53 protein-coding genes and 3 tRNA genes (2 of these 56 only partly in view) are annotated in these 57671 nt (G+C 33.4%); 29 read left to right on the forward strand and 27 right to left on the reverse strand.

Features of this window, described 5'->3' with window-relative positions; genetic code table 11:
- From crtI to Q1B37_RS12505, 7 genes are all read right to left on the reverse strand, one after another.
- Positions 1–461: the 5' end (the start) of an NAD(P)/FAD-dependent oxidoreductase gene (crtI, locus tag Q1B37_RS12475; RefSeq protein ID WP_299899041.1), read on the reverse strand. It extends 1033 nt beyond the left edge of the window; only the first 461 of its 1494 coding nucleotides appear in the window; it begins with the start codon at positions 459–461; the stop codon falls past the left edge of the window.
- A gap of 22 nt (positions 462–483) precedes the next feature.
- Positions 484–1380, reverse strand: a complete 897-nt coding sequence (locus tag Q1B37_RS12480) for a MerR family transcriptional regulator (protein ID WP_299606904.1) — start codon at positions 1378–1380, stop codon at positions 484–486.
- A 335-nt stretch (positions 1381–1715) separates the two neighbouring features.
- On the reverse strand, positions 1716–3050 hold the full coding sequence (locus Q1B37_RS12485) for a peptidoglycan DD-metalloendopeptidase family protein (RefSeq protein WP_299899043.1): 1335 nt from the start codon (positions 3048–3050) through the stop codon (positions 1716–1718).
- On the reverse strand, positions 3043–3426 hold the full coding sequence (locus Q1B37_RS12490; protein WP_299606908.1) for a BlaI/MecI/CopY family transcriptional regulator: 384 nt from the start codon (positions 3424–3426) through the stop codon (positions 3043–3045). Before Q1B37_RS12490 ends, Q1B37_RS12485 begins: the two co-directional genes overlap by 8 nt.
- 221 nt (positions 3427–3647) lie before the next feature.
- A tRNA-Leu gene (locus tag Q1B37_RS12495) sits at positions 3648–3731 on the reverse strand.
- Positions 3732–3794: 63 nt separating this feature from the next.
- Positions 3795–3867: transfer RNA gene (locus Q1B37_RS12500), tRNA-Lys, on the reverse strand.
- Between the two features lie 80 nt (positions 3868–3947).
- A tRNA-Lys gene (locus Q1B37_RS12505) sits at positions 3948–4020 on the reverse strand.
- A gap of 132 nt (positions 4021–4152) precedes the next feature.
- Between Q1B37_RS12505 and Q1B37_RS12510 the strand changes: the two genes are divergently transcribed.
- On the forward strand, positions 4153–4674 hold the full coding sequence (locus Q1B37_RS12510) for a shikimate kinase (protein WP_299899045.1): 522 nt from the start codon (positions 4153–4155) through the stop codon (positions 4672–4674).
- Here Q1B37_RS12510 and Q1B37_RS12515 read toward each other — a convergent pair.
- From Q1B37_RS12515 to Q1B37_RS12525, 3 genes are read right to left on the reverse strand one after another with little or no spacing between them, the layout of a single operon-like run.
- Complete coding sequence (locus Q1B37_RS12515; protein ID WP_299899047.1) at positions 4666–5166, reverse strand: phosphoribosyltransferase family protein; 501 nt, start codon at positions 5164–5166, stop codon at positions 4666–4668. The genes Q1B37_RS12510 and Q1B37_RS12515 overlap by 9 nt on opposite strands.
- A 27-nt stretch (positions 5167–5193) precedes the next feature.
- Complete coding sequence (locus tag Q1B37_RS12520) at positions 5194–5772, reverse strand: methyltransferase domain-containing protein (RefSeq protein ID WP_299899049.1); 579 nt, start codon at positions 5770–5772, stop codon at positions 5194–5196.
- Entirely contained in the window at positions 5769–6158 is a 390-nt protein-coding gene (locus Q1B37_RS12525) for a S4 domain-containing protein (protein WP_299606914.1), read from the reverse strand. The genes Q1B37_RS12520 and Q1B37_RS12525 overlap by 4 nt, the downstream gene beginning before the upstream one ends.
- Before the next feature lie 90 nt (positions 6159–6248).
- Here Q1B37_RS12525 and Q1B37_RS12530 point away from each other — a divergent pair, with 90 nt between their 5' ends.
- Positions 6249–7448: a hypothetical protein gene (locus Q1B37_RS12530; protein ID WP_299899051.1), complete on the forward strand. Its 1200-nt coding sequence runs from the start codon at positions 6249–6251 to the stop codon at positions 7446–7448.
- Between the two features lie 54 nt (positions 7449–7502).
- On the opposite strand, the gene Q1B37_RS12535 is transcribed toward Q1B37_RS12530, so the two are convergent.
- From Q1B37_RS12535 to Q1B37_RS12545, 3 genes are all read right to left on the reverse strand, one after another.
- Positions 7503–8120 carry a porin family protein gene (locus Q1B37_RS12535; RefSeq protein WP_299606919.1) on the reverse strand — a complete coding sequence of 206 codons (618 nt, stop codon included), beginning with the start codon at positions 8118–8120 and terminating at the stop codon, positions 7503–7505.
- A 167-nt stretch (positions 8121–8287) separates the two neighbouring features.
- Positions 8288–9241 (reverse strand): transketolase C-terminal domain-containing protein, encoded by a 954-nt coding sequence (locus Q1B37_RS12540; RefSeq protein ID WP_299899053.1) that lies wholly within the window; start codon positions 9239–9241, stop codon positions 8288–8290.
- A gap of 42 nt (positions 9242–9283) precedes the next feature.
- Positions 9284–10129, reverse strand: a complete 846-nt coding sequence (locus Q1B37_RS12545; RefSeq protein WP_299606922.1) for a transketolase — start codon at positions 10127–10129, stop codon at positions 9284–9286.
- A gap of 177 nt (positions 10130–10306) precedes the next feature.
- Between Q1B37_RS12545 and tgt the strand changes: the two genes are divergently transcribed.
- The 11 genes from tgt to Q1B37_RS12600 all read left to right on the forward strand — a co-directional run bounded on the left by tgt (position 10307) and on the right by Q1B37_RS12600 (position 23181).
- Positions 10307–11437, forward strand: coding sequence for a tRNA guanosine(34) transglycosylase Tgt (gene tgt, locus Q1B37_RS12550; protein ID WP_299606923.1), 1131 nt, complete (start codon positions 10307–10309; stop codon positions 11435–11437).
- Between the two features lies 1 nt (position 11438).
- Complete coding sequence (locus Q1B37_RS12555) at positions 11439–12515, forward strand: LptF/LptG family permease (protein WP_299606924.1); 1077 nt, start codon at positions 11439–11441, stop codon at positions 12513–12515.
- Positions 12502–13416: an EamA family transporter gene (locus tag Q1B37_RS12560; protein WP_299899055.1), complete on the forward strand. Its 915-nt coding sequence runs from the start codon at positions 12502–12504 to the stop codon at positions 13414–13416. Before Q1B37_RS12555 ends, Q1B37_RS12560 begins: the two co-directional genes overlap by 14 nt.
- A gap of 72 nt (positions 13417–13488) precedes the next feature.
- Positions 13489–14442 carry an acetyl-CoA carboxylase carboxyltransferase subunit alpha gene (locus Q1B37_RS12565; RefSeq protein WP_299606927.1) on the forward strand — a complete coding sequence of 318 codons (954 nt, stop codon included), beginning with the start codon at positions 13489–13491 and terminating at the stop codon, positions 14440–14442.
- Positions 14443–14610: 168 nt separating this feature from the next.
- Positions 14611–16158 carry a replicative DNA helicase gene (gene dnaB / locus Q1B37_RS12570; RefSeq protein ID WP_299606928.1) on the forward strand — a complete coding sequence of 516 codons (1548 nt, stop codon included), beginning with the start codon at positions 14611–14613 and terminating at the stop codon, positions 16156–16158.
- Position 16159: 1 nt separating this feature from the next.
- Positions 16160–17422, forward strand: a complete 1263-nt coding sequence (locus Q1B37_RS12575) for an asparagine synthetase B (RefSeq protein WP_299899057.1) — start codon at positions 16160–16162, stop codon at positions 17420–17422.
- Positions 17423–17583: 161 nt separating this feature from the next.
- Positions 17584–19371, forward strand: coding sequence for a T9SS type A sorting domain-containing protein (locus Q1B37_RS12580; RefSeq protein ID WP_299899059.1), 1788 nt, complete (start codon positions 17584–17586; stop codon positions 19369–19371).
- A gap of 78 nt (positions 19372–19449) precedes the next feature.
- On the forward strand, positions 19450–20454 hold the full coding sequence (locus tag Q1B37_RS12585) for a DKNYY domain-containing protein (protein WP_299899061.1): 1005 nt from the start codon (positions 19450–19452) through the stop codon (positions 20452–20454).
- Positions 20455–20533: 79 nt separating this feature from the next.
- Complete coding sequence (locus Q1B37_RS12590) at positions 20534–21322, forward strand: DUF6503 family protein (protein ID WP_299899062.1); 789 nt, start codon at positions 20534–20536, stop codon at positions 21320–21322.
- Between the two features lie 296 nt (positions 21323–21618).
- Positions 21619–22740, forward strand: a complete 1122-nt coding sequence (locus tag Q1B37_RS12595; protein ID WP_299899063.1) for an alanine--glyoxylate aminotransferase family protein — start codon at positions 21619–21621, stop codon at positions 22738–22740.
- Between the two features lie 123 nt (positions 22741–22863).
- Complete coding sequence (locus Q1B37_RS12600; RefSeq protein WP_299606938.1) at positions 22864–23181, forward strand: hypothetical protein; 318 nt, start codon at positions 22864–22866, stop codon at positions 23179–23181.
- A gap of 50 nt (positions 23182–23231) precedes the next feature.
- Here the strand turns inward: Q1B37_RS12600 and Q1B37_RS12605 are convergent, their stop codons facing one another.
- The 3 genes from Q1B37_RS12605 to Q1B37_RS12615 all read right to left on the reverse strand — a co-directional run bounded on the left by Q1B37_RS12605 (position 23232) and on the right by Q1B37_RS12615 (position 28709).
- On the reverse strand, positions 23232–24524 hold the full coding sequence (locus Q1B37_RS12605; protein ID WP_299899065.1) for an amidohydrolase family protein: 1293 nt from the start codon (positions 24522–24524) through the stop codon (positions 23232–23234).
- A gap of 14 nt (positions 24525–24538) precedes the next feature.
- The gene (locus Q1B37_RS12610; RefSeq protein ID WP_299899067.1) at positions 24539–27526 is read right to left on the reverse strand and encodes an amidohydrolase family protein; all 2988 of its coding nucleotides are present in this window, start codon (positions 27524–27526) and stop codon (positions 24539–24541) included.
- Positions 27527–27644: 118 nt separating this feature from the next.
- The gene (locus tag Q1B37_RS12615; RefSeq protein ID WP_299899069.1) at positions 27645–28709 is read right to left on the reverse strand and encodes a DUF3810 domain-containing protein; all 1065 of its coding nucleotides are present in this window, start codon (positions 28707–28709) and stop codon (positions 27645–27647) included.
- Positions 28710–28805: 96 nt separating this feature from the next.
- On the opposite strand from Q1B37_RS12615, the gene Q1B37_RS12620 reads away from it, so the two are divergent.
- Positions 28806–30266 carry an aminoacyl-histidine dipeptidase gene (locus Q1B37_RS12620; RefSeq protein WP_299899071.1) on the forward strand — a complete coding sequence of 487 codons (1461 nt, stop codon included), beginning with the start codon at positions 28806–28808 and terminating at the stop codon, positions 30264–30266.
- Positions 30267–30339: 73 nt separating this feature from the next.
- Here Q1B37_RS12620 and Q1B37_RS12625 read toward each other — a convergent pair whose 3' ends face one another.
- From Q1B37_RS12625 to Q1B37_RS12635, 3 genes are read right to left on the reverse strand one after another with little or no spacing between them, the layout of a single operon-like run.
- A complete protein-coding gene (locus Q1B37_RS12625; RefSeq protein ID WP_299606948.1) occupies positions 30340–31518 on the reverse strand; it encodes a peptidylprolyl isomerase in 1179 nt (392 codons plus the stop codon).
- Between the two features lie 15 nt (positions 31519–31533).
- A complete protein-coding gene (gldI, locus tag Q1B37_RS12630; RefSeq protein WP_299606949.1) occupies positions 31534–32085 on the reverse strand; it encodes a gliding motility-associated peptidyl-prolyl isomerase GldI in 552 nt (183 codons plus the stop codon).
- Positions 32082–33098 carry a DHH family phosphoesterase gene (locus Q1B37_RS12635; protein WP_299606951.1) on the reverse strand — a complete coding sequence of 339 codons (1017 nt, stop codon included), beginning with the start codon at positions 33096–33098 and terminating at the stop codon, positions 32082–32084. Before Q1B37_RS12635 ends, gldI begins: the two co-directional genes overlap by 4 nt.
- A gap of 79 nt (positions 33099–33177) precedes the next feature.
- On the opposite strand from Q1B37_RS12635, the gene Q1B37_RS12640 reads away from it, so the two are divergent.
- Positions 33178–34209, forward strand: a complete 1032-nt coding sequence (locus Q1B37_RS12640; RefSeq protein WP_299899073.1) for an alkaline phosphatase D family protein — start codon at positions 33178–33180, stop codon at positions 34207–34209.
- Positions 34210–34380: 171 nt separating this feature from the next.
- Positions 34381–34800: a nucleoside-diphosphate kinase gene (locus Q1B37_RS12645; protein WP_219006915.1), complete on the forward strand. Its 420-nt coding sequence runs from the start codon at positions 34381–34383 to the stop codon at positions 34798–34800.
- 125 nt (positions 34801–34925) lie between these two features.
- Here Q1B37_RS12645 and Q1B37_RS12650 read toward each other — a convergent pair whose 3' ends face one another.
- On the reverse strand, positions 34926–36893 hold the full coding sequence (locus tag Q1B37_RS12650) for a tetratricopeptide repeat protein (RefSeq protein WP_299899075.1): 1968 nt from the start codon (positions 36891–36893) through the stop codon (positions 34926–34928).
- Between the two features lie 379 nt (positions 36894–37272).
- On the opposite strand from Q1B37_RS12650, the gene Q1B37_RS12655 reads away from it, so the two are divergent.
- Positions 37273–38112, forward strand: coding sequence for a hypothetical protein (locus Q1B37_RS12655; RefSeq protein WP_299899077.1), 840 nt, complete (start codon positions 37273–37275; stop codon positions 38110–38112).
- 3 nt (positions 38113–38115) lie between these two features.
- Here the strand turns inward: Q1B37_RS12655 and Q1B37_RS12660 are convergent, their stop codons facing one another.
- The 3 genes from Q1B37_RS12660 to Q1B37_RS12670 all read right to left on the reverse strand — a co-directional run bounded on the left by Q1B37_RS12660 (position 38116) and on the right by Q1B37_RS12670 (position 42205).
- Positions 38116–40668: a TonB-dependent receptor gene (locus Q1B37_RS12660; RefSeq protein WP_299899079.1), complete on the reverse strand. Its 2553-nt coding sequence runs from the start codon at positions 40666–40668 to the stop codon at positions 38116–38118.
- 4 nt (positions 40669–40672) lie between these two features.
- Positions 40673–41587 (reverse strand): FecR family protein, encoded by a 915-nt coding sequence (locus tag Q1B37_RS12665; RefSeq protein ID WP_299899081.1) that lies wholly within the window; start codon positions 41585–41587, stop codon positions 40673–40675.
- Between the two features lie 96 nt (positions 41588–41683).
- The gene (locus Q1B37_RS12670) at positions 41684–42205 is read right to left on the reverse strand and encodes a sigma-70 family RNA polymerase sigma factor (protein ID WP_299899083.1); all 522 of its coding nucleotides are present in this window, start codon (positions 42203–42205) and stop codon (positions 41684–41686) included.
- A 169-nt stretch (positions 42206–42374) separates the two neighbouring features.
- Between Q1B37_RS12670 and Q1B37_RS12675 the strand changes: the two genes are divergently transcribed.
- The 4 genes from Q1B37_RS12675 (at position 42375) to Q1B37_RS12690 (ending at position 47738) form a co-directional block, all read left to right on the forward strand.
- Positions 42375–43826: a hypothetical protein gene (locus tag Q1B37_RS12675; RefSeq protein ID WP_299899084.1), complete on the forward strand. Its 1452-nt coding sequence runs from the start codon at positions 42375–42377 to the stop codon at positions 43824–43826.
- 277 nt (positions 43827–44103) lie between these two features.
- Positions 44104–45528: a hypothetical protein gene (locus Q1B37_RS12680; protein ID WP_299899085.1), complete on the forward strand. Its 1425-nt coding sequence runs from the start codon at positions 44104–44106 to the stop codon at positions 45526–45528.
- A 184-nt stretch (positions 45529–45712) separates the two neighbouring features.
- Positions 45713–47176 carry a hypothetical protein gene (locus Q1B37_RS12685; protein WP_299899087.1) on the forward strand — a complete coding sequence of 488 codons (1464 nt, stop codon included), beginning with the start codon at positions 45713–45715 and terminating at the stop codon, positions 47174–47176.
- A 169-nt stretch (positions 47177–47345) separates the two neighbouring features.
- Entirely contained in the window at positions 47346–47738 is a 393-nt protein-coding gene (locus Q1B37_RS12690; protein WP_299606967.1) for a hotdog domain-containing protein, read from the forward strand.
- A 152-nt stretch (positions 47739–47890) separates the two neighbouring features.
- On the opposite strand, the gene Q1B37_RS12695 is transcribed toward Q1B37_RS12690, so the two are convergent.
- The 4 genes from Q1B37_RS12695 to Q1B37_RS12710 form a co-directional block, all read right to left on the reverse strand.
- Positions 47891–48049 (reverse strand): hypothetical protein, encoded by a 159-nt coding sequence (locus Q1B37_RS12695; RefSeq protein WP_299606969.1) that lies wholly within the window; start codon positions 48047–48049, stop codon positions 47891–47893.
- A gap of 115 nt (positions 48050–48164) precedes the next feature.
- On the reverse strand, positions 48165–48461 hold the full coding sequence (locus Q1B37_RS12700; protein WP_299899089.1) for a DUF721 domain-containing protein: 297 nt from the start codon (positions 48459–48461) through the stop codon (positions 48165–48167).
- The gene (locus tag Q1B37_RS12705) at positions 48461–48874 is read right to left on the reverse strand and encodes a hypothetical protein (RefSeq protein ID WP_299899091.1); all 414 of its coding nucleotides are present in this window, start codon (positions 48872–48874) and stop codon (positions 48461–48463) included. Before Q1B37_RS12705 ends, Q1B37_RS12700 begins: the two co-directional genes overlap by 1 nt.
- An 18-nt stretch (positions 48875–48892) precedes the next feature.
- The gene (locus tag Q1B37_RS12710) at positions 48893–49978 is read right to left on the reverse strand and encodes a DNA replication/repair protein RecF (protein WP_299899335.1); all 1086 of its coding nucleotides are present in this window, start codon (positions 49976–49978) and stop codon (positions 48893–48895) included.
- 136 nt (positions 49979–50114) lie between these two features.
- Here Q1B37_RS12710 and Q1B37_RS12715 point away from each other — a divergent pair, with 136 nt between their 5' ends.
- The 8 genes from Q1B37_RS12715 to Q1B37_RS12750 form a co-directional block, all read left to right on the forward strand.
- Positions 50115–50888 carry a tetratricopeptide repeat protein gene (locus tag Q1B37_RS12715; RefSeq protein WP_299899093.1) on the forward strand — a complete coding sequence of 258 codons (774 nt, stop codon included), beginning with the start codon at positions 50115–50117 and terminating at the stop codon, positions 50886–50888.
- A gap of 76 nt (positions 50889–50964) precedes the next feature.
- The gene (gene ribH / locus Q1B37_RS12720; RefSeq protein ID WP_299899095.1) at positions 50965–51462 is read left to right on the forward strand and encodes a 6,7-dimethyl-8-ribityllumazine synthase; all 498 of its coding nucleotides are present in this window, start codon (positions 50965–50967) and stop codon (positions 51460–51462) included.
- Between the two features lie 159 nt (positions 51463–51621).
- Entirely contained in the window at positions 51622–51915 is a 294-nt protein-coding gene (locus Q1B37_RS12725; RefSeq protein WP_299606976.1) for a hypothetical protein, read from the forward strand.
- Entirely contained in the window at positions 51916–53790 is a 1875-nt protein-coding gene (mutL, locus tag Q1B37_RS12730) for a DNA mismatch repair endonuclease MutL (protein ID WP_299899096.1), read from the forward strand.
- Between the two features lie 6 nt (positions 53791–53796).
- Positions 53797–54549 (forward strand): rhomboid family intramembrane serine protease, encoded by a 753-nt coding sequence (locus tag Q1B37_RS12735; protein ID WP_299899097.1) that lies wholly within the window; start codon positions 53797–53799, stop codon positions 54547–54549.
- Complete coding sequence (locus tag Q1B37_RS12740) at positions 54549–55448, forward strand: rhomboid family intramembrane serine protease (RefSeq protein WP_299899099.1); 900 nt, start codon at positions 54549–54551, stop codon at positions 55446–55448. The genes Q1B37_RS12735 and Q1B37_RS12740 overlap by 1 nt, the downstream gene beginning before the upstream one ends.
- Before the next feature lie 2 nt (positions 55449–55450).
- Positions 55451–56470, forward strand: coding sequence for an endonuclease/exonuclease/phosphatase family protein (locus tag Q1B37_RS12745; protein ID WP_299606984.1), 1020 nt, complete (start codon positions 55451–55453; stop codon positions 56468–56470).
- Positions 56471–56512: 42 nt separating this feature from the next.
- Positions 56513–57671, forward strand: the 5' portion of a protein-coding gene (locus tag Q1B37_RS12750) for an AAA family ATPase (protein ID WP_299899101.1). The gene runs 155 nt beyond the window's last position; only the first 1159 of its 1314 coding nucleotides appear in the window; its start codon is at positions 56513–56515; its stop codon lies beyond the right edge, outside the window.

A 57671-nucleotide genomic window follows, 5' to 3' on the forward strand; every position in this document is an offset into this window, starting at 1 on the left:
TTGGTTACTAATTCTATTGGTGAAACACCAGGTCGATATACCAAGTTTTTTATCGCAATATCATAATTGCTTCTGGCTGCATCAATAAATTTTTTGAGCTTCGCTGCGCTTCCTTTTTCTTCTTTTTCGAAAGCTGCGTATATTTTATCAAGAGTATCTTCTATAGAAATACTTTTTCCATCTTCAAAAAACACCTGATATGCTGGATCTAGTTTATCCAATTTGTAAAAATCGGATGCTGAAGTATTAAAATCATTAAAAAATTTTTCAAAGACATCGGGCATCCAATACCAAGAAGGGCCTATATCGAATGTAAAACCTTCTTTTTTTAATTGACGTGCTCTACCACCAATAGTATCATTTTTTTCATAAATGGAAACTTCATATCCCAATTGTGCCAAATAGCAAGATGCGGAAAGAGAGGAAAAGCCAGAGCCTATTATTACTACTTTTGGCGTCATATTGGTTGGTTTATTTGGTAGATTATAATTCTTTAATTAAATCGTTTATGGATGAAAAATAACGATGGTTGGGAGCACTAGTTTTCGATATGTGCATGGTTTGTTTACCTAACATCCAAAATTCACTTTCTCTTTTTGTGCAAACCACTTCATTGAATTTTTTAACGTAGTCTTCAATTTTATCTTTCTCTGGTCTTACAGTAAAATATGAGAGAAATGTGGTGTTTTCGTGAAAAGTTAGCATATTAGGTAGACTATCTAAAGGAATACTTGGTCCCAAGTATATAGCTTTATATCCTTTAAGTAGAATTTCATAATTGATATACAATAAACCTAATTCATGAATTTCATTTTCTGGTAAAAACAATATAAATGCTTTATCAGTTTGAGTAGCTTTAGAATATTGTAATTTCTCAATATTGATAAGTAGTTTCTGTTTTATCAAATTAGTAATGAAATGCTCATGAGATGGACTGATAGTATTTGTTTGCCATAACAAACCTATTTCCGTCAATAACGGTATGAAAACATCTGTAAATATTTGACGGAAAGTTCTTTTCTCCGATAATTGTTCATACGTACCTAAAAACAGTTGTAAATCATAGTTAAGCATTGCTATTTTAAGAGAGTTGATAGCTTGATTTTTGGTACTAGTATCAGAAACTATGCGTCTCACATATTCATCAATCTCTTCATTATTTAATTTAGAAACTCGAGATATTTTATATCCGCTGTTTACTAAATATGTAACATTAAGAAGTTTCTGTAAGCTTTTTAAACTATATGTACGAATGTTAGTCTCAGTTCGGTCTGGAGATAATAAGTTGTATCTTTTTTCCCATATTCTTATGGTATGCGCTTTTACTCCGCATAAATTTTCCAGATCTTTAATACTAAAATTTTGCTTTATGTTGTTCACCTTTTCATCAAAATAGTTAAACAAATTTAAACAAAAATCTAGCTACTTTGTAAATTGTCCTTGTTAAATTATTAACGATTATTGTTAAAAAAAGATATGAAATGCATTATTCGCAATAGGTTACTGAAAAAAATATATCAGCAAAATTATTATTATTGAGGACTGTTTTTTAAAAAAAATAATGTCTAATTGTTTGTAAAACAGTTTTTTTTAAAGATTTAAGTATAATGGTCTTAATGATTATTTTGCAGGTTATAGATTCATAATTTTGTATTTAACCTTTTTTAAAATAAATCCGGCAAGAGTTTTTACTTTTGCCGGATCAACACTTTTAATTACTTTTCTATGTAATCCATTGGGTCTACATTTTTTCCGTGATGACGTACTTCGTAATGAAGATGAGGTCCTGTAGATAGTCCAGTGTTACCACTTTTTCCTATAATGTCTCCAATACGTACTTGCTGATTTTCCTTTACATCAAAACTATCTAGGTGTGCATACCAGGTTTCGAAACCGTCGGAATGTGAAATTACTATCAAATTACCCCAATTCCCTTCTTTCTTCGCAACTTTTACTGTTCCATTTGCTGTAGCCACAATGGGTGTTCCGATTTTTGCTCTAATGTCAATCCCTTTGTGGATCTTGTTTTTCTTCAGTTGTGGATGATCAAACTTTTTACCATAAACGGCCGTAATATGATCTTTGGATCCGTTTTTAACGGGAAAGATGGAAGGAGGTATTTCTACAATTATCTCTTCTGTGATAATTTGTTCTAATACATTCGTTGTGTCTAATTCTGGTTTTATAAAAGCTGTTAGCAGTATAAATAAAACAGGCGTAAGTAAAATGTATCGGATGATTTTTTTTGGATTGGAATTGGTTTTTGTGATCATGTCTATTCGTTTTTTGATTAATGAATGATTAAAATAACTGTGTAATTTTGAATTGCGTGTACTTCCTAAATTTTTGATTAATAATTCTAGGTATTCGGATTTTTTTACTTGATTACGTACCACATATTTGTCTGCCTGAAATTCGTGAACGGATTGTAATGTTTTTCTGAATACATAAGTAAAAGGGTTGAACCAAAATATGGCTAGATATAGTTCCGTAAGCATTAAATCCAATGTATGGTACAGCACGATATGAGCTTTTTCATGTTCAAGAACCGGTGTTTCGATAGTTTGAATTTGATCTTTAGGGATAAAAATCCATTTGAAACTGGAGAATATGTGTGAAGCGTTAGTAAGAATTATGGAGTAGTTTTTATGTAAAAGTGTTTTAGACTTTTGTTTTAGTTGAAATAGTTTAATTATGGATAATAATAATTTTAAGACACAAAAAACAGCTCCAAAGAGATATAAGGTAGTTAAGACCAATAGGATATTACTGTTTTGGAGCGTAAAAGTGTTTTTATTATAATTTTCTTCTAGGATAATATGTTCGAAAGACACATATTCTTCTAAATGCGGTATGATGATTGCTTCTGGAATCGTTTCAAAATGTATATGACTTAGTAAAGGAATACCTAACGATAACGGAATAATAGATAGCAGTATGATTCTATTAATATTATGGAATGTTAGCTTTCTAAAAAATAAGTGATAAGAAATATACAATACCGTAAAACAAAAACTTGACTGTATAAGATAGATGATAAGGCTAGTCATTTTGCTTTTTTAATAGTTCAATTTTGTCTTCTATCATTTGTTTCATTTCTTCTAATTCTGAAACATTTAGGTCCTCATCTTTTGTGAAAAACAAAGCAAATTTACTTACAGAACCACTAAAAAAATTCTTTACCACTCCCTTAAAGTGGCTTTTAAAATATTGCTCCTTACTTATGAGAGGATAATATTCTTTAATTCTTCCGTATACGTTAAAGCTGATGAATTTTTTAGTAACCAGAGTTCTTATTACGGTAGATATTGTGGTATAAGCTGGTTTTGGTTCTGGAAATTGTTCTACGATATCTTTTAGGAAAGCTTTTTCTAGTTTCCAAAGGTATTTCATAACCTGTTCTTCTGCTTTTGTTAAATCCTTCATAGAGCAAATATAACTATATTTTTAGTAACTAAACTATAAATTTAGTAATAAAACTACATTTATAGTAATATTTATGTTTAGGGTAGGTTATTGAAGTAATTTAAATTACTGTTTGGTATGAGTGTTCGGATTTAAATCAGTTGCGCTGATTTTTTTAGATAAAAAAGTTGGGATTGTAAATCAAGGGAGTATGTAAGTGTTCTATTTCGGAAGAAAAAAAGTGCCCAGAGCGGGAGTCGAACCCGCACGCCCTAATGGACACATGGCCCTCAACCATGCCTGTCTACCAATTCCAGCACCTGGGCATTATAGATCACAATATAGTGTAAAACTAAAAAAGTATCACAAGAGATTGCAATACTTTTTAGTGACCGGGCTGGGGCTCGAACCCAGGACCCTCTCCTTAAAAGGGAGATGCTCTACCAACTGAGCTACCCGGTCATTGATACGGTAATATCATTATTTTTTTAAGAACTTAAGATTAGAATTATTTGAAAAAAAAAATAATCTAATCTTTCTTGTGACCGGGCTGGGGCTCGAACCCAGGACCCTCTCCTTAAAAGGGAGATGCTCTACCAACTGAGCTACCCGGTCATTACATTCTTTTCCTGAATGCGGGTGCAAATATACTATCATTAATTTATTTTTCAAGAAGAATTTAATATAAATTTACATTTTATTTTAAATGCCCTTTTTTAAAGGCGTAAATAACCTAAAATTTTGTTCATGAATATTGTCTTACTAGGATATATGGGGTGCGGTAAATCATCTATTGCCAAAGCTTTAGCTGATCAATTAAAAATGAATAGTATTGATTTGGATGATTATATAGAGGATCAGGAAAATAAAACGATTACTCAGATTTTTGCAGATCATGGAGAGATTTATTTTAGAAAAAGAGAGCATCAGTATTTAAAAAAACTATTAGAAACGCACACAAATCATATTATTTCGCTTGGAGGAGGTACTCCTTGTTTTGCAGGTAATATGGAGCTTCTAAAAGGAAATAATCAGAATAAAAGTGTCTATTTGAGGACTTCGCTAGAAGAATTAGTAGATCGTTTATTTATAGAAAAAGAGAAGAGACCTTTAATAGCACATATAGCTACAAAAGAGGATCTAAAGGATTTTATTAGAAAACATCTGTTTGAACGCTCGTTTTATTATAATCAGGCAGCGCACATAGTTTCTACAGATGCGAAAACGGTTGATCAAATAGCAGAAGAGATAGAGTCAACATTATTCTAAAGTTGCTATATCATTGTCTCCAAAAGTAACATTAACGTGTTCATTCAATGATGTAGATAAAGAAATTCCTTTAAAGTCAGCTTTAATTGGATACTTTTTGTGGTTTCTATTTACCAAGACTGCTGTTTTAAATCTGGTTAGAGGAACATCTAAAAAATGTTTTACTCCATAGACCAAAGCTGTACCGGAATTAAGAACATCATCTGCCAGAACTAACGCTTTGTTTGTATATTCAGAAGGAGAAAGTGAAGTCTCTACCGTATTTTGAGGAGCTGATTTATCCATAGTAACCTTACATAATATTACCTGGATATCAGAGATTTCTTCCAACAAAGACTTTAATCGTTGTGCAAAAATATAGCCGTTCTCTGCTATCCCAGCAATTACAATTTCTTTTTCACTAACATTAGTCTCATAAATTTGATAAGCGATTCGCTTTATCTTATGCTGAATTTGTTCGTGAGTTAGGATAATATTGTTTTTGGTTTGCATAAGGATATATTCTATTGTTTTGCCTAATTAGACTTCAAATATAAAAAACAGTTCGCTACCCTTTCTAGGAAGAATAGAATTATAACAATTTTCTAGGGTTTTAATTTTGAATTGTGAAGAAAACAAAGAATCGTATTCTTGCTTGGTTCCGCCAAAAGGAGGACCAGATTGTTCAAAAACACGATTAAATAAAACTCCCACCAATTTCCCCTTGTTTTTTAGTAATGACCTCATTTTAGAAACGTACTCTCTTCTTTGTTTGGGCACTAACGCACAGAAAAATGTTTGTTCTATAATCAGATCGAATTTACCTTCAATCTCAAAAAAATCATTGTGTATGATATGTTTTTTAGGAAAGGTGGGATTGTTTCTTTGAAATTGATTTAATGTTTCTTTTACAAAATCTACGATATATACATTTTTGAAATCTTTGGAGTGCAAGTAAATGGCTTCATAGGCATTTCCACATCCTGGAATTAGTATTTTTAAATCTTTGTTTTTTAACTGGTCAGCATATGTTGCGATAGGAGTAGAGACGTAGCCTATATCCCATCCAGTCTGATTTTGTTCATATTTCTGAGTCCAAAAAGCTGCGTCTAATTTCATTCTTCGCTATCGTTATCTGATGGTCCTTCAAACCAATCATCAATATCTCTTCGATCTTTCTTAGTAGGTCTACCCATTCCCTTTTTGCGATAATAATCCTTAGAATAGTTTAAAAGGTCTAATTTTTGCAACGCTTCTTCTGGAGTAACGTCTTTACGGTATATGTCGACTAGTTTAGCACCTAGTCGGCTTTTTGGTGTGTCTAAAACGATAAGTTCATAATTTACTTGGTTCTTGCGAACAGTAATTTTATCTGTAGGATATATTTCTCTAGATGGTTTTATAAGATCTCCATTTACACGAACTTTTCCTTCTTTACAAGCTTTTGTAGCTATGCTACGTGTCTTATAATACCTGATACACCATAAATATTTATCAACTCGCATAAAAAATGATTAAAAAATGCGTTTATCTCTAATAATAGTTGAGCAAAAGTACAAGAAAATTGTATCTTGCGCCTTCAAAAAAGCAATCAGATGAGTATAAAAAGATATATTCTAGCCATAGGTGTTGTTATGGCAGCTTTATATGCATGTAATAATGACGATGATGATGGTATTATTGCAGTACCACCAAGGGATGAAGCAGAACAGGAAGCAGATGAAGCACCAATTATCGAAGATTATCTAAAAACCCACTTTTTTAGATTTGTAGATAATGAGTTCAACCCAGATTACCAGGTTATTCAGTTTGATACGATAGCAGGAGCGAATAGTGCTGAAACCTCCATATGGGATTCTGGACTGTTGCAAACCAAAACTGTCACTAGAAATGATGTTGATTATACATTGTATATCATGAGTCATAATGCTGGAAATGCTGAACAAAGACAGACTAGATTTGCGGATTCGACTTTTGTGACCTATCGAGGTGAGGTGTTTTACGACTATGAAGATGATGATGGAGATGGTATTCCAAATGATGGAGATGTAGATGCAGATGGAGATGGAGAACCAGACATGGTAGATGAAACCGAAACGAAGACAGATAGCGATGGAGATGGAATTGCAGACGATAGTGATGTTGATAATAATCCAGGTGAACCAGACTCTGATGGTGATGGTGTAATAGATGTCAATGATCCTGTGGATAATAACAATCCGAACAGAAGAGTTTTTGATAGTGCTGTAAATCCCTTATGGTTTGATCTAGTTTCAGTGGTTGATGGTTTTAGAGAGGCGATTACTGATTTTAAAGGTGCTTCTGGTTTTACAGAAAATAACGATGGAACAGTTAGTTATGGCATGGATTTCGGTAATTTTACGGTTATCATGCCCTCTGGGTTAGCATATTTTGCTGAACCTCAAAATGGAATACCGCAATACGCACCACTTATCTTTCATGTGCAGTTATACGGAAGTGTTGAAGCAGACCATGATAATGACGGTGTTCCTTCTTATTTAGAAGATTTGGATGGAGACAGATTGGTGTTTGATACGGATGATGATACAGATAGTAATGGGTTTCCTAACTATTTAGATCCAGATGACGACGGTGATGGTACTTTAACTATCGACGAAGATTTGGAGCCTGATACAGACTTAACTGTGGATAGAGATGGAGATGGAGATCCGACAAATGATATAGGAGATGGAGATCCAACGAATGATGATACTGATGGAGATGGAATTCCAAACTATCTAGATACAGATGATACAGCTTCAAGAGAAGATTAAATAAAAAAACTCCGGTACTAACCGGAGTTTTTTTATTCTTATTTCGTTTTTTAATTAAAGATCTAATGCCAAACTAAGTATAAATTGATTAGGTCTAGAGTCTACTCTAATGGTTTGCCCAGTATTTTCATCAATAGATTGCGCTTGATTTTCAGAAATACCTCTTTCGTATCTAAGATCAATATTAAGGCGTCTTATTTGTAAACCTACTCCAAATTGAACACCTACCGTAAATTCATTCTTAACATTGCTTAAACGAACATCTTCGAGGTTGTTATCTATGATATATTGCAAAGAAGGACCACCAAAAACATGTAATGGACCTAATAGATATACTCCTGCTAGAATGGGTAAATCTAATTTTTTTAGATCATAATCTAGTTCGCGATTGTTAAACGAATACGAGCTATTGTTTTGTGTATACTGTAGCTCTGGTTTTAGGTAAAAATTATCGGTAATATCGCCTCTTAGAAATACACCTATATGATAACCAACACGATCATCTGCGTTTTCGGAAAGTAAATTATCCCCAGCATTGGTAAGATCTGTGAATTCAATCTTACCGTTATCTCCGTAGTTGAGACCTGCTTTTACCCCAAAATTTAATCCTTTGTCCTGACCAATAATTGTAAATGAACTAAAAAGAATTAATAACACTAATACATTTTTCATTTTAAATGAGTTTTAAAAGATGAATAAATAACTAACTATTTTTTTGGTTGCGGTCAGTGTTTCTAGTATAACGAAAATAGAAACTTATTATTCTTAATAGTAATCAAAAAGCCTTCCATTTTTGATGGAAGGCTTTTTATTATGAATTATGGAAGAAAATATATTCTCTATTTTCTTTTAATTACTTTTTCAACTGCATTTACAATAGCTTCTGCATTTAATCCATACTTAGCCATTAGTTGATCAGGAGTACCACTTTCTCCAAAGGTGTCGTTAGTAGCAATAAACTCCTGAGGAACTGGATAATTCTGAGCTAGTACTCTAGAAACACTTTCTCCAAGTCCGCCAAGGTAGTTGTGCTCTTCTGCAGTTACAATACAACCTGTCTTTTTTACAGAATTTAATATCGCTTCGTCATCAAGAGGTTTAATGGTATGGATATTAATTACTTCCACACTGATTCCTTTGGCTTCAAGTGTTTCGGCTGCTAACAAAGATTCCCATACTAAATGACCAGTAGCAACTATCGTAACGTCACTACCTTCTTGTAAGTGTACTGCTTTTCCTATTTCAAATTTTTGATCTTCTGGAGTGAAATTAGCAACTTTTGGTCTTCCAAAACGTAAATATACAGGTCCTTCATATTCTGCAATCGCTATGGTAGCGGCTTTAGTTTGGTTATAATCACATGGATTAATTACTACCATTCCTGGTAGCATTTTCATTAAACCTATATCTTCCAAAATCTGATGTGTAGCACCATCTTCTCCAAGTGTCAATCCTGCGTGAGATGCACAGATTTTTACATTTTTTCCACTATAAGCAATAGATTGTCTTATTTGATCGTATACACGACCTGTAGAAAAATTAGCAAATGTACCTGTAAAAGGAATCTTTCCTCCTATAGTTAATCCAGCAGCAATTCCCATCATATTAGCCTCTGCAATTCCAATCTGAAAAAAACGATCCGGATTGTTAGCTATAAATGCATCCATTTTTAGAGAACCAATAAGATCTGCACACAATGCAACAACATTCTCATTTGTTTTTCCAAGTACTTCAAGCCCCGCTCCAAAACCTGATCGAGTGTCTTTTTTTCCTGTATCTATATATTTTTTCATGAATAGTTTTTTTGAGTGATTCAGTATAAAATCACTTATATCTTAATAGTCTCCTAAAGTTTCAGGATTTTGTGCTAAACCAATTTCTAATTGTTCATCATTCGGAGCTTTTCCATGCCAGGCATGTGTATGCATCATAAAATCAACACCATTACCCATCACAGTATGCATTAGTACGCAAACAGGTTTACCTTTGCCTGTTCTACTTTTTGCTTCTTTTAAGCCATCTACTACAGCTGTGATATTATTTCCTTCTTTAATTTCCATAACATCCCATCCAAAAGCCTCAAATTTAGCTTTAAGACTTCCTAAGGCTAATACATCATCAGTAGATCCATCAATTTGCTGACCATTTAAATCAATAGTAGAAACTAAATTGTCTACTTTTTTTCCAGCAGCATACATGGCAGCTTCCCAAATTTGACCTTCTTGTAATTCACCATCACCATGAAGACTATAGACAATGTGATCGTCATTGTTTAGTTTTTTTGCTTGTGCAGCACCTATAGCTACAGACATTCCTTGACCAAGAGATCCTGAAGCAATTCGGATACCTGGAAGTCCTTCGTGAGTAGTTGGATGTCCTTGAAGCCTACTGTCGATTAATCTAAAGGTGTTTAGCTCTTCTACTGGAAAATATCCACTGCGAGCTAATACACTGTAATAAACTGGTGAAATATGTCCGTTAGATAAGAAGAAAAGATCTTCTCCTATTCCATCCATATCGAAACCGTCTTTTCTGTCAAGAATTTCTTGGTAAAGAGCTACAAAGAATTCTGTACATCCCAAAGAACCACCTGGGTGCCCTGAGTTTACTTTGTGAACTTGTCGTAAAATGTCTCTACGTACCTGAGTCACAAAATCTTCTAATTGTTGTGTTTTTGGCATTGCTATGCTGATTAGCTTTATGATTAAGGCGCAAAAATACAGGTTTTGAGTACTGTAGCAAAATGTGGATGCAGCTTTTAATTAAGATCCTATTGTTAATAACGAAAACTTTTCGAAAATGAGACTTTATCAAAGTAGTTTTAGTTAGTTATCTTTGCGCTCTACGAAATAGAAATTATGCAATTCGACCTATTATCAACAGATCCACAAAGCAAAGCAAGAGCAGGAAAAGTAACAACAGATCACGGAGTAATTGAAACTCCAATTTTTATGCCTGTTGGTACCGTAGCTACAGTAAAAGGAGTGCATCAACGAGAATTGAAAAATGATATCAATCCAGATATTATATTAGGAAATACCTATCATTTATACTTAAGGCCGCAAACACCTATTCTAGAGAAAGCAGGTGGTCTGCATAAATTTATGAATTGGGATAGAAATATTCTTACAGATAGTGGAGGATATCAGGTGTATTCATTATCAGCGAATCGCAAAATTAAAGAAGAAGGGGTAAAGTTTAAATCACATATTGATGGTTCTTATCATGTTTTTACTCCCGAAAATGTTATGGAAATTCAACGAACCATAGGGGCAGATATCATAATGGCTTTTGATGAATGTACTCCATATCCTTGTGATTACAATTATGCAAAAAGAAGTATGCATATGACACACAGGTGGTTAGATCGATGTATGCAACATCTGGAAAAAGTTCCAGTTAAATATGGATATGATCAGACTTTTTTTCCTATCGTGCAAGGAAGTACTTATAAAGATCTAAGAAGACAGTCTGCCGAGTATATCGCTAATGCTGGAGCTGAAGGAAATGCAATTGGAGGTTTATCTGTTGGAGAGCCAGCGGAAGAAATGTATGCTATGACAGAAGTAGTAACAGAAATATTACCAGAGGATAAGCCTAGATATTTAATGGGAGTAGGTACTCCTATAAATATTTTAGAAAATATTGCACTAGGTATAGATATGTTTGATTGTGTAATGCCAACTCGAAACGGAAGAAATGGAATGTTGTTTACAGCGCATGGTACCATAAATATTAAGAATAAAAAGTGGGAAGATGATTTTTCTCCGATAGATGAAATGGGAATTACCTATGTAGATACAGAATATTCCAAAGCATATTTAAGACACCTATTCACGGTAAACGAAATGTTAGGAAGGCAAATTGCTACAATTCATAATTTAGGATTTTATTTATGGTTGGTTCGTGAGGCTAGAAAACATATCTTAGCTGGCGATTTTTATACATGGAAAAATATGATGGTAAAACAAATGGATAAAAGATTGTAGTTTGAAAATATTAGACTGGTACATACTTAAGAGATATTTAGGAACATTTTTTACAATGATCCTATTGTTCATTCCTATTGGTATTATTGTGGATCTTTCTGAGAAAATCGATAATATGTTGGAGCATAAGGTGCCATTCGCTGCGGTGGTTTCTTATTATCTTGATTTTACTGTTTACTTCGCTAACCTTTTATTTCCTTTATTCGTTTTTTTATCAGTAATCTGGTTTACTTCCAAACTGGCTAACAAAACAGAAATTATTGCTTTTTTAAGTTCTGGAGTATCATTTTGGAGATTTCTTAGACCATATATGATTGGAGCAATTCTCATTTGTTTAGGAGCATTAGCGATGGGACTTTTTTTAGCACCAAAAGCTAGTCAGGGATTTAACGAATTCAAATACTCTTATTTAAAGAAAGGTAAAAAAGTTCAGGAAACCCGAAATGTATATCGACAGTTAAATGACAGTATATTTTTGTATGCTAATGACTTTAAACCTCTTAAGAAAAAAGCGACCAATTTTACTTTAGAATATTTTGATGGTAATAAATTAGTCACAAAAATTTCTGCAAGAACCATTACTTACATCGAGAAAGATAGTATATATGAATTGAGAGATTTTGTGAAACGAACTATTCTTGAGAACGAAGACATTATCGAAAAGGCAAGAAAAAAAGATACTGTGTTACCTTTTAATATTGATGAATTTACACCAGTAACTTATGTGGCAGAAACGCTTAACTATATGGAGTTAAGTAAGTTTATTGAAAAAGAGACTAAAAGAGGTTCTTCGGATATCAATAGATATAAAGTAGTGGCCTATAAAAGATGGAGTATTCCTGTTTCGGCATTTATATTAACTGTCATTGGGGTAGCAGTTTCTTCTATGAAAAGAAGAGGAGGAATGGGAATAAATTTAGCGGTAGGAATTTCATTAGCTTTTGTTTTTATCTTTTTTGATAAAGTTCTTGGAACCTTGGCAAATCAATCGGATTTTCCACCTCTAGTAGCAGTGTGGTTTCCAAACGTTTCTTTCGGAATATTAGCAATCTATTTATTGTATAATGCCAAACGCTAAACTTCAAAATTATTTACATTTTCATTTTATTGTTTTCGTCTGGGGATTTACCGCAATACTGGGCGAACTAATTACCATTGAGGCTTTACCGCTGGTTTGGTATAGAATGTTAATGGCTTCAGGTTTTATTTATCTATTTATTCTTTTCAGGAAAGTTTCACTTAAGATATCAAAAAAACTCTTTATGGTTTTAGGTATTGCAGGTGTTATTATTGCATTACATTGGATCACATTTTTTGCAGCCATAAAAGCATCTAATGTTTCCATTACACTGGCAGTATTATCTACTGGTGCCTTTTTTACCTCAATTTTAGAACCAATATTTTATAAGAGAAAGTTGATCTGGTATGAAGTGGTTTTTGGATTGATGGTGATTTGCGGATTGTACATCATATTTAATGTAGAAGGAGATTATGTCCTTGGAATTATGTATGCAATCTGTTCTGCATTCTTATCGTCAGTATTTTCATTAATTAATGGAAAAATAGCGCAGCAATATTCACCATCCATGATCTCGTTTTATGAATTGTTAAGTGGTGTTGGATTTATAACGATCTATCTTTTTGCTATTTCTTTTTTGGGAACGGAAGGAGAAGGATTTTCTAGATCATTCTTTCAACTATCTACTTCAGATTGGATATATCTTATCATATTAGCTTCTGTATGTACTGCATATGCCTTTATTGGTTCGGTGCAAGTAATGAAGTATTTAAGTCCATATACTGTTATGTTAACCATTAATTTGGAGCCTGTCTATGGTATTGTACTAGCGTATCTAATTTTTGGTGATGCAGAAAAAATGAATCCAGAATTTTACTACGGAGCACTAATAATTTTGGGGACTGTGGTGCTAAATGGAATTTTTAAGAATCTAAAAAAAATAAAAATACAAAAGTCTTAATACTAGTTTAGGAAGTATTGTTTTATATTTGTCTGCTAACCCTAGTTAAAAAAAACAAAATATATTCTTGATATGGAATATTTAGAATTTGAACTCCCCATAAAAGAACTCGAAGAACAATTTCAAAAAGCCTGTGCTATTGGAGAAGAAAGTGATGTTGATGTTACCGATACGTGCAAGCAAATTGAGAAGAAGTTAAATGAGACTAAAAAGGAAATTTACAAGAATCTTACTGCTTGGCAAAGAGTACAGTTATCGAGACATCCTTCTAGGCCTTATACCTTAGATTATATCAATGCGATATGCGGTGATTCCTTCTTGGAATTACATGGTGATCGAACTGTAAAGGATGACAAAGCAATGATTGGTGGTTTAGGTAAAATTGGCGATCAAAGTTTTATGTTCATTGGTCAACAAAAAGGTTTTAATACTAAAACCAGACAATATAGAAATTTTGGTATGGCAAATCCTGAAGGGTACAGAAAGGCTTTGCGTTTGATGAAAAGTGCAGAGAAATTTGGTATTCCTGTGGTAAGCTTCATTGATACTCCAGGTGCATATCCTGGTTTAGAAGCAGAAGAAAGAGGCCAAGGAGAAGCAATTGCAAGAAATATCTTGGAAATGACACGTCTCAAAGTTCCTATTATTGTTATAATTATTGGCGAAGGTGCTAGTGGAGGAGCTTTAGGAATTGGAGTAGGAGACAAAGTATTGATGCTAGAAAATTCTTGGTATTCTGTTATTTCTCCAGAGAACTGTTCTTCTATATTGTGGAGAAGCTGGGAACAAAAAGAAATTGCAGCAGAAGCCTTAAAATTAACTGCTAAGGATAGTGTAAAACTGAAAGTGGTTGATGAAATAGTTAGAGAGCCTCTTGGAGGAGCTCATAGCAATAGAGAAGAAACTTTTAAAGCAGTACGCGATAAAATAATATCATCTTTAGAGGAGATGAAAAACTTATCACCAGAAGAATTGGTAGAAAAGCGTATGGATAAATATGCTAATATGGGAGTCTTTAAAGGCTAACCCCTATTAAATCACTTGACAAAAAAATCTGAAGTTTTTGACTTCGGATTTTTTTGTGCTTATTAACAATATAATTAAGTTATTAACAGTTCAATTGTTGATGACTGGTGGACATTCATTACCTTTGTAAAAGGTCCATCTCTTTACAATTTTTTTACATTCGTGGTTATGGAAAAAGTACAGCAAACTCAGCAATCTAATTACGGTCGGGGGAACGTTATATCGCTGGAAAAAGGAAAAATACCTCCTCAAGCAGTTGATTTAGAAGAAGTTGTGCTTGGAGCGATGATGATTGATAAGAAGGGAGTTGATGAAATTATCGATATCCTAAATCCAGAAGTATTCTATAAAGAATCGCATAAATACATTTTTGAAGCAGTCTTTAAACTATTCGAAAATTCTGAACCAATCGACTTATTAACGGTTTCGAGTCAATTAAAGAAGGATGGAAAATTAGAATTAGCAGGAGGGGAATTTTATCTTATTCAACTCACTCAAAAGGTAGCCTCTTCGGCACATATCGAGTTTCATGCTCGTATAATTTTGCAAAAATATATTCAAAGAAGTTTGATTAAAATATCAAATGAAATAATCGAAGAGTCTTATGATGAGACTACAGATGTTTTTGATCTTTTGGATATGGCAGAATCCAGATTATATGAAGTTACCCAAGGGAATATCAAAAGATCTACAGAAAGTGCTCAGAGTTTGGTAATTCAGGCTAAGAAAAAAATTCAAGAGATTTCTAATAAAGAGGGAATGAGTGGTGTTCCTTCTGGTTTCGATAAGCTAGATAAACTTACTTCTGGATGGCAACCGAGTGATTTAATTATCGTTGCTGCACGTCCTGGTATGGGTAAAACAGCGTTAACCTTATCGATGGCACGTAATATGGCAGTCGGAGCTAATACTCCAGTAGCATTCTTTTCTTTGGAGATGTCATCTGTACAGCTTATAACACGTTTGATCTCTTCGGAAACTGGACTTTCTTCAGAAAAACTTAGAACTGGTAAGTTAGAAAAGCATGAATGGGAACAGTTAAATGTAAAAGTAAAAGACTTAGAAAAAGCACCACTTTTTATTGATGATACACCATCACTTTCGATTTTTGATTTAAGGGCAAAGGCAAGACGATTGTCTTCTCAGCATGGTATTAAAATGATCATCATCGATTACTTACAGTTAATGACAGCTGGTGGGAGTGGAAAAAACGGTAACCGTGAACAGGAAATCTCTACCATTTCTCGAAACCTGAAAGCTTTGGCAAAAGAATTGAATATTCCTGTGATTGCACTTTCGCAGTTATCTCGTGCTGTTGAAACCCGTGGAGGGAGTAAACGACCGCTTTTAAGTGACTTGAGGGAATCTGGAGCAATTGAGCAGGATGCTGATATTGTTGCCTTTATATTTAGACCAGAATATTATAAAATCGATGAGTGGGATGATGAAGAAAGATCACCTACACAAGGACAAGGAGAGTTCATTGTAGCAAAACACCGTAATGGTGGTTTAGAAAATATTAGGTTAAAATTCATTGGTCACTTAGGTAAATTTGATAACTTAGATGATTTTAGTACTCCTTTTGAGTTCCATTCTAAAATGAATGACGGTAAAGAAGAAGATGATCCTTTTAGTACAAGTCATCTTCCAAGCGCCGACGAAGCTTTTGGGAGTAGCATAAATGATTCTAATGATGATGACGATGTACCTTTCTAAAATGAATTGTAAGCTTTTAGTTTACAGTTCTTTATTCTTTTTTGCTTTTCAATCATATGCTTCTTATGTATTGATTCCTATGGATGCTGAAAGTCAGCAAAATCACCTAAAGGCCTATGGTATTACTTATTGGACTCTTAGTAAAGATTTAAAAGTAAAATGGTTACTTAATTACAGAGGCGGTTCTTTTTTATTACCCGATACAGAAGATATCAAAAAAGAATGTACCATAAGAGGAGTATCTTATGAAGTATTAAGTAATACAAAAACAGAAGAGATTTTAGAAGAAATCAGCAGCCCTTCCAAGAATATGGAAGCTGTAGTCTTAGAAAAAGCACCTAAGATTGCTGTATATTCTCCAAAAGGAAATCAACCTTGGGATGATGCGGTAACTATGGTATTGACTTTTGCTGAAATTCCGTATGAAACGGTCTATGATAAAGAAGTTTTAGAAGATAACCTGATCTTATATGATTGGTTACATTTACATCATGAAGACTTTACAGGTCAGTATGGTAAATTTTATGCTACCTATAGAGCACATCCTTGGTATATTAAAGAAAAGGCTGCCGCAGAGAAGTTAGCAGCAGATTTAGGCTATGATAAGGTTTCAGAAGAAAAGTTAGCGGTTGCATTAAAAATAAGAGATTACGTTGTTGGTGGTGGATTTATGTTTGCAATGTGCAGTGCTACGGATAGTTTTGAAATAGCTATCGCAGCAGAAGGGGTTGATATTTGCGAACCCATGTTTGATGGAGATCCTAGCGAGCCAGGGTATCAAGCAAAAATTGATTTTTCTAAAACTTTTGCTTTTAGAGATTTTACTCTAGAAAGAAGTCCAAATGTATATGAGTTTTCCTCTATAGATATGACTAGGAAAAGACGTATTCCTAAGCGAACAGATTATTTCACATTAATGGATTTTTCAGCAAAATGGGATCCTATACCTACAATGCTTTGTCAAAATCATACAGCGTTAGTAAAAGGTTTTATGGGACAAACTACCGCTTATGATCCTACAGAAATAAAATCGAATGTGCTTATTCTCGGAGAAAATAAAACAAATAATGAGGCCAGATATATCCATGGAATCAAGGGGAAAGGATTTTTTACGTTCTACGGTGGACATGATCCAGAGGATTACCAACATAGAGTGGGTGATCCGAAAACGGAATTAGAATTACATCCTAACTCTCCTGGATATCGTTTGATTCTTAATAATGTGCTCTTTCCAGCAGCTAAGAAAAAGAAACAGAAAACCTGATTTTTATTTTTTCTAAACATTGTACTGACTTTTTTCGTTATTACATTTTCACTGAATACAGTGTATGACGACCTATGTAGTGTTATTAGTTTTATCCCTGTAATGTACAGTATTGTATTGTCTGTACATGTTTTTTACAGGAGAATAAAAGAATTAACACAATGAAAAAAAGATTATTTTCAAATTATATTCTAGGAATTACATTAGTAATCAACAGTTTTATAACTCAGGTAGTAGCACAAACCCAAGTGGGGCAAGATGTAGATGGAGAAGCAGCTAGCGATACTTCTGGTAGATCAGTTTCATTGAGTTCTAATGGAAATATATTAGCGGTTGGAGCAACAGATAATGACGGTAATGGTTCTAATTCGGGTCAGGTGCGTGTTTTCGAAAATGTAAATGATGTATGGACACAAATAGGAGATGATATTGATGGAGAGGAAGCAGGTTTCAAATCAGGAAGATCCATAAGTTTAAGTGGCGATGGAACTAGAGTTGCTATTGGAGGATCAAATTCTGGTCAAGTTAGAGTATTTAAGCGGAGTAGTAATACTTGGATACAGTTAGGGCAAGATATCGATGAGGAAGCAGGTGATGAAACTATTAGAAATGTCAAGTTTAGTCAAGATGGTACCACATTGGTTGTTGGAGCATGGACAGATGTAGTAAATACAGTAAATGCAGGTAGAGCAAGAGTCTATAGATTGGATAATACCAATAATTGGGTGCAATTAGGTGCAGATATTTATGGAGAATCCGAAGGCGATGCTGCTGGTTCTATTAGTATTAATGGAGATGGAACCATCATTGCTATTGGAGCGCAAGGGAATGACGGCAATGGTAATCGTGCTGGACATGCTAGAGTGTTTCAATGGACAAACAATACTAATTGGGTACAACTTGGGCAAGATCTTGATGGAGAAGAGCCTGGAGATGCTTTTGGAAATAAACTAGCTTTGAATGCTTCAGGAACAATTATAGCTATGGGAGCCGAATTTCATGACGCGTCTGGAAATCCTGGAGATTACTACGGTCAGGTAAGAGTTTTTGAATGGGATGGAAATGGTAGTTGGGTACAGAAAGGTTCAGAAATTATAGGTGATCGATATAGCCAATCTGGACATTCTCTGACTATTAATGCCGAAGGAAATATTTTAGCTATTGGAGCACCTTCTGATAATAATGGAGCAGGCAGTGGTGCTGGATATGTTAGATTATACAAATGGGATGATGAAGATACCCAATGGAGAAGAATTGGTTCAGAAATCAGAGGTGAAAGAGCATTGGATGGAGCAGGTTCTTCGGTAGCTTTAAATTCTGATGGAAGTCTTGTTGCAGTAGGAGCGACAGGGAATGATGATAATGGCAATAGATCAGGAAATACTAGAGTGTTTTCAGTGGATGTTATTTCGCCTTTAGGATATAGTGTTAGTATTGATCAAAGTTTAATTGAGCCGTCAAATGAAACTAACGTAAGCTTTACTTTTATGAATGCCGAAATAGGAACTTCTTATATGTATAGTTTTAGTAGTTCAGGTGATGGAAATATTGATACTATCAATGGTTCCGGAACTATTTCTCAAAGTAATGAAACAGTTTCAGGTATCGATTTGAGCAGTTTATTGGAGGGAACTATCACTCTGCGTGTACGTTTGATTGATCCTACAGGGAATCGAGGAACTTACGTTACTAGTACGGTATTAAAGGATGATCTGCTTAGTATCCAGGAATTTGATACATTGAGAATTGCAGTCTATCCTAATCCCACCAATGGGGAAATAGTTGTAAATACTAAAGTGAACCATATTGATGTATATAATCTTCTTGGTCAAAAAGTTTTTGAAACAGAACAGAACCGTTTTGATATTTCTTTTCTAGAATCTGGAGTATATGTTATCAAAATAGCAACAGATCTGGGAAGTCTGGAGGAAAAAATAAGTAGACGTTAGTTTTTAAGAGTAATTTATTTTAGTAATTTAATAGAAGAAAAATGAACTTAAAATAGTGCTTTTTAGAATTTTAACTTTATGGTAAAAAAAGTAATCATGATAATTGCGGTTGTATTTGTTACAATAGGAGCGCTCTGTATTTATGGAGTATATCGTTTTTTTAATCCTTTTGGTAAAGAGGTAAACAAAGAATTGTCTGATTCTTATTACTACACTAGAGATAACGAAGGAATTATTTATAGCCCTATGGGTAATTGGTTCGAGCTTGGAAAAGATGAAATGCAGGTAGATATGGCTTCATTTCAAGTGCTGGGAAGAGATTATGCTAAAGATAAAAATCACGCATATTTTAAATCAAGAGCAATTAATAATGATATAGATCTTGCATCTTTTCGAGTGCAATTAGGGTATACCCCTATGGATAAAGATCATGTATATATTTTAAACGATAATTACTATCATATCGGACAAGAAGATAAAAAAGCACTGAAGATCTTGGAAGGCGCAGATGCAAATACGTTTACTCAGATAAGTTTTGATTTTGCAAAGGATAAAAATTTTGTATATCAAAATTATACAAAAAAAGATTCTTTGGATGTTACATCATTTCAGGAGATCAATAGTCATTTTTGCAAAGATTATAATGGAGTGTATTATTATTCTTATGGCGATCCATTACGAAAGATTGAAGAAGCGAATATTAATGAAATCGTTTCTTTAACGAATTATTATATCCGAGATAATAGAAACGTATATTTTTATGTAGGGTATAAGGATACAGGAAGGTTTGATCAAGTGGTGTCAATTCCTTTTAAAGATCCCGAAAGTATTGCTTTTTTTGAAGATGTAGAACTTATTAAAATAGATACAAATGTTTATTACCGAGGAGATGTAATTGACAATGCAGATGTAACTACTTTCGAGGAGGTAAAGCATGGGTATACAAAAGATAAGAATTATGTTTTTTTTCTTGGAAAGATTATGGAAGGAGCCGATGCAAAAACATTTAAATATAATTCGAGAACGTATACTTTTTCTGATAAGAATCATACATATGAAATGGGTAAGATTTTAAAAAAGTAGAAATAACACGGATGATTATTGTAAGGTTGATTTTAAAAACCGACTACAACTTCTTAAATAATAACCTTACACTCAAAAAATGAAAAAAACAATAGTATTTTTACTAGCACTTGGAGTTTTATTTTCTTGTAAAGAAGCTCCAAAAGAAGAAAAAGAAGTTATCGTCGAGGAGAAAGTAGAAGAGGTCGTTCCTGATCGATCTGGAGATTTTCCAAAAGATATTGCAGCAGTATTCGAAGCTCATGGGGGAATTCAAGCTTTTGATAAACAAAACACTTTAATTTTTGAACTTTCTAAGCCAGAGGGGAATGAGAAACACACTACGGATCTTAAGACCAGACACGCACGCATAGAAACAAATAAATTTGCTTTAGGTTTTGATGGAAATGAAGCTTGGATAGAACAGGACTCTACTTATTTTAAAGGAAACCCTCGATTTTATCATAATTTGATGTTTTACTTCTATGCTATGCCATTTGTATTAGGCGATGATGGTATTTCTTATGAAAAAGTAGAAGATCTCAAAATAGAAGATAAGACATATCCAGGGTATAAGATTTCTTATGGCGATGGAGTAGGAGACTCTCCGAAGGACAATTACTTTATCTATTATGATGCAGCATCTCACCAAATGAAATATTTAGGGTACACAGTGACTTTCTTTAGTAAAGAAAGTAGTGAAAAAGTAAGTCTCATAGAATATTCGGATTGGACAGACGTTAATGGGCTATTATTACCAAAGACACTAAAATGGAGAGCTTATGATGATGGTGTAGTAGGAGATGTAAAAAGTGAAAGAGCTTTTGTAAATGCGATAGCAAGTGAAGAAAAATTAGATACTTCTCTGTTTAGTAAACCAAAAGAATAATTTCTGAGAATTTAATTCTTAAGAAACATTATAATAAACTCTGTTAGGAATATACTGACAGAGTTTTTTTTGATAGAAAGAACTTTTTTTGATAAAAATGAAAAGGAGATTTTTATAATTTGATAATTTTTGGAATTAATTACTACTGTTAATTATAAAATACACAATAATTGAAAGATTTTTAACAAGATGTCTATGTGTAGGTTTTAATACAATTATTAGAATTAACTAATTTTATATCCTTTATCTATTTTGATTTACGAAAACGATATAGTAACACACGCAAAACTAATTTTATGTATAAAGAACTTACCACAAGTAATAGGATTTTGATGGGGCCTGGACCTTCAGACGCACATCCAAGAGTTCTTAAAGCGATGTCAACACCGCTAATTGGCCATCTAGATCCTGAGTTTGTGACAATCATGGATGAAGTCAAAACAATGGTACAAGATACTTTTATGACTAAAAACCATATGACATTTGTAGTATCTGCTCCGGGGAGTGCGGGTATGGAAACGTGTTTGGTAAATTTATTAGAACCAGGAGATGAAGCTATTATTTGTATCAATGGAGTTTTTGGAGGTAGAATGGCAGACATTGCTGAAAGATGTGGAGCTACGGTACATAGAGTAGAAGTTCCATGGGGAACGGCAGTTTCACCTGATGATATCAAAAAAGCTTTAGATATCTGTAAGCAACCAAAACTAGTAGCGCTAGTACATGCCGAGACTTCTACTGGAGTGTTACAGCCTTTGAAAGAAATTAGTGACTTGGTTCATAATGCAGGTGGATTATTGATGGTGGATGCCGTAACTTCATACTGTGGTATGGAATTGAAAGTAGATGATTGGAATATTGATGCAATTTATACCGGGACACAGAAAAATTTGAGTGCGCCTCCAGGATTATCTCCTGTTAGTTTTTCAGATAAAGCTGTCAAAGCTTTAGAAAATCGAAAAACTAAAGTGCAAAGTTGGTTTTTAGATTTAAGTATGGTTAAAAATTATTGGGGAGGTGCTAAAAGAGCCTACCATCATACAGCTCCTGTTTCTTCTGTATATGCATTAAGAGAAGCACTTAGGATTGTTTTGGAAGAAGGTTTGGAGAATCGATGGAAAAGACATCAAGAAGTACATCAAGTGTTGAAAACAAAATTGGAAAACTTAGGGTTTAACTATTTGGTCGAAGAATCTTACAGACTTCCGAATCTAAATGCAGTTTATTTACCCGAAGGTAATGATGAAGCAATGATTCGTAAGAAACTATTAGATGATTATAATATTGAAGTTGGAGGAGGATTAGGAGCTTTTGCGGGTAAAATATGGAGAATAGGGATTATGGGAGAAAGTTGTACACTTAATCACGTAAACATGCTTATCAGTGCTTTAGAAGATATGAAAGAGTTTAGCTCTTAATTTACATACATTCAGGGAGTTGGTTTTCACTGAATACTGGGTATGATTTAGGGTAGAGATTTGCAAAATTTGTAGTAATAATATAATAAACAAATTATTTTAATCTCTTAATACCTTAATTATATGAGTTCTATAAGCGATGACCAAATGGTCATGGAAATCTTAAACTTTTTTTATCCTAGAAATACGATTTCAGAGTATGATGTAACCGATAGTTTGGGGGATTTGGCAGCAGAAATGTATGCAGAAGCTTTAGAAGCATCAGCCGCAATGCATTTAGTTCCGAGACCAACCTATACACCATCGCTATCTTGGTTAGTTAAAGAAGGAGTAAAAACATTTTGGAGATCCAGAGGAGAAGATGAAATTTATGAATCCGTAAGAGTCACTGTCGCACTCAAATATAAGAGTGAATTCAGCATGACGAAGATGGGGATTTAAAAAAAAGAGGCACAATTAAGTGCCTCTTTTTTTAATGTACTATTGCATATTTATCTGCTATACTTACCACTATAGCGTTTCCATAGTTTGGTTTGGTGGCTTTCTAAACTAACATCTCTTCCTTGGATAAACGCTTTTTCTAATTGGTTGGTACGCATATCCAAAGCATCACCAATACTTATAAATAAAGTAGCATCTTTACCTATTTCCAACGTTCCTACCATATCATCAATTCCTAAAATTTTGGCACTATTACCCGTAATTAACTGCACAGCTTTTTCTTTTTCCAATCCATGAGCAGCAACAGTTCCAGCCTGGAAAGGAAGGTTACGTGCATTGGCACGTTCCATCTGACCACTATTCTGCAATGCTACTAATACACCTGCATCCACTAATAGTTTCGCATTTTTATATGGCAAATCATAGTCATCGTCTTCATAATTTGGTGTAGAGTGTGTTCTGGTCAATAGTACAGGAATGTTTTGTTGTTTTAGTTGGCTTGCTACTTTGTAGGCTTCATCTCCGCCAACAATTACTACTTTTTGCAGTTGCTGTTCTTTTGCAAAACGTAGTACATCTAAAATAGCTTTTTCGGTACCAACGTGTACAAATAAGGTTTGCGTTCCGTTAAATACTCTTTGCATTGCCAGATGAGGTAAGTTTTCATTTCCTACCTTGGATTTTATAGTTGCTTTTGCCTGAGTAACAAAATCGGTAAGTGTAGTTACCTGCTCCTGGTATTTCTTATTGGGTTTAAAACCAGGATCTTCTCCTAGCCACCATCTACCTCTGGTAAAAGGATTTGGCCAATTCATATGGATCCCATCATCTGTTTTAATAGCGGCATCTTCCCAGTTCCAGGCATCTAATTGTACAATAGAAGAAGTACCAGAAATCCATCCGCCACGTGGTGTCGTTTGGGCAATCAATACACCATTAGGACGCATACTTTCTACAATTTTACTTTCTGCATTATAGGCAATAATACTTCTGATATGAGGATTAAAACCTCCAATCTCGCTATCATCATCGGTAGCACGCACGGCTCCAATTTCTACCAATCCTAGAGTAGAATTCGGTGCTATAAATCCTGGATATACATGCTTACCAGTAGCATCAATTACTTTTCCTTTGGTAGCAATACTACCATTGGTACCAACATTTGTAATTTTACCATTTTCGAAAATAATGATACTATTGGTAATCACTTCTCCATTACCAATATGAGCTGTAGCTCCAGTAATCGTAATTGCTTCGGTTTGATTTTTTGCTGGAGTTTGTTGTGCAGTTACATTTCCAAATGCAACGATTAACAACAAGAATATATATGATAAGTTTTTCATTTTGTAATCGGTGTTTAGTGAATGTGTTCTACGGTATCGCAGTGAAAATGTTGTTTTTCCTTTTTCTTAGGCGGTTGTGTCTTTAATCCACTATTTTTTGCTTGCAATAACATGGTAGATAACTCATTTCTTTCATTAGCAATAGATCTGCGCATGGCTTTATCTTTTTCTAAATCGAAATAAGTAGCTCCTTCGATCAACGTTTTTTCTGCCTTGGCATAGATAGAAAGTGGGTGATCGGTCCATAAAACTACATCCGCATCTTTTCCTACTTTAATACTTCCTACTCTATCATCGATATGTAACATCTTCGCTGGATTTAATGTTACAAACTTCCAAGCTTCTTCTTCGCTAACACCTCCGTATTTTACGGATTTAGCAGCTTCTTGGTTTAAACGTCTCGACATTTCACCATCATCACTATTAATGGCTACCAGAACTCCTTGATTATGCATAATCGTAGCATTGTACGGAATTGCGTCATTTACTTCATACTTATACGCCCACCAATCAGAGAAAGTAGATCCTGCAACACCATGTGTCGCCATCTTATCTGCCACTTTATAGCCTTCGAGAATGTGGGTAAAGGTGTTGATTCTGAAATTAAATTTTTCAGCTACTTTCATCAACATATTGATTTCACTTTGTACATAGGAGTGGCAACTGATAAAACGTTTTCCATTAAGAATCTCTAATAGGGTTTCCATTTCGATATCCTTACGATATGGTTTTCCGCTATTTTTTTGTTGCTCATATCGTTTAGCACGAGTAAAATAATCGATGTATAATTGCTCTACACCCATACGTGTTTGAGGGAAACGAACTCGTTCTGCATCTCCCCAGTTACTTTGTTTTACATTTTCACCAAGTGCAAACTTTATAAATTTAGGAGTGTTACTATAAATCAGGTTTTCTGCACTTTCTCCCCATTTTAGTTTAATGATAGCGGATCTACCACCAATTGGGTTTGCGGATCCGTGTAATATTTGTATAGAGGTTACACCACCAGCAAGGTTTCTGTAGATATTGATATCATCTGGTGATACCACATCTTCTATGGTTACTTCTGCTGTAGAGTTATGTCCAGCTTCGTTAATAGCTGCTGCAGCAATGTGAGAATGCTCATCTACAATACCACTGGTAAGATGCTTTCCTGTAGCATCTATAACTTTAGCATTTCCTGCATTTAGGTTTTTACCAATGGCAGCAATCTTTCCATTTTTAATGAGAACATCTGTTTCTTTTAGAATCCCTTCGCTTTCATTGGTCCAAACAGTAGCGTTTTTGAAAAGTATATTTTCAGACTTTGGCAATGCTGCATTACCGTATGCAATGTTAGGATAGGTAACCGATACTACTTTTGGAGCTTCTTTAGCAGCTTCAGGTTTCTTTTTAGAAGCTTCGTTAGCTTCTTCTGGTTTTTGCTTTGCAGTAAAAGATGTTTCGCTACCATTAGGAAGTACTGCTTTTCCCGTCCAAAATTTTGGATTTTTATTAATGGCACCAACAATACGGGTATATTGGGTTTTACTAGTGTCAGCATCAGTAAAAGTCAGCGTTACCCAATCATTGGTATAGGTAATTTTACTTCCCAGTTTTGTTTCTCCGAGTTTAACTTCTGCCTTTGGTTTTGTAGGTTTTCCAGTTATGGAAACATCATAAGTCTTTCCAGCTACTGATAATTCATATGAACCTGTAATATCTGTAGTGTTCATATCATTCACAATATTTTTATGACCTTGTACCCAGTTTTCATAAATAATATTGTCCTTAGAAAATAGTTCCTTACTAGTAATTAAAAAATTGGCATGAGCTCCTTTTTTAAGCGTTCCTAGTACATTTTCTTTTCCTAAAATTTGAGCAGGAATTGTAGTTAAAGCTGCTAACGCGGTTTTTTTATCTAATCCATGTTTCAGTGCTTTTTCTAATCTTTTAGAGAGATCACCGATCTTTTTTAGTTTATGGGTAGTTAACGAAAACTGAACTCCATTTTTTTGCAGAACAGATGGATTGGAAGGCGCTTGGTTCCAATGACGCATATCGCCCAGACTTACTAGATTTGCCATATACGGATCTGATACATCATAGGCATCCGGAAAATCAAGAGGAATAATATATTTGGCATTGGTAGCTTTTACTTTGTCTATTCGAGCGTATTCATCACCACCACCAACAATTATATATTGTATGTTAAATTCATCTCCGATTTTATCCGCTCTAAAACCATTGATTCTACTACCAGCTTCAAAAATCTGTGGGAGGCTTTTATTGTTATTTAATGCCTCTATAGATAAATCTTTATAGTCAACATTATTATTAGCATACCATTTTGCATCTAAATATACTTGTCTAAGCAAAGCCATAGATCCCATTAGCGAGGTAGGATATATCTGTTTACTTTTATTACTTTTTGAAAAAGAAAGTAATTGAGAAGAAGCATCACTTAACAATCGATCTCCTTCAGTTCCTTCATTATTAAGAGCTACTAATAATCCAGTTCCTCGGATAATTCCATCAGGCATATGAGTATTTACAGTTCCAAAACCTGCTTTTATAAACTCATCAGCTTTCTTTTTATCATATTTAAATTCGTGCAACGGATTTGTCTCAGGGCGAATATGATCATTCCAATAATATCCCTCTCTAGTAGCATCGTATTGAGGACTACCACCAAAAGGATTCCCTTGTCTTTTTGGTTTTTGGATTCCAAAGTTGGTAAAAGGATCAATAAAAGACGCATAGATATGCTTTCCTTTTAGATCGATCACAATACTATTTTTCGGAATAGATAATCCTGAACCTACTTGAGCAATCTTTCCTTTCTGGATGATAAGCATACCATTTTGTATCTCGGATTCTGGAGAAGTGTGAATAGTAGCATTAGTAAACACCGTATAATTAGAATTAGATGTTTTTACACCGTCATTTTTTGGGAAGTATTCTTGAGCACGAAGAATCGACCCCATCAATATCACCAAGAGTGATAAAAATAGTTTTTTCATAGAGTTTGCGTAATAATGAATTGGTCTAAAAGTAACCGTTACTGTGGAAAGACCTTACTAATTAGTATTATTTTAACAGTTAAAGGATGTATGTAATCTCATTAAGTAATATTGAAAACTATAATTTGTTCTTGTAATAGTTTACTAACAAGGCAACTACATAGCTATAGGTGTCAATCCCTTTAGGTTGATTGTTTGCCTTTAGATAGCTGTCATAAGTACTTTTAAAAATAGGTTCTAGAGGGTTTTGGTATTGCAGCCAAAATTCATTCACCTCTTGATAATTTTTTCGGATTCCAGGTCTTAATTTTTCGATAAGACAAAATGCTTTCTGTTCGTCTCGTAAGTACAGATCATTCAAACAAAATTTTAGCGCAAAAGTAGTTCCACTATAGTTAAAATAAGGATCATCATAGTTCATAGTAGTTAAAGCCGCAAGAAAATTTGCTTCATTTTCTTTAGCAAACCCCAGTTGGTGAGCTTCTTCATGACAGCTAGTAGTTGGAGATTTATAATCTAGGATCAAACCATTCACTTGTGCTTCATTGGTTATTGGATTAAGGTAACCGCTAAATCCCATATATGTTAGTGGAACACTTAGTAATGATTTTTTAATACTCTTTGGCGAATATTTCAAGTTTGGAACAACTTCGTTGATTTGCTCATATGCTGGAATGGTTTTTTCAAATATTTCAGCTTTGCTGTATGGCATTACAATGGATAATGAATCATTAGGCTCTAATCGTTTATGAATAGTATTGGCTCGTTTAATTAGCTTTTCTGATACAGATAAAAGTTCAGCTTCCGTATATTGATCTTCGATGCCTAAAATCTCATGCATAGGTAATCTGTAATAGTTGATTCCCCATAATAAGTGAAAAGCAGCGTATACTACGGATAGGGTAGCACCCACATCTAAAAGAACAGTTTTCCATTGTACTTTTTTTCTAAAAACTCTTTTAAACAAAAAGCGGATTAGGAGTATAATCAAAATACTATATCCGATGTCTCCAAAAGAAAAGGGAATCCAACCAAAGGTAAATCGTAAAGCCTTTGATATATAAACATACAATCCATTGCTGTAAAATCGATCAATAAACTCAGGAAAAAAGGAAAGGATTTTAAGAAGGATAAACTGTACGGGTAACAGTAGAATAAGATATAATTTTGTTTTTGATTGCATGAATTATAAATATCAGGTTGTAAATCTACAACATTTCATAAAGCATTTGAATTAAGATTATCATAATGTACATTTGTCAAAAAACACAGAATACACATGAATTTAGAAATAAGAAACCTGGAACCAAAAGAGCTTTGGAATAAATTTGCGGATCTAAATGCCGTTCCAAGACCTTCTAAAAAAGAAGAACGCGTGATCGAGTTTATGAAAACGTTCGGAGAGTCTCTAGGGCTTGTTGTAAAAATAGATAAGGTTGGGAATGTTTTGATAAAAAAGCCTGCTACATCAGGAATGGAGAATCGGAAAACTGTGGTGATGCAATCACACCTAGATATGGTACACCAAAAAAATGCTGATACTGTTTTTGATTTTGATACACAAGGAATTGAAATGTATGTAGATGGCGATTGGGTGCGTGCAAAAGGAACAACCTTAGGAGCAGATAATGGATTAGGTGTAGCTACTATTATGGCTATTTTAGAATCAAAGGATATTGTACATCCACCTATTGAAGCATTATTTACCATCGATGAAGAAACTGGAATGACGGGTGCCATGGGATTACAGCCGAATTGGTTACAAGGTGATATTCTTTTAAACCTAGATACTGAAGAAGATGATGAAATAGGAGTAGGTTGCGCAGGTGGAATTGATGTTACTGCAGAAAGAACATACAAGGAAGAGGTTACGCCAGATGGAACTACCGCTTTTAGAATTTCGGTTACTGGTTTAAATGGAGGACACTCAGGAATGGATATTCATAAAGGCTTAGGAAATGCCAATAAAATTATGAATAGATTACTATTTGATGGTTTTGAAAATTTTGGACTCAGAATTCATGAAATAAAAGGAGGAAGTCTTCGTAATGCAATTCCTAGAGAAAGTTTTGCTACTGTGGTTGTAGATACGATACATTCGGAAGCTTTTCAATTTGAAACATCTGCTTTAATTGCTACGATACAAAAAGAACTTGCTCTAGTTGATGCTAATTTATCTATAGAATTAGAACAAGTAGAGGCTCCAAATAGCGTAATGGAATTAGGTGTTCAGGAAGGTATTTTAAAATCTTTATATGCTGCACATAATGGAGTGTATGCGATGAGTTTATCAATACCGGATTTGGTAGAAACATCCAATAATATTGCAAAAGTAACTATTGGTAGTGGGACTATTAAAATCGAATGTTTAACCAGAAGTAGTGTAGAGTCTTCGAAATTAGATATGGTTAATAAGCTAAGAGCTACTTTTGAATTGATTGGGTGTGAAGTAACTACCGATGGAGATTATCCGGGATGGGCACCAAATATGGATTCTGCCATTTTAAAGGTTATGGATGAACTGTATCAAAAAATAAATGGAGAAAAAGCACATATTGCAGCTTGTCATGCCGGTTTGGAATGTGGTATTCTAGGACAAAATTATCCAGATATGGATATGATTTCTTTTGGGCCTACTATTTTAGGAGCGCATTCTCCAGATGAAAGAGCGAGTATTTCTTCTGCACAGAAATATTGGAATTTTGTAAAGCAGATTTTAGAAAGTATTCCTGAAAAATAATAGCATGTCTACTATTAAAATTAAAAAATCCCATATCATTTGATATGGGATTTTTTTTACATTTTATTAAATTCTAGTGACCGTGACCGTCATCTTTAGAATGAGCTTGAGGAGCTTCAGTTTTATCTACAATGCTTTCTATTTCAAGTTCAAAAATTAAATCTGTATTAGGAGGGATTGGAGCTCTTCCTCTTTCTCCGTATCCTAAATGAGAAGGAATAAATATTACTGCTCTATCTCCAACTTTCATTTGTTGAACACCTTCTTTGAAACCGGCGATCATTTGAGCTTCGGGAGAATAAGGCATTTCTATAGGAGCATATCCCATAGGGTGTTGTGCTCTACGACTCTTTGGGTCATATGTTCCCATTTCTTTGTCTATATCAATCATATTAGTATCAAATACCCTTCCGTCTGTAAAGAAACCAGCGTAATATAATTTTACAACGTCTGTTGGTTTTGGTTGAACACCATCACCTTCTTTTAAAAACAATATTTCTAAACCACTTTCTAATTTAGTTGCTTTCTCCTTTAATCCCTCGTATTTCGCAGCAGCTTTTTTACTATTTTCTTTGATCAAACGTTCTTTTGCTAATTTTTCTTCTTCTAGCACTTTCAGTTTGTCTTCGAGTTCTGCCTTTGTATCAAATGCTTTTGCATCTTTACCTTTTCTGATGATATTAACTTGTTCCATTCTTACTTCAGAAACAGGTTTGTCTCCAGGTCTTTTTGTTTCTACAACCCCAATGCTATCTACGATATCTTGTCCTGAAACGATTTCTCCAAAAACGGTGTGTTTTCCATTTAACCAAGGAGTTTCTTTTAATGTAATAAAAAATTGACTTCCGTTGGTAGCAGGGCCAGAGTTGGCCATCGATAAGATTCCTTTAGACTTATGTGTTAAAGAATCTACGATCTCATCTGGGAATTTATATCCTGGATCACCAGTACCTGTTCCTAGTGGATCTCCTGTTTGGATCATGAAATCTTTAATCACTCTGTGGAAAATGATTCCGTTGTAATATTTTTTTCCTTTGTAAAGGCTATCTACCATAGTATTGGTTCCTTCTGCAAGGGATACAAAATTAGCTACTGTCATTGGCGTAGCATCGTAGTATAATTTTGCAACGGCTGTACCTTTATTTGTTATGATTTCTGCATAGATACCATCCCCAAGTTCTGGATATTTTTCTTTGCAACTAGTTAGAGTTAAAGCGACAATCGCTAAAAATAAAAGACTTAATTTTTTCATTTTTTTAGTTAAGGTTTAATTTTCTTTTGTTGACTGTTTTGTGATTTTGTTGAGAGTTACTCTGGATACTAACGGAATATTTGTTCCAATCTTATGATCATCACCATAATATCCATATGCTTGATAAGAAGGAAACAAGAAAACAACAGTTTCTCCTTCTTTCATGAGTTTTAATCCTTCTCTTAATCCAAAAAAAAGATCTTCTTGATCGATAGCATAATTTACAGTATCCAACTCTTTTTGACTATAAATAATTTCTCCATCCAAATCTTTTATGTCGTAGGTGAAGTTTACAATATCACCAAATTTAGCAGTAAGTGTTGATATGGTATCCTTTTTCTCATAGTAATACCAAAAACCACCATCTGATGTGATATAATTACGAGAAGTATCTTGTTGGATTATTTTTTGAATTTTTGCTTCTTCTCCTGCTATAAGTTCCTTGTTCCTGTTAATAGATTCATTGATAAAAGATCCTGAAGAAATACTAATAGGCTTTCTGGCTTCTGGAGCTTTACAAGAGAAAAATAAGGCGAATAAGCTTGCTAAAAGAAAAAAATGTCTCATGAATTTAGGGCATTTTTATAAGACGGTAAGATACTAATAAATTTCTCAACCGTGTCTTGAAGTGAGAGATTACTTTTTCCACCAGCAGCATTATGATGACCACCACCTTCAAAGTGATTTCTTGAAAATTCATTGACAGAAAAATCACCTTTAGAACGAAGAGAGATCTTTATGATGTTTTCACCTTTATTTTCTATAAAAATTAAAGCGAGTTTGATGCCTTCTATGGATAGCCCCATGTTTACAAATCCTTCCGTATCTCCTTTTTTGAAATTGTGATCATCTAGTTCCTTTTGAGATAGTGTAATGTAGGCCGCTTTATATTCTGGTAACACTTTTAAATTTTTTAAAGCTACCCCTCTTAATTGTAATCTAGAATAGGTGTTACTATCATAAATTAGTTCATGGATTTCAGTATTGTTAGCTCCACGATCTATTAAATCAGCAATTATTTTATGAGTTGTACTGGTAGTTGATCGAAAACGAAAAGAACCTGTATCAGTCATGATACCGATGTAAATACAAGTCGCAATGTCGGCAGTAATTTTGTTTACATCTCCTAAATTATCGATAAAGTGATAGATCATCTGACAAGTAGAACTCATCATAACATCACTGTAGGTATAGACAGCATAATCATCTGGTTGCTGGTGATGATCTATCATGATATACGTAGTATCGGTTGTTTTTAGCAAGCTTTCCATATTACCAGTTCTGGAAAAATGGTTGAAATCTAAAGTGAAAATGATATCAGCTTCTTTTATCTTTTCGGTTGCGACTTCGGTATCACTATCGTATTTAATAATGGTAGACTCACCTGGAATCCATTTTAGAAAATTTGGATAATCATTCGGTGTAATTACAGTAGCATTATGTCCCAAACCAGACAAATAGTGATAGAGAGCTAGTGTTGATCCAATAGCGTCTCCATCTGGGTTTTTATGCGGAATGATTACGATGTTTTTGGAAGTACTTAAGAGTACTTTTACTTCCTTAAATTCACTTGTGTTCATAGGTCTGCGAAGATACTATTTATTAATAATATGGTAATAATGGAATACTTACTTTTACCATACGTTAACTCTTTACACAATGAAATACTTACTATATTCTGTCTTTTTTTCTCTGTATACCATAAGCAGTGGTTATAGTCAGATTAATGAAGAAAAAACAAAAGAAGATTTTGTGATTGCTTTTGGTAGTTGTAATAAACAAAGTTTACCACAACCTTTTTGGAGTGAAATTTTAAAGAATAAACCAGATTTGTTTATTTGGGGTGGAGATAATATCTATGGAGATTCTGAAGATATGTCTAAAATTAAAAATGATTACAAACTTCAAAACAGTAATCTTGATTATCAACTATTAAAAAATAATGTACCTATCATGGCTACTTGGGATGATCATGATTATGGGAAAAATGATGTAGGAGCAGAGTGGAAAATGAAACGCGAAAGTCAACAGTTGTTTTTAGATTTTTTAGAAGTTGAAAAAGAAGATGAGAGGAGAAATCAAGAGGGAATATATACTTCCAAAATTTTTAAAACGTCTAAAGGGAGTGTGAAGGTTATTATTTTGGATACGAGATATTTCCGATCTCCGCTATTAAAAGACACAACAGGTAAAAAACGTTATATCCCGCATGATGGCAATAAAGGAACAGTATTAGGAGAAAAGCAATGGAAGTGGTTAGAAGAAGAATTGAAGACTACAAAAGTTGACTTCCATGTCATTGTAAGTAGTATCCAGTTTTTGTCTGGTGAACACGGTTGGGAGTGTTGGGCTAATTTTCCAAATGAAGTAACTAGGTTAGAACAATTAATAATAGCGCTAAAAGTTAAAAATTGTGTACTATTATCTGGTGATCGTCACATATCAGAATTTTCAAAAAAGGAATTATCAGACTTAGGATATCCTATTGTCGATTTTACATCTAGTGGACTTACTCATTCATATTTGGGTTTTAATGGAGAACCTAATCAATTTAGAGTAGGAGATGTTATTCATACACCTAGTTTTGGTATCTTAAAATTTAATTTCGAAACAAAGGTAATTACCATGCAGATGAGAGGAAAGAATAATAAAGTGCTACAAGAAATACAACAACAGTACCTATTGGATTAATTGTTTTTATGATGGAGTAGGATAAAGTTTTTACTTTCTGAGAATATTTCTTGTTTTTGAAGGTATTATATATACTTTTGCACAAAATTTTATAATTGGCTATATAGCCGAAATTTAAAAAAGCAACATTTTCTTTTTTTTTGAAAATGATATAAAAACAAAATTTTAAAAATGGCAACAAATAGAACTTTTACAATGCTTAAACCGGATGCGGTAAGAAAAGGATACATCGGTGCGATCCTTGAACAAATAACTGCTTCTGGCTTCAGAATTGTAGCAATGAAATTAACGCAATTAACTACTGACGATGCAAAAGCTTTTTATGCTGTGCATAGTGAGCGTCCTTTTTATGGAGAGTTAGTGGAGTATATGACAAGCGGTCCAATTGTAGCAGCAATTCTTGAAAAAGAAAACGCAGTAGAAGATTTTAGAACCTTAATCGGAGCTACAAATCCAGAAGAAGCTGCAGAGGGTACTATTCGTAAAAAATATGCTACTTCTATCAGTGAAAATGCTGTACATGGTAGTGATAGTGACGAGAATGCTGCTATCGAAGGAGCTTTTCATTTCTCAGGAAGAGAGCAGTTCTAAGAAGCATAGAATTAATCGATATACTAGAAACCATTCTGATACTTTCAGGATGGTTTTTTTATATAACAACTTATGAAGTTAAAGTTGTAGAATTCTACAGATTTAGATTTCATGTTAGAACTATACTATAGGTGGTTTTGGTTCATTATTTTTTGTTGATTCATAAAAGGAATTTCAATAGTAACAATAGTTCCTCTTTTTATCAAAGAATCGATATGTAAAGTGCCTGATAGTTCTTGTATGCGACTTTTGATATTTGTTAAGCCTATTCCAAATGGTTTTTTAGAAAGATCAAATCCTTTGCCATTATCCTCAAAAATAATACTTACCTGATCACCAATAGGATTAATTTGAATTCCAATCTTATCAGCATTAGCATGTTTAAGAGTATTGGTGATGAGTTCCTGAAAAATTGAGAATAATTCATTATGAAATCTCACATCCATCTGATTAATATAATCTTCTTTATACGTAGAAATATCTATAATTAAATTACTGGATGTGCTAATTTTATCTGTGTATTCGCCTAATAGTTCTGTGAAATTACTATCTGCAATTTTTTTTGGAATAAGATCATGCGAAAGCACTCTAACTTCTTGATACGTGTCCTCAATTTGTTTATATACTTGCTTCAGACCAGAAGAATTATTTTTAATTGAGCTAACCTGTAGTTTGATAGCAGCCAAATTTCCTCCTATTCTATCATGAAGTGTCTGAGCAATTCTCTTTCTTTCTTTGAACTGAACATTGATAGAATTTTGAATAAGTCTTAACCCATGGTTTTTAATCAAAGCTTCTACCTTTTGTTCTGCCAATTCTTTTTGGTTTTTATTCAATAAGTTTTGACTTTTCAGTTTTTGATAGTAAAGCACAAATAATCCTATTAAGAGAATTACTACAATGATGAATGCAATGAGTATGGTGTGTTTTTGTGATTGTTGTCTATTTATTTCTAATTCTCTTAGCTCTTTGTCTTTTTTTAAGATAGATATTTCGTTCTCTTTCTTAAGAGTTTCGTATTGCACTTCTAGTCTAGAAAGTTCTTCATCTTTTTGTAGCTGATTTACCGAGTCATTAAGTCTGTATTCCTTTTCTGTATATTCCAAGGCACGTTCATAGTTCTTCTGGCGTGTAGCGATCTCTTTCAGCTTTTGATATGCTAATATCTGTTGTTGGAAATATTCTCTGTCCTCAGCCAGTTCCAGCACATCTTGGTAATTTTTTGATGCCTTATTATATTGCTTTTTCGCTATAAAAATTTCTCCAATGTTGATCTTATTATTGAGCATTATCAAAGGATACGTATATTCTTCTGCTATTTTAAGGGATTTTTCGAAATAACTTAATGCTGTTTGATCCTCATACATATCTAGGTAGATACTTCCGATATTAAGTAAGGTTATAGCAATACTTCTTTGGTGAGTTTCTTCGCTATAAATATGTAAGGCTTTATTTTGATATAAAAGTGCTTTTTCAAAATTACCCATATCCAAATGACAAATGGCTATAGAAACATATAAGTCGGGATTTGGGTTTTCATTATCAAGGATCATAGCATTATAAATCTCTAATGCCTTATCATAATCACCTTTCATTCTGTAGGTAATTCCTAGATTTAGAAGCAGTTTTTGTTCAATTTCTGGATCATCAATCAACTTTACAGTTTCTAAACCTTTTAGGGCCCATTTTTTACTATCATCAAGTAAACCTTTATCTCTGGAAGCATTAGAAAGAATTAAGTGAAACCAGTTAGTTAATGATACTCCAATAGAGTCTTGTCTTTTCTCAGTTAGTGCAACTCCTTTTTTTGCGTAAAATATGGCAGAGTCAGAGGTGTAAGAGTAATAATGATAATGACTTAAATTTTTATAAGCTAAAACCTTATGATATTCATTTTGCGTTCTGGTTAAAACTTCATGGCTAATTAGAAAAGCTTTTCTTTTGTCTTCTCCTTCTGTATTGGAATAATCTCTAGCTTTTTCTAATAGTTGATAATCATAATCTATGTCTTTAGATTTTTTATTTGTTTCAATCTGAGCATGAGTTACGAAACAGATACTACATAAAACTAGTAGAAAACTAAACTTAGACAACGGGAACATTTAAAAAAATTAACTAAAAAAAATAATAGGGTTTTCTCATTCCGGGATGAAGCTATGAAACACTTGTGCAAAGCGATTATTCTTTATTTCTTCCCAAAACGAACTCTAAAAATAGCGTATTTATTGTTCTAATAAATATCTTTCCTACTAAAATAACTTAAAAGTGATTGATGTTATTTATTGAAAATCTCCAAGCTATGAAGCTTTAAAAGATGTTTTTGGTGTCTATCGAATCAAAATATGCAATGGTCATTCATTCTTTTGATAATTATACAAGACAACTCTGGAAATTCTATTTTCACTGAATCCCGTGATCTCTACATCTTATATATTATTTACTATTGAAGTCTAATTATAAAATCTCCTTTGAATGAGTATTATTTCTAAAATTGTATTAAATGTTCGTGCAAGTAATACGAATACAGAATCATTAGAATTAAGTAAAATAATTGATTCCTCAGAAATTCCAACGGATAACCTATCAGAAAATGATGTAGAACAAATTTTAGATCTAGTTTTATCTCTACTAGAAGAATCTAGAAATAAAATTTTGGAAGAATATACCTATGTATATGAGTTTGAATATCAATTTTATGACGAAAAAGATGAATTGATTCTTGCCAAAAGTGCTTATTCCTATTTTGATGAACTTATAGAAAAGGGAGTCTCATTTGAAGCTCTCCACAATAAATTATGGCAGTTTATAGATAGATCCTACTATAAAGAAAATGATGCACGATTCTGGAGAGATAGTGAAACTCCTGTGGGTAGTACAGCAGCCTCTTTATTGGCTTTATATGATAAAAAATATATCGAAAATTACATAAATTTTCTTCGTACGAATGATATGGATCATGAAGTAGATCAATATGGAGATATTAATACTATTATCGAAAAATATGGAGTTTGCGAAGAAACCCTATCATTAGCAATAGCTAGAGCTTGTAGTGTCTGTGGTCAACATGGATCTGAACAATTTGAAGAGCTCTTAGAAGACAACTTTTTAGAGTATATAAAATCAAACTTTGATCTGTTTCTACAAAAATTAGAAGAAGAATATCAGTTTAAAGAGATTTGGTTTATGGATCTAGATTACGATGAGTTTTGGAATCCAGGAAATATGGAAACCGATTGGATAGATATGATTTTAAAGATTCTTAATGAAGACCAAACCGAAAAACTTAGATTGTTTTTTAAGGAGCGCTTATAAATACTACCAAAGAATTCTAAAGCTTAGGTTAGGGGTGATTCCTAAAGAGGTAATGTCATCATTAATAAAACGGTTGTCAAGAGAATTAGTGGTTCTAAACTCTCTGTTTAACAGGTTTTCTCTATCATAAAGGTTTAGGATAGAAAGTCCAAGTCGGTAATTGATGGGTGAAGTTGATTTTAGTTTGAAATCGTAGATCGCGGAAAAATCAAGTCGATGATAGATCGGTAAATTATTTCCATTGATTTCTCCGAAATCTAATACTACGAGCTCTCCGCTTTCGTCAACTCCGTCTACATTGGTGAAAGCCTTTCCAGTATGCCATAACCAGCCTAACGAAAACTGAAAGTTATTGATTTTATAAAAGTGAGACCATTTTATGGTATGCTCGATATTCCAATTGCCAGGAAAAGACTCATTATTATTGATATCATCAAATTTATTTGTAGTATTTATATAGGAATAACTTATCCAGGTTTTGTAATTATTAAAATGCTTTTTTAAGAACACATCGATTCCATAAACAGTACTTTCACCATTATGATAGGTGTTATCAATAGGGTTTATAAAACCAGCGGTTAGAGAAGTTATATCATCAATTTGTTTATAATATCCATCAACATCAAAATACCATTTATTCTTTTTAAAACTGCTTCCTAAGGTAAACTGATAACTGGTAATAATAGGAAACTGTTCTTTATTGGCTAAAGTCCACACCTGATTTTCTAAGGACAAATCACTAACAACAGACTCTCTGATTTGACTTACCGCTTGACTTCTATATTCGGCAGTTGCATTTATTTCCCAGAATTTTGAGAGATTTTTTTGCAAGAAAATTCTGGGTTCCACAAAGGATTTTTCTAATTCCGAGTAATTGTTAAATCGAAGACCAGCAGAAAGATAAAAGCTGTTAGGAATCTCATATTTGTACTCGCCATAAATACTGTGTGTATTTAGTGAACGATTATCCTGATCTAAAATTAACTCATAAGTGGGCGTAGTAGTAACAAAAGCATACCTAATTTTATTATTAGCATACTGATAACCTCCTAAAAGTTTTTGATAATCCGATATGTTATATGAAAAGTCAAGTGCTGCGCCCAAATCTTTAACACTATTCTTTTTACTTTCAGTTTCTGTTATGCTTCCAGAATCTCTAGTTATGAATTCATAATTCAGCAAGTAACTGGTAAAATAACTACTTGCTTTCATACCTAAATTAGGGCTCCATTGGTGTTTCCAACTAATATTGTATCCCTCGTTTTCGGTGACTAAATTATCATTAAACGACATCGAAGTATCACTCCTCTTAAAATCCAGATCATTTTTACTATAAATAGCGTTTGCCTCAATTTTATCAACCTCAGAAAGCTTCGCGATCAGATTTGCATTGTAATCCGCATAGAAAAAATCATTTTTCGCATCGTTTAGCTCTACAGTCTCAGCAATTGTGGTATTCTGAAAGACTCTGTCTGCAAACTGTTTATACGTAAATGTTTCGAAAACATCTGTGTAAGACCTTCTTCCAGATACTTGTAACGAAACTTTATCTTTTATAATAGGTGTATGAATGACGGCATCGGCATTAATCATATTAAAACCTGCACCACCCGAAAAGCGTTCAGCTACCTTATCCTCAGTTTTAATGTCTATAATCCCAGAAATTCTATCTCCATATTTTGCACTAACTCCACTTTTAGAAAAATCAACTTCTTTTACTACATATGGATTGAATGCAGATAACATCCCGAAAAAATGTCCCTGATGATAGGTTTTTATACCGTTCCAAAGTACTAAATTTTGATTAGGAGCACTTCCACGAACATATATTCCAGAAGCTGTTTCAAAAGGGCTATTAACACCTGGCGTTTGTTGGATGCTCTGTAAAATATCTGGTTCTGTTAAACCAGGTAAAATCTCAATATCTTTAAGATCTATATTAATTACTCTTTTATCTTGAGTTATTCCCTTAGTAAGATATTCCTGAATAATAACTTCATCCAATGTTTCAATGGCATGGATCAGATAAATGGTATTACAATCTTGGCGAATAAACTCTGATGAATTAATTACTTTTTGCCGAAATCCTGGAGCACTTATAAGTACTGGAGTATTAAAAGGGACTTCGGTACTTTCGAAGTACCCTTTTTCATCGGTAGTAATATTTGTTCTGGAGGCCTTTACAAATACTCGTATCTTTTCTAAAGGTTCATTATTTTCATCAAATATATATCCACATATAGAGTGAGTGTCTTTTTTGGAGTAAGTCCGCACAGTGATAAAGTTGTTCCCTGTAATTTCAAACTTTAATTGCGTTTGCTTTTCTAATCGACCGATCACTTCTTCTATAGTAGTGTCTTTTGTAGTTCTAAAGGAGACTTTCTTTTGTGTTAGAATAGCATCTAAGTAAGAGAATTTTACTTGATATTGTTCTTCTAATGAAAGTAGTGCAGCCGAAAGGTCTACGTTATCCGCATCAATAATGTAAGAAGCTTTTTCTTGCGAAAAAGCTGATATACCTAATAAAAGTATGTAAACATAAAAAAGTCTGGTCATGCTCTTAATTGTCTAATACCACGGTTTTATTGTCTTGCAATAGTTGGTATTGCAAACCTAAGGTACTAAAAACCGTTTTAAGAGCAACATCGATATCATTGTTAGGAAAAGTTCCTGTGTAAATGATAGATGTATCTAACTGTTTTGTTTCGATGTTGATATTATATTGTTCTTCTAATTCTTTAAAAACATATTTTACCGGTACGCTTCTAAATGAACTAATATTGTTAATCCAAGAAGGTTCTAATGCTTCAAAAACCCAATTTTCGGATGCAGATTTCGCAATTTTTCTGTATCCTTTTCCTGCTGTAAGAATTATTTGTTCTTGACCACTTTGGACACGCACTTTTCCTTCAAAACATACAGCTTTAAAAAGGGAGGCTTGTGAATCTACACTAAACTCGGTTCCCAAAACTGTTACGTTGCCGTTTTCTGTATGTACTGTAAAAGTGCTTCCTTTTTTAACTTTAAAATAGGCTTCACCGTCTAAAGAAACAGTCCTATTGTTTTCCCAGTCATTTTTATCAAAACTAACTTCTGATTTTGCGTTTAAAATCATTTCAGAACCATCTGGTAAGGTTACTGCTAACTGTTCTCCATAAGAACTACTTATAGAATCATTGGTATTGAAAAAGAAAAGACCAAAAATAATTGCAATTGATGCTGCAACAGCGGCATAAGGCCAAAATTTGATAACAGGCTTTTGATTACTGTCAATAGAAGTTTGTTTACCAGATTTGATAGTATTCAGTGCTGTATCGATATCATATTCAGATAAATCTAAGGCGTCAGCACCCGCTTTTATCTTTGCGTAGTGCTTATATTCTGGATGGGATTGGAACTCACGAAGTTCCTCCGGAGAAAGCTCTCCGTTAATCCATCTGGATAAGAATATATCATCATTTTTATTATCTAACATAATCTGCCTTTATATATAAAAAACGTTCTATTTATTAATTACCCTACCCCTTGCTATTAATTTTTTTAATTTTTAACAATTTACCTCATTTATAATTTAGATGTCACCAATCTTTTTTCTTAAACTTAATAAAGCTTTGTGCATTAATTTTTCAATAGCCTTAACGGAAACATTAGATAACTCAGCAATTTCTCTATAAGTTTTTTTATCAATTCTATTTAAAAGGAAAACTTCTCTTTGTCTTTCTGGTAAATCAGCAATAGCATTCTTCAGTTTCTCCATATATTCCTTTTCTAACATCACAAATTCCGGAGACTCATTAGTAACATCAGTTTTACGCTGAGTTATATAATTCTGATGTTTAAACTTTACTTGTTGATGCCTAGCAATACTAATTCCCAGGTTGGTGGCTACAGTATAAACATAACTTTTTGCTTTGTCTAAAGGTACTTTAGCACAATTGTTCCATAATTTAATAAAAGCATCTTGAACAATATCTTCTGCTTGATCTAAATCACCAAACTTATAATACAGATAACTTCTCAAAAGTTTTGCATGACTTTTGAAAAAATGATCAAAGGCTTGTTCGTCACAAGTAGAGTTTTTACTATCAGACATTTGGGGATTCATTTGTTGTCAAAACTAGATTTTTTTCTGGTATCAAAAAAAAGAAATTTTAAAAAAAATAAAAAAAGAGGGGTGGGGTAGTTTTAACATTAGGCGTTTTACTAGTGTTATAACAAACATCTCAATTGAGCATAACTTATTATTTACTTAAAAAATTAACATGAAAAATCTTAGAATTTTTAGCTTACTTATGTTTGGGCTTATGATTGCCTTTTCTTCTTGTGAACAAGAAGATGATAATCAAAACACTGAATGTCCTCAGTTATCTTTTGGACAGGATGGGAAAAAATTATTTGCTGATTTTGAAGGAATTGAAGATCTTGATACATACGAATGGTTTGTTGATGGAGAATTGGTAGAGACCGAAAGTCAGCAGAATGAAAGAGATAATACCTTAGACCTTTCTTCTTATAATCCTGGTACTTATAATGTTTGTATCAAAGCAGAAACACCAGATTGTCCTGAAGGAACGGAATTTTGTAGAGAAATTACAATTGAAGAAGAGATGGATGGATGTCCAGATCTAAAATTTACTAGAGATGGAGAGTATTTATTTGCAGATTTTGAAGGAATAGACACTTTAGAGTTTTATGCATGGAAGGTGACAGGTGAAAATCTAGAAAACGGTGAGATCATCGAAAACGAAGGAACAAGTAATCAAGGCGATAATAAGTTCTCTTTAGAAAATTTAGAAGAAGGAACTTATACAGTATGTTTAATTTCAGAAAGTCCTACTTGTACAAGCACAGAATATTGCGAGGAGATCACAATAGAAAGTGATGGAGATGGACAAGGATCATGCCCTGATCTAACTTTAAGTTCAGAAGGAAGTATCGTAGTTGCTTCTATATCAGGAACAGATGATATAGAATTATTTAATTGGTTTGTTAATAATGAGCCTTTAGCAGCAGAAGATCTTCAAATCCAAGGAACTACAATTACTTTAGATCTTAGTGATTACAATCCAGGTTCTTATGAAGTATGTGTAAAGTTTGAATCTAATGATTGTGCTCAGGGAATCGAAGCATGCGTGTCAGCTCAAGTAACAGATGATAATAATGGCGGTGGAGATGATGGCTGTCCTGACCTTTCTTTTATAGAAGAAGGACCATTTATGTTTGCAAGCTTTGCAGGAATAGATCAATTAGCGGTATATGAATGGTTTGTAGATGGAGTATTGGTAGAAACAGAGGATCTACAAAGTCAAGATAGAGATGATAAACTTGACTTGTCTTCATACAATCCAGGTACTTACAGAGTTTGTATCAAAGCAGAAACAAATGACTGTCCTAACGGAACAGAGTTCTGTAGAGATGTTGTAATTCCAGAGCCTCAGCCTGTAGATTGTACTATTTTTAAATTAGAATATGTGACAACAAATTCTGCAGAATTTGTTAATGCAAAAGGAGTAATTTTATTTGGTTTAGATGATAACTCTGTGGTTTGGGAAATTGATGGTAATCAAGTTACACCAACTACTGCTACAGGACATTTCTTAATACTTCAAGATCATCTTCAGCAGCCAGGAAGATATGAGATTTGTTATAAAGCAGAATCTTCTGAATGTGGAAGCTTACAAGAATGTATTGAGATTGATTTTCAGGGGCTTTAATTCATATGCGAAGTGATGGTTTATTAAGTTCAGTCAGTTGAATAAATAATCACTTATTTGTAGGAAGAGACCGTTTTTACGGTCTCTTTTTTTTCGTAGATACTTTTAACATCCAATATTAATAGGGCTTTAGGATGGTTTTTAAGATTTTCATGACAAATTTTTAACTTTTTTTAAAGTAAGGGGTAGGGTATTGGTTTTGTACTGCGTTTCATTATTGTAAAGCAAGTAAAAGCTTCTAAATAATTAATATAAAATAACCCCTAAAATTACAACAATGAAAAAACTTAGTATTTGGTGTGTAATGATTTTTACACTACTTGTGGGATTTACCTCTTGTGAAGAAATTGAAGAATTAGAAAATTGTCCAGATGTAACAATTAATGTAGATAATGTTGGTGGCAGTGCTGTTTATCGCTTTGCCGCACAATTAGATGGAATCCAGGATGTAGAGCTTACTTGGTCTATCGATGGAGAAGATGTAGCAAGTGGAAACTTAGATGATATAGCAAGTCAGATTTTTGAATATCAGTTTGAAGAAGGAACATATACTGTTTGTGTAAGAGTAGCTAGTGATGCTTGTCCTATCGAGGTTTGTAAAGAGATTGAGGTAGACATAGATGAAACAAACCCTTGTCCGGATTTATTCTTCGAAACAAGACAATTGGATAGACCTAATAGCTATAAGTTTATAGCGGATTTCCCTGGTATTGAAGAAACTCGTTTCGAATGGTTTATCAATGGAGAAGTAGTAGTAACAGATGGTCAAAATGCAGATAACTATCTATTCTGGGATTTTGAGGAAGTTGGAACTTATGAAGTATGTATCAAAACAGAAACGCCAGATTGTCCAGAAGGAACTTCCTATTGTAAAGTAATTGAGGTTCAGGAAGTAGATGAAAGATGTCCAGAACTGTTCTTCATTGCAGAGCAAGATGGAGATAATCCAGCATATTATTTTCAAGTAGAGTTTGAAGGAGCTGATCAGATTGAATGGTTGGGTTGGTATATCAATGGAGAATTTGTAGAAGATTCTAATAATGGAGATAATAATAGATTCTATTACCAATTTGCACCAGGAAGATATGAAGTATGTTTAAAAACAGAAACTCCAGAATGTCCACAAGGAACATCATATTGTAAAGTTATTGAAATTGAAGGTGATGCTGTTTGCCCAGAGTTGTTTTTCGAAGCCGAACAAGATGGAGATAATCCTGCATACTATTTCTATCCAGGAGCATTTGACGGAATAGAAGAGTATCCAATAAGTTGGTCGGTTAATAATGAGTTTGTTGGTACAACTCAGAGTCATGATGAACCATTTTACTATCAATTTGCTCCAGGAAGTTATGAGGTTTGTGCGGCAGTAGAAACGCCAAATTGCCCACAAGGAGTAACATTCTGTAAAGTGATCGAAATAGAAGAAACTGGAACCAGCTGCCCAAATTTATTTTTCACAGTAGATCAAGAAGGAGATACACCTGGATATAATTTTAGAGCAGAGTTCGAAGGAATGAGTGATATTTCATACGAATGGACTATCAACGGAGATGTTGTAGATAGAGAGATTGTAGATAGTAATGAAAGAGATAATTATTTATACTACCAATTTGGATCAGGAACATACGAGATATGTATTATAGCAGAAACTCCAGATTGTCCAAACGGAACTATATTTTGTAAAACAATCGTCATAGAATAGTTAAGTCAGTTAGGTTGGATTAATTAGGTTGATTCCCTGGAAGTAAGATCATTCTTCCAGGGAATTTTGTATATACCAACCAGATGTGTTAGATTGTGAATCCAATGAACTAAATAATTTTTATTTAAATTGAGGTAGGGTATACTGATTTTCAGGCGTTTTACTTTATATAAAGAGAAATATTTTGAGAAAAATTCATACATATAGTTTAAGGTTATTACTAATAAGCTTCGCTGTATTGTTATCAGGATGTGTAAATGATGATTCTTTTTTTCCTGAAGAAAACAATAACAACGTAGTATCCAGTACTTCCTTGGTTACGGTGCTTACTAATTTTGGTTCCGACAATTCGTTTATATCAGAAAATGAACAGTGTTTCCGATTTGTCTATCCTATTACGCTGGGTTATAATACGGATTCAACTATCACCATAGATAGTTATGACGGATTAGTGGATGTAATTGCTAGCCAGGGACCAAATTTTAATATAACTGGTTTACAATTTCCTGTTTCTATTGTGTTCAAAAATACAGATGTAACCGTTAGTTTAAGTAATGAAGCTTCACTGTTTAATGTTTTGTCAGAATGTGAGTTTGATACTGTAAGAGATGATTTTGACCAGTTTTTTAATAGTTGTTTCAAGTTTGATTATCCAATCACAATGTTTGATAACGGAGGTGTTGAAATAGAAATATCTTCTGATGAAGCTTTTCAAACATTTTATCAAAGTCAAGGAGCTCTATATCAACCTAATTTCAAATTTCCTATTACTCTTTTAGTAGGAGCTAATTTAGAAAGTACCACTATTGATACGTATTTTGGCTATTATAGAATTATTAGCACTTGTGAAACTCGTTGTCCTCAATTAGATTTCACATCAGAACTTACAGATACATTTAATCTAGGCTATAGATTTGAAGCAAGTTTTCCTGATATAGAAACGATAGGTACCTATGAATGGTTTATAGATGGACAATTTATAGAGATAGATGGACCAAATGTTCAGGGCGATAATCTCTTATTACGAGATTTTGATGGTCCAGGTACTTATGTCGTTTGTATTAAAGCAGAAACACCAGAATGTCCAGAAGGAATTGAGATTTGTAAAAATATAGAAGTCGCTGAGTTTTGCCCGGATTTAAATTTTAGTTTTGAACAAGAGCAAGGTACATTACAATATAATTTCACCGCTAGTTTTACAGGTATCGAAGAGTTAACTTACGAATGGTTTGTAGACAATGAAGTAGCGGAACAAGATGGCGGTGGTAATGGAGATAATATTTTTGTTACAGAATTAACTCCAGGAGTACATCAGGTATGCATAAAAACCACTACACCATCATGCCCAAATGGCGCGGAGGAATGTAGGGAAATTCTTGTGGATCCAATTTGTCCTAATTTATTTTTTAGTTTCGAACAAGAAGGGAATACCACTGGTTATAATTTTACTGCGGATTTTCAGGATATTGGGACCGTTAATTATCAATGGGAAATCGATGGTGAAATAATAGAACAAGACGGAGGTCCAACAGGTGACAATATATTCTTCTTTCAATTTGATCCTGGAACATATGTCGTATGTATTAGAGCTGAAACGGAAACTTGCCCTCAAGGAACACAATTCTGTGAAGAAATAGTAGTCCAGTAAAGATTTTTTTGCAAAAAGGGATATCAAAATAATAAAAATACAAGACCAAAATTTAAGATGTTGTAAGAATTACATTCGCAAATTCTTAAATAGATAATTCTTTGTGGATAAGGGGTTTATGGGTGTTTATTGGAAGCACTTTCCGTAACTTTGTCCAAAAGTAAAGGAAATGAGATATCATACAAGAAAGATCGTAAAACCGGGCGATCTAAATCCAAATAACACTCTATTTGGAGGAAGATTATTAGAGTGGATCGATGAGGAAGCTGCTTTATATGCAGTGATTCAATTAGAAAGTAATCGAGTAGTTACCAAGTACATGTCGGAAATTAATTTTGTGAGTTCTGCTTTGCAAGGAGATATTGTAGAAATAGGAATGGATGTTGTAAAATTTGGAAGATCTTCATTAGTGCTAAAATGTGAGGTACGTAATAAGTTGACTCGCAAAACAATTATTCAAGTGGATAATATCACTATGGTATATCTAGATGAAAATGGAAAACCTGCACCACACGGAAAGACGAAAATAGAATACGTCAGAGATAGATTAGCATTAAATTAGTATTACTTTGTTAAATTCTGTAAAAAGAGTGTTAGCAAGAATAGAGATGAATAATCTTAGTATTCGAAAGAATGGAATTATGATCTAAAGCGTAAACAGAAGTAACTCGAAAAGAGAACCTCTGTTTACCTGTTAGTTATTGAATTGACCAGTTATCCGCCATAATATGCTTCACATTCAGCAGACATGTCATAGAACCATGTTTCTGGTTTATCACAATTTTCATAATTAATACCTCCGCTAATTACCTTTTTGTGCTCCTTTTTAAGTACAGTGATTCCTTTTAAATTCAAAATGCTTTGTAACATCATAAAATGATTTATTTAATTAATACTAAATATTAATGCAATAAACGGGGAATTTGTTTCTTATCTAAAAGGTAAAAAATGATAGTTTAACAATACTTTATGCTAAGCGTAGTTTTAGTTATCTGAGAACTAGTTTTTTAATTAATGAACGTCCCAAAGCTTCATTAAGGTTGGTAATGATCTTTTCTTTTCCATAGCTCAATTCTTCTCTAAGTACCGAAGAAGTAAGTTCAACATATAGGGTTTCTCGATCTAGCCTAATTTCGTGTGTGTATTTTGTAATAGCAGGTCCCATAATTTGCTCCCAAACATCTTTTACTTCTACCTTATCTAATCCTTTCTGAAGTCTATTTTCACTAACAAACTCCTTAAGTACATCACTAATCCTAAGATGGTCATTCTGTCTTCTGCTCATTACAATTCAATCTTTGTATAGGGTTTGTAAAAATAACGATTTCCGGCTTCATTCTGGATAATCATTTGATCGTTTTTTGCTGAAAGCAAGGCTTCTTTCCACTCAGATAATGGAGTTTTGTAATGCATCCAAATACTATCGTTTTCTATAGTTATAATAAAGGACTCGCTATCTTTTGTGGTAATAAAATTACCATTTAATTGCGGTTGCACTTTTTTTCGTATGCCCTTTTTATCTTTTACTTCGAAAAAGTCAACCATCTGACTAAAATTGTATTGTTTTTCTATACCTTCTGCAGTAATGACCTTTTCAATTTCCCAATACCCAGAAATGTTGGATATTGTTTCTTCTGGATCCTGTTTTGCACAGGAAACAAATATTAGGATTAATAGGTATATGCTGTTCTTCAACATTGATTCTGTTAGTTTAAATTAAGATTCTAACTTTATTATTTTATAAGATTGCGATATTTTTTTTACCACATTTTCGGTACGATCCGCATGCGTATCGCTGATAAATAGTTGTCCGAAATTTTGGTCATCTACTAATTGAATGATATGTTCAACTCTTTTTTCGTCTAGTTTATCAAAAATATCATCCAATAGGAGTAGAGGGTTTACTTTGCTTTGTTTTTTAATGAAATCAAATTGGGCTAATTTTAGAGCGATCAAAAATGATTTCTGTTGTCCTTGACTACCAAATTTCTTAATAGGATGTCCCTCTATCTCAAAAATCAAATCATCCTTATGGACTCCTACACTTGTGTATTGTAACATTCTATCTTTAGAAAGATGTTGTTCTAAGAGAGTAAGTAAATTGTTTTCTGCTAATTTACTTTGATATCTTAAAGATACAGCTTCTTTTCCCGAGCTAATAGCTTCATATCTGTTGATAAAAATGGGGATGAACGTTTCCAAAAACTCAGTCCTCTTGTTGTAAATCACACTTCCTAATTCATCGAGTTGCTGATTATAAATTTCTAGTGTAGTAGGATCATAGGTATTATTAGCGGCGAAATATTTTAACAGAGAGTTTCGTTGAGAAACGACCTTAGAGTATTTAAGTAATACTGATAAATATGTGGTATCACTTTGTGATATGACACCATCGATAAATTTACGACGTGTATCGCTACCTTCAGTAATAAGATCTCGATCTGCAGGAGAGATAATTACTAATGGTAAGAAGCCGATGTGCTCGCTAAATGTATCATAAGCCTTTCCATTTCTCTTGATTACTTTTTTTTGACCTTTTTTTGCACTAACGATTACTTTTTCTTCCCGATCCAATTTTTCATATAAACCTTTGACCACAAAAAAATCCGTTCCATGTTTAATGTTTTGACTCGTTATTGGATTAAAATAGCTTTTACCAAACGATAAATGATAGATGGCATCTAAGATATTCGTTTTTCCAACTCCATTATGTCCAACTAAGCAATTAATCTTAGTGTCAAAATCGAAATTAACGGATTCAAAATTTTTATAATTGATTAAAGAAAGGGATTTTAGAATCATAAACCACTGATCGTCAGCAAGTAGTGACTTTTTTGAAATTCTCAAATAAGAAGTGCAAAATATTAAAAAATAACAAATATTTTCGCTTTTAATTATGAATAAAAATTTTATTTTTGCCCTTCATTAAATAATATTTATGGCAACTTATAAGAAACGAGGATACAAACCAAAAAATAAAGCAGAAGAAGTAGAGCAAATAGAAGATCACTCTACAACTGCTGAGGTATTCAATACGCTTGATGAAGGTGCTTCCCGAACTGAAGAATGGGTTGCTGCCAATCAAAAATATATATTTATCATTGTTGGGGCTATCGCTGTTGTCGTATTAGGATATTTAGGATATCAAAAGTACGTACAGGAACCAAAAGAATTAGAAGCATCTAACGAGATGTTTAAAGCACAACAGTATTTTGATGACGCCGTAAACGGTAATACTACTGTAAGTGACTCTTTATATACATTAGCCTTAAACGGAGGAGAAGGTAAATATGGATTTTTAGAAATCATTGAAAATTATGGTGGTACTAAAGCCGCTAATTTAGCGAATTACTACGCTGGATTTTCATACCTTAATATGAATAAGTATCAAGAAGCAATTGATCATTTAGATAAGTTTAAGAGTGATGATGAAATGCTAGGACCTCTTGCTTTAGGAGGAATTGGTGATGCTTTTGCTCAATTAGATCAAATGGGTGAAGCTTTATCTTATTACGAAAAAGCTGCGAATGCTAAAACAAATGACTTTACAACCCCAAAGTTTTTATTGAAATCAGCGGTTACCGCTATTTCTTTAGGAAAACCAGATGTGGCAGTTACTTATTTAGAAAGAATCAAAGAAGAATTTTCTAAGAGTGTAGAAGCGAATCAAGCTGATGTTCATTTAGGAAGAGCTCAAGGAATGCTTAAGTAGTTTGTAATTGACGGTTTTTAGTTCTAGGATTAAATTTTAAAACTATCAACTGATAATAATAAACAGTTAACTTAATATGGCTACAGAAAATAAAAATTTATCTCAATACGATAAAGCTACAATCCCAAACGCGAAAAATTTTCGGTTTGGGATTGTTGTTTCAGAATGGAATGAAACAATTACAGAAGGTCTTTTCCAAGGAGCTTTTGATGCACTAATTGATTGTGGTGCCATCAAAGAAAATATTGTTCGATGGAATGTGCCTGGTAGTTTTGAACTGATTTACGGCTGTAAAAAAATGCAGCACTCCTATGATATGTTGGATGCTGTGATTGCGATCGGAAGCGTTATCCAAGGAGAAACAAAACATTTTGATTTTGTATGTGATGGCGTTACCCAAGGAATCAAAGACCTAAATATACAGAGTGATATTCCAGTTATCTTTTGTGTTTTAACCGATAATACGATGCAGCAGTCCATAGATAGATCTGGAGGTAAGCACGGTAATAAAGGAACCGAAGCTGCTATTGCTGCTATAAAAATGGCTCAATTGCGTAAAGACGCAAAATTCTAACATATCATTTTATCGCTGATTTTTAATATTCTTATCAAAATTTTAAAAGCGGCACTATAGTTGCTATTTGATATATTCGATGTTATTGTAATGCTAAAAGCTTTAGATTGCTATGCATTTTAAGTATATTTGGATAATATAAAAAGAAAGGAGCAACACGTGAAATTAAGTATCCCTAAAAGAAAAACAAATCGAAGATATAACTATACTCCTAGATATTACAAGGGTAAGAGTGAAGGAAATATCTATGATTTCGAAAATAGAATTACTAAATATCGCGATACACGAAATGCTATTGATTTTGGTTCTCAATGGAGCGAAGATAGAAAAGCAAGTCGTAATAGAGGAAATAGAGAATTTAATAAACGAGTAATTCTTATTGCCTTAGTGTTGACTTTCATTTTTTTATATATAATTGATTTTGATTTATCCATATTTACTGCCGGACAATAAATGTCAGATATTATCCAACTATTACCGGATCACGTAGCAAACCAAATAGCTGCGGGAGAAGTAGTGCAACGACCAGCCTCTGTAGTCAAAGAATTATTAGAAAATGCTATTGATGCAAAGGCTTCACATATCAAACTAATTATTAAAGAAGCTGGAAAAACGCTCATCCAAGTGATTGATGATGGTATGGGAATGAGTGTAACCGATGCCAGATTAAGTTTTGAGCGTCATGCTACTTCCAAAATAAAAAATGCTGAAGATCTTTTTCAGTTAAATACCAAAGGGTTTAGAGGAGAAGCATTAGCTTCTATAGCGGCTATCGCCCATGTGGAGTTAAAAACCAAGCAAGAAAAAGATGAGGTAGGAACGGAAATAAGAATAGAAGGAAGCGAAGTAGTGTCACAAGAAGTTTGTGTAACTCCCAAAGGGACTTCTATTAGCGTTAAGAATCTTTTCTACAATATTCCAGCAAGACGTAATTTTCTAAAGTCAAATGCTGTAGAGTTACGTCATATAATAGATGAATTTCATAGGGTTGCTATGGTGCATGCAGATATTAAGTTTGATATGTACCACAATGGTAGTGAGGTTTTTAGTCTGCCTATTACAAATTATCGACAACGAATTGTACATATTTTTGGAGCGAAAACGAATGAAAAATTAGTTCCTGTAGAGGAAGAAACGGATTTGGTGAGAATTACTGGTTTTGTTTGTAAACCTGAATTTGCTAAGCGTACGCGAGGAGAACAGTTTTTCTTTGTAAATAATCGTTTTATTAAAAGCGCTTACCTAAATCATGGTGTGAATTCCGCATTTGAAGGTTTGCTAAAAGAAAAAACACACCCAAGTTATTTTATATATCTTACTGTAGATCCTAAATCTATAGATATTAATATTCACCCTACAAAGACCGAAATTAAGTTCGATGATGAACATGCATTGTATGCTATGTTACGTTCTACGATAAAACATAGTTTGGGACAGTTTAATGTAGCACCAATATTAGATTTTAATAGAGATGCTTCTATGGATACTCCATATGAGTATAAAAGTAAGATGATAAAGACACCAACTATAGAGGTTGATAGAAGTTTTAATCCGTTTAAGGATGATCCTAAAGAAAATACTTCATCTTCTTCTAAAAGTTATACAAGTTTTAAGAAAGAACCTACTGGAGGTTGGGAAAATTTATATGCAGGTTTAGAAACTCCAGAAACCTCTTCGAAATCTTTAGAGAATGATTTCACCTCTATAGAATTTGAAAGTTCTGAAGTCACTGGCTCTTTATTTAATGCAGATCAGGAGGCAGAGTTAGAGCATCATATTACCTATCAGTTAAGAAGAAAGTATATTGTTACGACCATCAAAAGTGGTATGGTCATCATACATCAGAATCGAGCACATTATAGAGTGCTGTATGAAGAGGTGTTGCGAAACATCACCATGGCAAGTGCAGTTAGTCAGCAATTACTATTTCCTTTAAAATTGTCTTTTTCTAAGCAAGAGATGCAAATTTTAAAAGAAGTACAAGAGCATTTAGAAAATACAGGTTTTGTATTTGGCGAAATTACAGATACGGATGTGTCTATTTCTGGTATACCTACTGCAACCACTGAGAGTGAAGTTTCGGTATTATTAGAAAAGCTAATTAATGATATAGAACAGGAAGTACCAGATAGTGGTTTTTCATTAACCGATCTTTTGGTGAGATCAATTTCTGGAAGTATTGCTGTTAAAACAGGAATAGCGCTTCCTAAAGAACAGCAGCAATATATTGTAAATAGTCTTTTTGCTTGTACAGAACCAACAATTACACCCGATAACAAGCCAACCTTCATTACGTTAACAGTAGATGATATAGATAAAAAATTTTAAGAGTAGATGGGAAGAATTACAGAAACAGTTAAAGCCTTATTGATTATTAATGTGATCTTTTTTATAGGATCTCTTACATTAGGTGATGCTGCGTACAAACTATTCGCCTTATGGTTTCCAAAAAACGGCAATTTTCAGATATGGCAGATTGCTACTCATATGTTTATGCACAGTCAAAAAACATTTGCGCATATTCTTTTTAATATGTTTATGTTATACATGTTTGGAAGTCATATGGAGAATGCAATTGGGCAAAGAAAGTTCTTATTTCTTTACTTTTCTGCGGGATTAGGAGCGATGCTACTTCAGTTGGCATTTTATTACTTTAATTTTCAGCCAGCATATCAAAGTTTTATAGAAGCTGGTTTTTCAAATGAAGAAATTATTGGTTTCTTGGATTCTGGAAGATATAATACTTCGGTGTTAAAATATACAACAGAAGAAAGTGTTTCAGATATGTTTGGAGCGTATCATAGTTTAATGGTGGGAGCTTCCGGAGCTATCGCTGGAGTCATTGCTGCATTTGCAGTTTTGTTTCCAAACTTACCACTGTATCTAATGTTTATTCCGGTTCCGATAAAGGCAAAGTACTTGGTTGCAGGGTATTTTGTTTTGGATCTTTTCGGAGGAATCACTGGTCAAAGTGTATATGGTGCAACAAACATTGCACATTGGGCCCACATTGGAGGAGCAGTAATTGGATTCATCACAATGTGGTATTGGAAAAAGAATTCGTTTAATCAAAATCGTTGGAACTAATGTCACAGATAGACGATTTAAAATTGAAATTTAGGAACTTTTCAATAGTTGAAAAGTTGATAGTTATTAATGTAATCGTATTTGTTGGTTTTTACCTTATTAATACATTTGCGTATCTCTTTGAAGCGTCCAGTGGTTTTCTAATGGACTGGTTTGTTTTTCCTAAAGAATTAGGAGAGTTTGTGCTAAAACCTTGGTCTATTGTTACCTACGCTTTCCTGCATAGTGGATTTTGGCACCTAGCATCTAATATGATTATTTTATATTTTTCTGGAAGATATTTTGTCTCGTACCTTACAGAAAAGAGGGTTTTAACTGTCTATTTTCTTGGAGCAATTTTCGGAGCATTACTATATATGTTATCTTATAATGTATTTCCTGTATTCTCCGAAGTCGGTAGTTCTGTGTTATTAGGAGCATCTGCCTCGGTAATGGCAATATTAATAGCTGTAGCGAGTTATATACCTCATATGTCCGTTCGTTTAATGTTTATTGGTAGTGTAAAATTTTGGTGGATTGCAGCATTTTTTGTGGTTCTAGATATTATTCAAATACCAGCTGGTAATGCAGGAGGACATATAGCACATCTTGGAGGAGCTTTATTTGGATATCTATATGCTATTCAGCTAAAAAAAGGAAATGATATTGGTAGTGGTTTCGAAAAATTTATGGATGCTGTAGTTTCCATGTTTAAACCTAAAAAGAAAAGTCCCTTAAAAACAGTACATAAAGCTAAAAAGCCAAAAAAATCTAAAACACAGGTAACAAATTCATCATCAAAAAATAAAAACCCTAATCAGGCAGAAATCGATGCTATACTAGATAAAATAAGTAAAAGCGGTTATGATAGCCTTACTAAACAAGAAAAAGATTTCTTGTTTAAAGCAGGGAAAGATTAATTATGAGAAAGGTAGTTAATAAGATTATATTCTTTATTAATTCTTTGGTGGCTTTCGCTCTGCTAATGTCTTATTTACTTCCTTATGTATCCCCACAGACCTTTCCCTTATTATCTGTTCTAAGCTTAGCAGTACCTATTTTAATAGTGGTTAACGTATTGTTCTTTTTATATTGGGCAATATTGTTTAAACGTAAGATGTTGTTATCATTAATAGTTTTATTGTTAGGGATTTCGCATGTTACTTCCTTATATAGATTAAGAGGTAAAAGCTTAGCCGAAGATACCAAGGATACACTTTCGTTATTAACTTTTAATGTTCATGTATTTAATAGATTTAAATGGATAGATTCTGAAGAGATTCCTAAAGATATTTCCGAGTTTATTAAAAAAGAGAATCCAGATATTTTTTGTGTACAAGAGTTTTATAACAATCCCAACATAGATTTTAAGCAATATCCTTATAAATACGATTACTTTCATCATCGAAGTCAGGAATTAGCATTGGTTATATTTTCTAAATATCCTTTCGCAAAAAAAGGATCTTTAAATTTCGAGAATACTGCTAATAATGTAATTTTTGCGGATGTAATCACTCCAACTGATACCGTAAGAGTTTACAATGTTCATTTGCAATCTCATGGTATTAGTTCTAAGACCGATGATCTTACAAAAGCAGACTCTCAAAAATTATTAAAACGAATTCAAACGTCTTTTAAAAAGCAGCAAAGTCAAACAGAGCAGTTAATTGCGCATTTAAAATCATCTCCTTACAGAAATATTGTGATGGGTGATTTTAATAATACTGCTTATTCTTATATTTATGACAAGATCAAATCTGAAGATTTACAAGATACTTTTAAGGAAGCTGGTAGGGGGTTTGGAAAAACATTTAACTTCGAGTTATTTCCTGCTAGAATTGATTTTATTCTAGTACCAGATGACGCAGAAGTGATCAGTTTTAAAAGTTATGATGTAGAACTTTCAGACCATTATCCAATCTATTCAAAGATTAAACTTTAATTTTGATTTTAAAACAAAAAAATAGGAGAAATAATATGTACTATGAGTAATGATTTTATAGATGATCTTTTGGAAGCACTTTCTTTTTCCCCAGATAATATTCCTCTTAGGTTAAGAATAGCAAAATCCTATTTCGATAGAAGTGAATACCAAAAATCCGAAGAACAGTACTTGGAGGTTCTTAAATTGGACGGAAATTCTATCGATGCAAAGTTTGGGCTATCCAAATGCTATTTTAGGCTTAAAAAGACAGCTCCTGCAGAGATTATTTTAGAGGAACTTATTGAGTTAAATTCTTCAAATATAGAATATTTAGAGTTGTTGTGTTACTGCCAGTTGGAGGATGGTAATATTAACGAAGCCAAAGAGACCTATCAGCAGATTCTTATTTTTGACACGTCATATAAAAATGCGGACTTTGATAGCGTATTAAGAATGCAAACTGTAAATGATAAGGAAGATACATCGGTAGATGAAGACGCAATCAAGTTTCTAAAAAAGCCAACAGTCAATTTTTTGGATGTCGGAGGTATGAATGATGTTAAAGAACAGATTTCTCTGAAAATAATTAAACCTTTAGAACATAAAGAACTATACAAAGCCTATGGAAAAAAGATAGGAGGAGGTATTCTTCTGTATGGTCCTCCAGGTTGTGGTAAAACGCATCTAGCCCGAGCCACTGCTGGCGAGATAAATGCTAATTTTATCAGTATAGGGATAAATGATATTTTGGATATGTGGGTGGGTAGTAGTGAACAAAACCTTCATGAAATATTTGAAACTGCAAGAAGTAATAAACCTTGCGTGATTTTTATTGATGAAATAGATGCTCTTGGTGCCAACAGGAGTGATATGAATAAATCTGCGGGTAGAAATGTAATCAATCAATTTTTGGCAGAACTAGATGGTATTGATAGTGATAATGACGGAATTTTGGTATTAGGAGCTACCAATACTCCATGGCATTTAGATCCAGCATTCAGACGTCCAGGAAGATTTGATCGAATAATCTTTGTAGCGCCACCTGATCATGCTGCAAAAATTGCAATTTATGAGATCATGCTTAAGGATAAGCCTGTAGAAAGTATCGATTATAAAGCTTTGGCTAAAGCAGCTAAGGATTTTTCAGGAGCCGATATCCAAGCTTCTATAGATGTGGCGATAGAAGAAAAATTGATGCAATCCTTTAGTGATGGTATTC

It is taken from the genome of uncultured Aquimarina sp., assembly GCF_947492965.1.
Taxonomy (GTDB): domain Bacteria; phylum Bacteroidota; class Bacteroidia; order Flavobacteriales; family Flavobacteriaceae; genus Aquimarina.

Coding starts and splice junctions, on each gene's coding strand:
- Q1B37_RS12485 (WP_299899043.1), bottom strand. CDS start 3,050: ATGACTAGCCTTATCATCTATCTTATACAGTCAAGTTTTTGTTTTACG.
- Q1B37_RS12490 (WP_299606908.1), bottom strand. CDS start 3,426: ATGAAGGATTTAACAAAAGCAGAAGAACAGGTTATGAAATACCTTTGG.
- Q1B37_RS12510 (WP_299899045.1), top strand. CDS start 4,153: ATGAATATTGTCTTACTAGGATATATGGGGTGCGGTAAATCATCTATT.
- Q1B37_RS12515 (WP_299899047.1), bottom strand. CDS start 5,166: ATGCAAACCAAAAACAATATTATCCTAACTCACGAACAAATTCAGCAT.
- Q1B37_RS12520 (WP_299899049.1), bottom strand. CDS start 5,772: ATGAAATTAGACGCAGCTTTTTGGACTCAGAAATATGAACAAAATCAG.
- Q1B37_RS12525 (WP_299606914.1), bottom strand. CDS start 6,158: ATGCGAGTTGATAAATATTTATGGTGTATCAGGTATTATAAGACACGT.
- Q1B37_RS12530 (WP_299899051.1), top strand. CDS start 6,249: ATGAGTATAAAAAGATATATTCTAGCCATAGGTGTTGTTATGGCAGCT.
- Q1B37_RS12535 (WP_299606919.1), bottom strand. CDS start 8,120: ATGAAAAATGTATTAGTGTTATTAATTCTTTTTAGTTCATTTACAATT.
- Q1B37_RS12540 (WP_299899053.1), bottom strand. CDS start 9,241: ATGAAAAAATATATAGATACAGGAAAAAAAGACACTCGATCAGGTTTT.
- Q1B37_RS12545 (WP_299606922.1), bottom strand. CDS start 10,129: ATGCCAAAAACACAACAATTAGAAGATTTTGTGACTCAGGTACGTAGA.
- tgt (WP_299606923.1), top strand. CDS start 10,307: ATGCAATTCGACCTATTATCAACAGATCCACAAAGCAAAGCAAGAGCA.
- Q1B37_RS12560 (WP_299899055.1), top strand. CDS start 12,502: ATGCCAAACGCTAAACTTCAAAATTATTTACATTTTCATTTTATTGTT.
- Q1B37_RS12565 (WP_299606927.1), top strand. CDS start 13,489: ATGGAATATTTAGAATTTGAACTCCCCATAAAAGAACTCGAAGAACAA.
- dnaB (WP_299606928.1), top strand. CDS start 14,611: ATGGAAAAAGTACAGCAAACTCAGCAATCTAATTACGGTCGGGGGAAC.
- Q1B37_RS12575 (WP_299899057.1), top strand. CDS start 16,160: ATGAATTGTAAGCTTTTAGTTTACAGTTCTTTATTCTTTTTTGCTTTT.
- Q1B37_RS12580 (WP_299899059.1), top strand. CDS start 17,584: ATGAAAAAAAGATTATTTTCAAATTATATTCTAGGAATTACATTAGTA.
- Q1B37_RS12585 (WP_299899061.1), top strand. CDS start 19,450: ATGGTAAAAAAAGTAATCATGATAATTGCGGTTGTATTTGTTACAATA.
- Q1B37_RS12590 (WP_299899062.1), top strand. CDS start 20,534: ATGAAAAAAACAATAGTATTTTTACTAGCACTTGGAGTTTTATTTTCT.
- Q1B37_RS12595 (WP_299899063.1), top strand. CDS start 21,619: ATGTATAAAGAACTTACCACAAGTAATAGGATTTTGATGGGGCCTGGA.
- Q1B37_RS12600 (WP_299606938.1), top strand. CDS start 22,864: ATGAGTTCTATAAGCGATGACCAAATGGTCATGGAAATCTTAAACTTT.
- Q1B37_RS12605 (WP_299899065.1), bottom strand. CDS start 24,524: ATGAAAAACTTATCATATATATTCTTGTTGTTAATCGTTGCATTTGGA.
- Q1B37_RS12610 (WP_299899067.1), bottom strand. CDS start 27,526: ATGAAAAAACTATTTTTATCACTCTTGGTGATATTGATGGGGTCGATT.
- Q1B37_RS12615 (WP_299899069.1), bottom strand. CDS start 28,709: ATGCAATCAAAAACAAAATTATATCTTATTCTACTGTTACCCGTACAG.
- Q1B37_RS12620 (WP_299899071.1), top strand. CDS start 28,806: ATGAATTTAGAAATAAGAAACCTGGAACCAAAAGAGCTTTGGAATAAA.
- Q1B37_RS12625 (WP_299606948.1), bottom strand. CDS start 31,518: ATGAAAAAATTAAGTCTTTTATTTTTAGCGATTGTCGCTTTAACTCTA.
- gldI (WP_299606949.1), bottom strand. CDS start 32,085: ATGAGACATTTTTTTCTTTTAGCAAGCTTATTCGCCTTATTTTTCTCT.
- Q1B37_RS12635 (WP_299606951.1), bottom strand. CDS start 33,098: ATGAACACAAGTGAATTTAAGGAAGTAAAAGTACTCTTAAGTACTTCC.
- Q1B37_RS12640 (WP_299899073.1), top strand. CDS start 33,178: ATGAAATACTTACTATATTCTGTCTTTTTTTCTCTGTATACCATAAGC.
- Q1B37_RS12645 (WP_219006915.1), top strand. CDS start 34,381: ATGGCAACAAATAGAACTTTTACAATGCTTAAACCGGATGCGGTAAGA.
- Q1B37_RS12655 (WP_299899077.1), top strand. CDS start 37,273: ATGAGTATTATTTCTAAAATTGTATTAAATGTTCGTGCAAGTAATACG.
- Q1B37_RS12660 (WP_299899079.1), bottom strand. CDS start 40,668: ATGACCAGACTTTTTTATGTTTACATACTTTTATTAGGTATATCAGCT.
- Q1B37_RS12665 (WP_299899081.1), bottom strand. CDS start 41,587: ATGTTAGATAATAAAAATGATGATATATTCTTATCCAGATGGATTAAC.
- Q1B37_RS12670 (WP_299899083.1), bottom strand. CDS start 42,205: ATGTCTGATAGTAAAAACTCTACTTGTGACGAACAAGCCTTTGATCAT.
- Q1B37_RS12675 (WP_299899084.1), top strand. CDS start 42,375: ATGAAAAATCTTAGAATTTTTAGCTTACTTATGTTTGGGCTTATGATT.
- Q1B37_RS12680 (WP_299899085.1), top strand. CDS start 44,104: ATGAAAAAACTTAGTATTTGGTGTGTAATGATTTTTACACTACTTGTG.
- Q1B37_RS12690 (WP_299606967.1), top strand. CDS start 47,346: ATGAGATATCATACAAGAAAGATCGTAAAACCGGGCGATCTAAATCCA.
- Q1B37_RS12695 (WP_299606969.1), bottom strand. CDS start 48,049: ATGATGTTACAAAGCATTTTGAATTTAAAAGGAATCACTGTACTTAAA.
- Q1B37_RS12700 (WP_299899089.1), bottom strand. CDS start 48,461: ATGAGCAGAAGACAGAATGACCATCTTAGGATTAGTGATGTACTTAAG.
- Q1B37_RS12705 (WP_299899091.1), bottom strand. CDS start 48,874: ATGTTGAAGAACAGCATATACCTATTAATCCTAATATTTGTTTCCTGT.
- Q1B37_RS12710 (WP_299899335.1), bottom strand. CDS start 49,978: ATGATTCTAAAATCCCTTTCTTTAATCAATTATAAAAATTTTGAATCC.
- Q1B37_RS12715 (WP_299899093.1), top strand. CDS start 50,115: ATGGCAACTTATAAGAAACGAGGATACAAACCAAAAAATAAAGCAGAA.
- ribH (WP_299899095.1), top strand. CDS start 50,965: ATGGCTACAGAAAATAAAAATTTATCTCAATACGATAAAGCTACAATC.
- mutL (WP_299899096.1), top strand. CDS start 51,916: ATGTCAGATATTATCCAACTATTACCGGATCACGTAGCAAACCAAATA.
- Q1B37_RS12735 (WP_299899097.1), top strand. CDS start 53,797: ATGGGAAGAATTACAGAAACAGTTAAAGCCTTATTGATTATTAATGTG.
- Q1B37_RS12740 (WP_299899099.1), top strand. CDS start 54,549: ATGTCACAGATAGACGATTTAAAATTGAAATTTAGGAACTTTTCAATA.
- Q1B37_RS12745 (WP_299606984.1), top strand. CDS start 55,451: ATGAGAAAGGTAGTTAATAAGATTATATTCTTTATTAATTCTTTGGTG.